This is a genomic window from Bradyrhizobium sp. USDA 376 (genome assembly GCF_054063675.1).
This window is the reverse complement of sequence record NZ_JBSSGN010000001.1, coordinates 1,630,496-1,688,166: the sequence shown is the minus strand read 5'-3', so window position 1 is coordinate 1,688,166 and position 57,671 is coordinate 1,630,496. Positions and strand designations below refer to the sequence as shown.

General features: G+C 61.7%; 47 protein-coding genes and 1 tRNA gene (2 of these 48 running past the window's edge). 22 read left to right on the top strand and 26 right to left on the bottom strand.

The window, feature by feature from the left end:
- A protein-coding gene (gltB, locus tag ACVJ19_RS07810) for a glutamate synthase large subunit (RefSeq protein ID WP_453949493.1) crosses the window boundary here: on the bottom strand, window positions 1–4,641 show its 5' portion. The gene continues 93 nt to the left of window position 1, outside the view; only the first 4,641 of its 4,734 coding nucleotides appear in the window; its start codon is at window positions 4,639–4,641; its stop codon lies off the left edge, out of view.
- A 315-nt stretch (window positions 4,642–4,956) separates the two neighbouring features.
- Window positions 4,957–5,133 carry a hypothetical protein gene (locus ACVJ19_RS07805; protein WP_456739367.1) on the bottom strand — a complete coding sequence of 59 codons (177 nt, stop codon included), beginning with the start codon at window positions 5,131–5,133 and terminating at the stop codon, window positions 4,957–4,959.
- Between ACVJ19_RS07805 and ACVJ19_RS07800 the strand changes: the two genes are divergently transcribed.
- Complete coding sequence (locus tag ACVJ19_RS07800) at window positions 5,132–5,938, top strand: hypothetical protein (protein ID WP_453949494.1); 807 nt, start codon at window positions 5,132–5,134, stop codon at window positions 5,936–5,938. The two genes, ACVJ19_RS07805 and ACVJ19_RS07800, sit on opposite strands and share 2 nt — an antisense overlap.
- A 238-nt stretch (window positions 5,939–6,176) precedes the next feature.
- Here the strand turns inward: ACVJ19_RS07800 and ACVJ19_RS07795 are convergent, their stop codons facing one another.
- Window positions 6,177–6,947 (bottom strand): alpha/beta fold hydrolase, encoded by a 771-nt coding sequence (locus tag ACVJ19_RS07795; RefSeq protein WP_453955127.1) that lies wholly within the window; start codon window positions 6,945–6,947, stop codon window positions 6,177–6,179.
- A 333-nt stretch (window positions 6,948–7,280) separates the two neighbouring features.
- On the bottom strand, window positions 7,281–7,745 hold the full coding sequence (locus ACVJ19_RS07790; RefSeq protein WP_453949495.1) for an Hsp20 family protein: 465 nt from the start codon (window positions 7,743–7,745) through the stop codon (window positions 7,281–7,283).
- Between the two features lie 218 nt (window positions 7,746–7,963).
- On the opposite strand from ACVJ19_RS07790, the gene ACVJ19_RS07785 reads away from it, so the two are divergent.
- Window positions 7,964–8,911 carry an alpha/beta hydrolase gene (locus tag ACVJ19_RS07785; protein ID WP_453949496.1) on the top strand — a complete coding sequence of 316 codons (948 nt, stop codon included), beginning with the start codon at window positions 7,964–7,966 and terminating at the stop codon, window positions 8,909–8,911.
- Window positions 8,912–8,989: 78 nt separating this feature from the next.
- On the opposite strand, the gene ACVJ19_RS07780 is transcribed toward ACVJ19_RS07785, so the two are convergent.
- Both ACVJ19_RS07780 and ACVJ19_RS07775 read right to left on the bottom strand, forming a co-directional pair.
- Window positions 8,990–11,797, bottom strand: a complete 2,808-nt coding sequence (locus tag ACVJ19_RS07780) for a di-heme-cytochrome C peroxidase (protein WP_453949497.1) — start codon at window positions 11,795–11,797, stop codon at window positions 8,990–8,992.
- A gap of 179 nt (window positions 11,798–11,976) precedes the next feature.
- Complete coding sequence (locus ACVJ19_RS07775) at window positions 11,977–13,773, bottom strand: adenylate/guanylate cyclase domain-containing protein (RefSeq protein WP_453949498.1); 1,797 nt, start codon at window positions 13,771–13,773, stop codon at window positions 11,977–11,979.
- A gap of 227 nt (window positions 13,774–14,000) precedes the next feature.
- Between ACVJ19_RS07775 and ACVJ19_RS07770 the strand changes: the two genes are divergently transcribed.
- Entirely contained in the window at window positions 14,001–14,633 is a 633-nt protein-coding gene (locus ACVJ19_RS07770; RefSeq protein ID WP_453949500.1) for a LysE family translocator, read from the top strand.
- A 374-nt stretch (window positions 14,634–15,007) separates the two neighbouring features.
- Window positions 15,008–16,258: an IS110 family RNA-guided transposase gene (locus tag ACVJ19_RS07765; RefSeq protein WP_453948482.1), complete on the top strand. Its 1,251-nt coding sequence runs from the start codon at window positions 15,008–15,010 to the stop codon at window positions 16,256–16,258.
- A gap of 194 nt (window positions 16,259–16,452) precedes the next feature.
- Here the strand turns inward: ACVJ19_RS07765 and ACVJ19_RS07760 are convergent, their stop codons facing one another.
- The gene (locus ACVJ19_RS07760; protein WP_453949501.1) at window positions 16,453–17,208 is read right to left on the bottom strand and encodes a sulfite exporter TauE/SafE family protein; all 756 of its coding nucleotides are present in this window, start codon (window positions 17,206–17,208) and stop codon (window positions 16,453–16,455) included.
- Window positions 17,209–17,299: 91 nt separating this feature from the next.
- Between ACVJ19_RS07760 and ACVJ19_RS07755 the strand changes: the two genes are divergently transcribed.
- Window positions 17,300–18,190 carry a LysR substrate-binding domain-containing protein gene (locus tag ACVJ19_RS07755; RefSeq protein WP_453949502.1) on the top strand — a complete coding sequence of 297 codons (891 nt, stop codon included), beginning with the start codon at window positions 17,300–17,302 and terminating at the stop codon, window positions 18,188–18,190.
- Between the two features lie 162 nt (window positions 18,191–18,352).
- Here ACVJ19_RS07755 and ACVJ19_RS07750 read toward each other — a convergent pair whose 3' ends face one another.
- The 3 genes from ACVJ19_RS07750 to ACVJ19_RS07740 all read right to left on the bottom strand — a co-directional run bounded on the left by ACVJ19_RS07750 (window position 18,353) and on the right by ACVJ19_RS07740 (window position 21,542).
- Window positions 18,353–19,318 carry a Bug family tripartite tricarboxylate transporter substrate binding protein gene (locus ACVJ19_RS07750; protein ID WP_453949503.1) on the bottom strand — a complete coding sequence of 322 codons (966 nt, stop codon included), beginning with the start codon at window positions 19,316–19,318 and terminating at the stop codon, window positions 18,353–18,355.
- Window positions 19,319–19,340: 22 nt separating this feature from the next.
- On the bottom strand, window positions 19,341–20,123 hold the full coding sequence (hisN, locus tag ACVJ19_RS07745; protein ID WP_212342058.1) for a histidinol-phosphatase: 783 nt from the start codon (window positions 20,121–20,123) through the stop codon (window positions 19,341–19,343).
- Between the two features lie 528 nt (window positions 20,124–20,651).
- Window positions 20,652–21,542, bottom strand: coding sequence for an N-formylglutamate amidohydrolase (locus ACVJ19_RS07740; RefSeq protein ID WP_453949504.1), 891 nt, complete (start codon window positions 21,540–21,542; stop codon window positions 20,652–20,654).
- 352 nt (window positions 21,543–21,894) lie between these two features.
- Between ACVJ19_RS07740 and cpdR the strand changes: the two genes are divergently transcribed.
- Window positions 21,895–22,254, top strand: coding sequence for a cell cycle two-component system response regulator CpdR (gene cpdR / locus ACVJ19_RS07735; protein WP_007597092.1), 360 nt, complete (start codon window positions 21,895–21,897; stop codon window positions 22,252–22,254).
- Between the two features lie 72 nt (window positions 22,255–22,326).
- Window positions 22,327–22,401: transfer RNA gene (locus ACVJ19_RS07730), tRNA-Val, on the top strand.
- Between the two features lie 116 nt (window positions 22,402–22,517).
- Here ACVJ19_RS07730 and ACVJ19_RS07725 read toward each other — a convergent pair.
- Genes ACVJ19_RS07725 through ACVJ19_RS07715 form a run of 3 tightly spaced genes read right to left on the bottom strand, consistent with a single transcriptional unit; the run spans window position 22,518 to window position 25,299 of the window.
- On the bottom strand, window positions 22,518–23,423 hold the full coding sequence (locus ACVJ19_RS07725; RefSeq protein WP_453949505.1) for an SMP-30/gluconolactonase/LRE family protein: 906 nt from the start codon (window positions 23,421–23,423) through the stop codon (window positions 22,518–22,520).
- Window positions 23,420–24,592 carry a M24 family metallopeptidase gene (locus tag ACVJ19_RS07720; RefSeq protein ID WP_453949506.1) on the bottom strand — a complete coding sequence of 391 codons (1,173 nt, stop codon included), beginning with the start codon at window positions 24,590–24,592 and terminating at the stop codon, window positions 23,420–23,422. The genes ACVJ19_RS07725 and ACVJ19_RS07720 overlap by 4 nt, the downstream gene beginning before the upstream one ends.
- A 47-nt stretch (window positions 24,593–24,639) precedes the next feature.
- Window positions 24,640–25,299 (bottom strand): GntR family transcriptional regulator, encoded by a 660-nt coding sequence (locus ACVJ19_RS07715; RefSeq protein ID WP_453949507.1) that lies wholly within the window; start codon window positions 25,297–25,299, stop codon window positions 24,640–24,642.
- A 229-nt stretch (window positions 25,300–25,528) separates the two neighbouring features.
- Between ACVJ19_RS07715 and ACVJ19_RS07710 the strand changes: the two genes are divergently transcribed.
- From ACVJ19_RS07710 to ACVJ19_RS07680, 7 genes are all read left to right on the top strand, one after another.
- Window positions 25,529–26,548, top strand: coding sequence for a TRAP transporter substrate-binding protein (locus tag ACVJ19_RS07710; protein ID WP_453949508.1), 1,020 nt, complete (start codon window positions 25,529–25,531; stop codon window positions 26,546–26,548).
- A gap of 69 nt (window positions 26,549–26,617) precedes the next feature.
- Entirely contained in the window at window positions 26,618–27,127 is a 510-nt protein-coding gene (locus ACVJ19_RS07705) for a TRAP transporter small permease (RefSeq protein ID WP_453949509.1), read from the top strand.
- 55 nt (window positions 27,128–27,182) lie between these two features.
- A complete protein-coding gene (locus tag ACVJ19_RS07700; protein WP_453949510.1) occupies window positions 27,183–28,463 on the top strand; it encodes a TRAP transporter large permease in 1,281 nt (426 codons plus the stop codon).
- 30 nt (window positions 28,464–28,493) lie between these two features.
- A complete protein-coding gene (gene aroQ / locus ACVJ19_RS07695; RefSeq protein ID WP_453949511.1) occupies window positions 28,494–28,988 on the top strand; it encodes a type II 3-dehydroquinate dehydratase in 495 nt (164 codons plus the stop codon).
- Window positions 28,989–28,998: 10 nt separating this feature from the next.
- Window positions 28,999–29,655 (top strand): hypothetical protein, encoded by a 657-nt coding sequence (locus tag ACVJ19_RS07690; RefSeq protein WP_453949512.1) that lies wholly within the window; start codon window positions 28,999–29,001, stop codon window positions 29,653–29,655.
- Entirely contained in the window at window positions 29,655–29,801 is a 147-nt protein-coding gene (locus ACVJ19_RS07685; protein WP_453949513.1) for a hypothetical protein, read from the top strand. The genes ACVJ19_RS07690 and ACVJ19_RS07685 overlap by 1 nt, the downstream gene beginning before the upstream one ends.
- Before the next feature lie 164 nt (window positions 29,802–29,965).
- The gene (locus ACVJ19_RS07680) at window positions 29,966–30,412 is read left to right on the top strand and encodes a cupin domain-containing protein (RefSeq protein ID WP_453949514.1); all 447 of its coding nucleotides are present in this window, start codon (window positions 29,966–29,968) and stop codon (window positions 30,410–30,412) included.
- 38 nt (window positions 30,413–30,450) lie between these two features.
- On the opposite strand, the gene ACVJ19_RS07675 is transcribed toward ACVJ19_RS07680, so the two are convergent.
- The 13 genes from ACVJ19_RS07675 to ACVJ19_RS07615 all read right to left on the bottom strand — a co-directional run bounded on the left by ACVJ19_RS07675 (window position 30,451) and on the right by ACVJ19_RS07615 (window position 50,415).
- Complete coding sequence (locus ACVJ19_RS07675) at window positions 30,451–30,678, bottom strand: hypothetical protein (RefSeq protein WP_453949515.1); 228 nt, start codon at window positions 30,676–30,678, stop codon at window positions 30,451–30,453.
- A 103-nt stretch (window positions 30,679–30,781) separates the two neighbouring features.
- Window positions 30,782–31,375, bottom strand: coding sequence for a DsrE family protein (locus ACVJ19_RS07670; protein ID WP_453949516.1), 594 nt, complete (start codon window positions 31,373–31,375; stop codon window positions 30,782–30,784).
- Between the two features lie 37 nt (window positions 31,376–31,412).
- Entirely contained in the window at window positions 31,413–32,033 is a 621-nt protein-coding gene (locus ACVJ19_RS07665; RefSeq protein WP_453949517.1) for a hypothetical protein, read from the bottom strand.
- Entirely contained in the window at window positions 32,030–33,073 is a 1,044-nt protein-coding gene (locus ACVJ19_RS07660) for a TAXI family TRAP transporter solute-binding subunit (RefSeq protein ID WP_453949518.1), read from the bottom strand. Before ACVJ19_RS07660 ends, ACVJ19_RS07665 begins: the two co-directional genes overlap by 4 nt.
- A 40-nt stretch (window positions 33,074–33,113) precedes the next feature.
- Window positions 33,114–35,417, bottom strand: a complete 2,304-nt coding sequence (locus tag ACVJ19_RS07655; RefSeq protein WP_453949519.1) for a hypothetical protein — start codon at window positions 35,415–35,417, stop codon at window positions 33,114–33,116.
- Between the two features lie 884 nt (window positions 35,418–36,301).
- Window positions 36,302–37,432 carry a UDP-glucose 4-epimerase GalE gene (galE, locus tag ACVJ19_RS07650; RefSeq protein ID WP_453955128.1) on the bottom strand — a complete coding sequence of 377 codons (1,131 nt, stop codon included), beginning with the start codon at window positions 37,430–37,432 and terminating at the stop codon, window positions 36,302–36,304.
- 268 nt (window positions 37,433–37,700) lie between these two features.
- Complete coding sequence (locus ACVJ19_RS07645; RefSeq protein ID WP_453949520.1) at window positions 37,701–39,083, bottom strand: polysaccharide biosynthesis/export family protein; 1,383 nt, start codon at window positions 39,081–39,083, stop codon at window positions 37,701–37,703.
- A 551-nt stretch (window positions 39,084–39,634) separates the two neighbouring features.
- Entirely contained in the window at window positions 39,635–41,485 is a 1,851-nt protein-coding gene (asnB, locus tag ACVJ19_RS07640; RefSeq protein WP_453949521.1) for an asparagine synthase (glutamine-hydrolyzing), read from the bottom strand.
- A 123-nt stretch (window positions 41,486–41,608) separates the two neighbouring features.
- The gene (locus ACVJ19_RS07635) at window positions 41,609–43,711 is read right to left on the bottom strand and encodes a hypothetical protein (RefSeq protein ID WP_456739366.1); all 2,103 of its coding nucleotides are present in this window, start codon (window positions 43,709–43,711) and stop codon (window positions 41,609–41,611) included.
- A 76-nt stretch (window positions 43,712–43,787) separates the two neighbouring features.
- Window positions 43,788–45,326, bottom strand: a complete 1,539-nt coding sequence (locus ACVJ19_RS07630) for a lipopolysaccharide biosynthesis protein (RefSeq protein WP_453949523.1) — start codon at window positions 45,324–45,326, stop codon at window positions 43,788–43,790.
- Between the two features lie 76 nt (window positions 45,327–45,402).
- Complete coding sequence (locus tag ACVJ19_RS07625) at window positions 45,403–46,554, bottom strand: glycosyltransferase family 4 protein (protein ID WP_453949524.1); 1,152 nt, start codon at window positions 46,552–46,554, stop codon at window positions 45,403–45,405.
- A complete protein-coding gene (locus ACVJ19_RS07620; RefSeq protein WP_453949525.1) occupies window positions 46,551–47,987 on the bottom strand; it encodes an O-antigen ligase family protein in 1,437 nt (478 codons plus the stop codon). Before ACVJ19_RS07620 ends, ACVJ19_RS07625 begins: the two co-directional genes overlap by 4 nt.
- A gap of 670 nt (window positions 47,988–48,657) precedes the next feature.
- Window positions 48,658–50,415 (bottom strand): hypothetical protein, encoded by a 1,758-nt coding sequence (locus ACVJ19_RS07615; RefSeq protein ID WP_453949526.1) that lies wholly within the window; start codon window positions 50,413–50,415, stop codon window positions 48,658–48,660.
- A gap of 433 nt (window positions 50,416–50,848) precedes the next feature.
- Between ACVJ19_RS07615 and ACVJ19_RS07610 the strand changes: the two genes are divergently transcribed.
- From ACVJ19_RS07610 to asnB (ACVJ19_RS07575), 8 genes are all read left to right on the top strand, one after another.
- On the top strand, window positions 50,849–51,970 hold the full coding sequence (locus ACVJ19_RS07610) for a Gfo/Idh/MocA family protein (RefSeq protein WP_453949527.1): 1,122 nt from the start codon (window positions 50,849–50,851) through the stop codon (window positions 51,968–51,970).
- Window positions 51,957–52,616 (top strand): sugar transferase, encoded by a 660-nt coding sequence (locus tag ACVJ19_RS07605; RefSeq protein ID WP_453949528.1) that lies wholly within the window; start codon window positions 51,957–51,959, stop codon window positions 52,614–52,616. Before ACVJ19_RS07610 ends, ACVJ19_RS07605 begins: the two co-directional genes overlap by 14 nt.
- Window positions 52,606–53,841, top strand: coding sequence for a DegT/DnrJ/EryC1/StrS family aminotransferase (locus tag ACVJ19_RS07600; RefSeq protein ID WP_453949529.1), 1,236 nt, complete (start codon window positions 52,606–52,608; stop codon window positions 53,839–53,841). The genes ACVJ19_RS07605 and ACVJ19_RS07600 overlap by 11 nt, the downstream gene beginning before the upstream one ends.
- On the top strand, window positions 53,838–53,987 hold the full coding sequence (locus ACVJ19_RS07595; protein ID WP_453949530.1) for a hypothetical protein: 150 nt from the start codon (window positions 53,838–53,840) through the stop codon (window positions 53,985–53,987). Before ACVJ19_RS07600 ends, ACVJ19_RS07595 begins: the two co-directional genes overlap by 4 nt.
- 137 nt (window positions 53,988–54,124) lie before the next feature.
- On the top strand, window positions 54,125–55,267 hold the full coding sequence (locus ACVJ19_RS07590) for a glycosyltransferase (RefSeq protein ID WP_453949531.1): 1,143 nt from the start codon (window positions 54,125–54,127) through the stop codon (window positions 55,265–55,267).
- A 145-nt stretch (window positions 55,268–55,412) separates the two neighbouring features.
- The gene (locus tag ACVJ19_RS07585) at window positions 55,413–56,417 is read left to right on the top strand and encodes a glycosyltransferase (RefSeq protein WP_453949532.1); all 1,005 of its coding nucleotides are present in this window, start codon (window positions 55,413–55,415) and stop codon (window positions 56,415–56,417) included.
- Window positions 56,414–56,632, top strand: a complete 219-nt coding sequence (locus ACVJ19_RS07580) for a hypothetical protein (protein WP_453949534.1) — start codon at window positions 56,414–56,416, stop codon at window positions 56,630–56,632. Before ACVJ19_RS07585 ends, ACVJ19_RS07580 begins: the two co-directional genes overlap by 4 nt.
- A 186-nt stretch (window positions 56,633–56,818) precedes the next feature.
- Window positions 56,819–57,671: the 5' portion of an asparagine synthase (glutamine-hydrolyzing) gene (gene asnB, locus ACVJ19_RS07575; protein ID WP_453949535.1), read on the top strand. Its footprint extends 1,055 nt past the window's final position; the window shows 853 of its 1,908 coding nt (coding positions 1–853); the start codon lies at window positions 56,819–56,821; the stop codon falls past the right edge of the window.

Below are 57,671 nucleotides of genomic sequence, written 5' to 3'. Positions count from 1 at the left end.
TTTGGGCAGCCAATCCTTCCAGTTGGCAAGGATCTCGGTGGCGCGCTTGGAGCCGGTCGCCTTGGCGTGGCGCGTGATCAGGACGTGCAGCCGCTCGACGTCGGAGGCGAGCAGGTTCTTGAACACGTCGACCCGGCCGTGCGCCTCGAGGTCACCGGCGTGGTTATAGGTGCCGGCGTTGATCAGCTCTTCCGACAAGACCGGCTCGAGCTCGACCATGCTGAGATTGCACAGCTTGTCGAAGCCGCCGGTCTCATCGAGCACATAGGCGATGCCGCCGGACATGCCGGCCGCGAAGTTGCGCCCGGTCTTGCCGAGCACGACCACGATGCCGCCGGTCATGTATTCGCAGCAATGATCGCCGGCGCCTTCGACGACCGCGACCGCGCCGGAGTTACGCACGGCGAAACGCTCGCCGGCGACGCCGTGGAAGTAGCACTCGCCCTGGATCGCGCCGTACATCACGGTGTTGCCGACGATGATGCTCTCTTCCGGCACGATGCCGCTGTTGGCAGGCGGCTTGACGATGATCTTGCCGCCCGAGAGGCCCTTGCCGACATAGTCGTTGGCTTCACCTTCGAGCTCGAAGGTGACGCCATTGGCAAGCCACGCGCCGAAGGCCTGGCCGGCAGTGCCCTTGAGGCTGACGTGGATGGTGTCCTGCGGCAGGCCGGCATGGCCGTAGATCTTGGCGACCGCGCCCGACAGCATCGCACCGGCGGAGCGGTTGGTGCTGTTGATCGTGGCCTCGATCTTCACCGGCGCGCCGCGGTCGAGCGCAGGCGTTGCCTTCTCGATCAGAGTGCGGTCGAGCACCGCCTCCAGATGATGGTTCTGGCGCTCGGAGTGATAGATCTTCTGGCCCTTCTCTTCCTTCTGCTTGACGAACAGCTTCGAGAAGTCGAGGCCCTTGGCCTTCCAGTGCGCAACCAGCCTGGTCTGGTCGAGCAGCTGCACCTGGCCGACCATCTCGTTGAAGGTGCGGAAGCCGAGCGAAGCCATGATCTCGCGGACTTCCTCGGCGACGAAGAAGAAGTAGTTGATGACGTGCTCGGGCTGGCCGGTGAAGCGCTTGCGCAGGACGGGGTCCTGGGTGGCGACGCCGACCGGGCAGGTGTTGAGATGGCACTTGCGCATCATGATGCAGCCGGCCGCGATCAGCGGCGCGGTGGCGAAGCCGAACTCGTCGGCGCCGAGCAGCGCGCCGATCACGACGTCACGGCCGGTGCGGAAGCCGCCGTCGACCTGGACCACGATGCGGCTGCGCAGCCGCTCGCGCACCAGCGTCTGGTGGGTTTCGGCGAGGCCGATTTCCCAGGGGCTGCCGGCGTGCTTGATCGAGGTCAGCGGCGAAGCGCCGGTGCCGCCCTCGAAGCCCGCGATGGTGACGTGGTCGGCGCGCGCCTTGGCGACGCCCGCCGCGACCGTGCCGACGCCGATCTCGGAGACGAGCTTGACCGAGACGTCGCCCGTCGGGTTGACGTTCTTGAGGTCGTAGATGAGCTGCGCCAGATCCTCGATCGAGTAGATGTCGTGGTGCGGCGGCGGCGAGATCAGGCCGACGCCCGGCGTCGAGTGCCGGACCTTGGCGATGGTGGCGTCGACCTTGTGGCCGGGCAGCTGGCCGCCTTCGCCGGGCTTGGCGCCCTGCGCCATCTTGATCTGCATCATGTCGGAGTTGACGAGATACTCCGTGGTGACGCCGAAGCGGCCCGAGGCGACCTGCTTGATCGCCGAACGCATGGAATCGCCGTTCGGCATCGGCTTGAAGCGGTCGGCTTCCTCGCCGCCTTCGCCGGTGTTCGACTTGCCGCCGATCCGGTTCATGGCGATCGCCAGCGTGGTGTGCGCCTCGCGCGAGATCGAGCCGAAGCTCATCGCACCCGTGGCGAAACGCTTGACGATGTCCTTGGCCGGCTCGACCTGGTCGAGCGGGATCGGCTTGCGCTTCTCTTCCTCGGCGTTCTTGATCCGGAACAGGCCGCGCAGCGTCAAGAGACGCTCCGACTGCTCGTTGAGGATCTTGGCGAAGGCGCGGTAGCGCTCCTGCGAATTGCCGCGCGCGGCGTGCTGCAGCAGCGACACCGACTCGGCGGTCCAGGCATGGTCCTCGCCGCGGCTGCGATAGGCATATTCGCCGCCGACGTCGAGCGCGCCCTTGTAGACCAGCGCCTCGCCGAACGCGTCGGCATGGCGGCGCACGGCTTCTTCCGCGATCTCGGCGAGACCGACACCCTCGACGCGCGTGTGCGTGCCGGCGAAGAACTTCGACACGAAGTCCGCCTTGAGGCCGACCGCGTCAAAGATCTGCGCGCCGCAATAGGACTGGTAGGTCGAGATGCCCATCTTGGACATCACCTTGAGCAGGCCCTTGCCGATCGACTTGATGTAGCGCTTGACGATCTCGTAGTCGTCGAGCGAGCCGGGCAGGCGGTCCTTCATCGCGATGATGGTCTCGAACGCGAGGTAAGGATTGATCGCTTCGGCGCCGTAGCCGGCAAGGCAGGCGAAGTGATGCACTTCGCGCGGCTCGCCGGATTCGACGACGAGACCGACCGAGGTGCGCAGTCCGACGCGGATCAGATGATGATGCACGGCGGCGCAGGCGAGCAGTGCCGGGATCGGCACGCGGTCGGTGCCGACCATGCGGTCGGACAGGATGATGATGTTGACGCCCTCGCGCACCGCGCTTTCCGCACGCGCGCAGAGCTCGTCGAGCACCTGGTCCATGCCGGCCGCGCCGAGACCGGCGTGGAAGGTGGTGTCCAGCGTCCGCGACTTGAAGTGCGACTCGGCCACATCAGAGATCGAGCGGATCTTTTCCAGATCCGCGTCGGTCAGGATCGGCTGGCGCACTTCGAGGCGCTTGGTCGTGGCCAGGCCCTGCAGGTCGAACAGGTTCGGCCGCGGTCCGATGATGGAGACGAGGCTCATCACCAGCTCCTCGCGGATCGGGTCGATCGGCGGGTTGGTGACCTGCGCGAAGTTCTGCTTGAAGTAGGTGAACAGCGGCTTGGCCTTGTCCGACAGCGCCGAGATCGGCGTGTCGTTGCCCATCGAGCCCGCGGCTTCCTCGCCGGTGGCCGCCATCGGCGTCATCAGGATGGTGATGTCTTCCTGGCTGTAGCCGAACGCCTGCTGGCGATCGAGCAGCGACAGGTTCGAGCGCACGCCGGTGGTCGGCACCTTCGGCAGCTCTTCCAGCACGATCTGGGTCCGCTCCAGCCACTCTTTGTAGGGATGGCTCTTGGCGAGCTCGGCCTTGATCTCGTCGTCGGGGATCAGGCGGCCCTGCTCGAGGTCGACCAGCAGCATCTTGCCGGGCTGCAGGCGCCACTTGGTGATGATCTGGTCCTCGGGGATCGTCAGCACGCCCATCTCGGACGCCATGACGATGCGGTCGTCCTTGGTCACGAGATAGCGCGCCGGTCGCAGGCCGTTGCGGTCGAGCGTGGCGCCGATCTGGCGGCCGTCGGTGAAGGCGATCGCGGCGGGGCCGTCCCACGGCTCCATCAGCGCGGCATGATATTCGTAGAAGGCGCGGCGCTTCTCATCCATCAAGGGATTGCCGGCCCACGCCTCCGGAATCATCATCATGACGGCGTGCGGCAGCGAGTAGCCGCCCTGCACCAGGAATTCGAGCGCGTTGTCGAAGCAGGCGGTGTCCGACTGGCCTTCATAGGAGATCGGCCAGAGCCGGTTGATGTCCTTGCCGTAGAGCTCGGAGCTCACCGAGGCCTGGCGCGCCGCCATCCAGTTGACGTTGCCGCGCAGCGTGTTGATCTCGCCGTTATGCGCGATCATGCGATAGGGATGCGCCAGCGACCACGCCGGGAAGGTGTTGGTCGAGAAGCGCTGGTGGACCAGCGCGAGCGCGCTCTCGAAATCCTTCTCGTGCAGGTCGGGATAGTACTTGCCGAGCTGGTCGGCGAGGAACATGCCCTTGTAGATCACGGTGCGGCAGGACATCGAGCACGGGTAATAGCCGGCGAGGCCGCGGTCGCGCCGCTGGTAGATCGCCTGCGAGATCGACTTGCGCAGGATGTAGAGCCGGCGCTCGAACTCGTCCTCGGTCTTGGCGACGCCGTTGCGGCCGATGAACACCTGCATGCAGGCGGGCTCGGTCGGCTTCACGGTGACGCCGAGCGAAGAATTGTCGGTCGGGACGTCGCGCCAGCCGAGCAGGGTCAGGCCCTCCTCCTTGATCTGGTCGCCGATGATGCTCTTGATGACGTTGCGCCAGGCGGTGTCGCGCGGCATGAACAGCGCGCCGATGGCATATTCGCCCGGCGCCGGCAGCGTGAAGCCGATCTCCCCGGCCTTGCGGCTGAAGAAGGCGTGCGGGATCTGCACCAGGATGCCGGCGCCGTCACCGGCGCGCGGGTCGGCGCCGACAGCGCCGCGATGCTCGAGGTTGCAGAGGATGCTGAGCGCGTCCGCGACGATCTCGCGCGACTTCTTGCCCTTGATGTTGGCGATGAAGCCGACGCCGCAAGAGTCCTTCTCAAGGCTCGGATCGTACAGGCCTTCGGCTTTGGGCCGCGAATTGTGCTCCTGAATCGGGTCGGTCGTTTTCGAGGCGACCGTCGCCGACAGCTCTTCTGCCACGATGTTTGCGCGCTCGAATTGCGACCCGTTCATTGTTCCAATCCTCTCCATGCGGCAAGCTGTCTCACCGCCATCTTCGGCGCACCTTGGGCGTTCCGCGGCACCCGCCTCTGGGTCACCGCTCGTCCGCTGCGAGCCGCATTTTCTTAAATTCAGGCTAGGCGTTCTTCGTCCCCGAGAACGGCTTTGCCTGTTGCCTTCTTGGTGCTCGAAAGCACCGACTTTCGTTGCAATCCCTATGCCGGAACCGCAAGCAAAATTGAGACAGCTTTCCTGTCCTAACCATCACCTTGCCAAATTTTTGTCTAGCACACAAGCGCGCGGAAGTCCCGATTCCCGATATGTCAATCAATCGCTTTCCGAAAGTTGCGCGGCCCCGGTTTTGAAGCAAACGCGCCCTGATCCGGCCCTGTAGACGCCGAAATCACAAATGAAGCTTCGGATCGGCCCTTCGGAAGGCGCGCCACGCCGCGAGAAGCGAAAGAGCGCGCTCCATTCGGGGTCTGACAGGAGCGTCTCGACCATGAAGTTTTTCACAGGATGTGTGGCCGCCGCCGCGCTGGCGCTGGCCGCAAGCACGGCTCAAGCGCAAGTTCCCGCGAACGGTATTACGGGAGGGGCGATGATCGCGGTGTCGGATTTCGACGGGCCCTATGGGCCGCCGGAAGCCGCGCCGCCCCCGCCGCCGCGCTATGGCTACGGATATGGCTATGAGGAGCGTGGCCTTGCGCCGGCACTGCTGCCGTCGACGGAGGTGTACGCAGTGTTGCGCGAAAATGGATTCTCGCCGCTCGGCATCCCGCGGCTGCGCGGCAGCGTCTACACTATTGCGGTAATCGACCGCCGCGGCGACGACGGTCGGCTGGTGATCGACGCCCGCGACGGCCGGATCATCCGCTTCATGCCGGCGGCCGATGCCTACGGCATGGCGCCGCCCTATGAGGAGCGTGCGGTGGCGCCCTACGGCCCGCAGAGCGCGCTGCCGCCGCCGACCATGATCCGCAGCGGCCCGCCGCGCCCGCCGGCCTCGATCCCGCACGTCGCCAAGCGCACCGTGCCGCTGCCCAAGGCGGCTCCGCAGCGCGGTGAGACGCCGGTCGCGGCCGTGAAGCCGGTCGAGCCTCCGGCGCAGCAGGCCCAGGCGCCGCAGGCACAGGCAGCGGCGCAGGCTCAGCCCGCCCAGGCGCAACCTGCCCAGCAGACCGCGGCCGTGCAGGCAAAGCCCGCCGAGGCCGCGCCGCAACCCACCGCGCCAACCGTCGGCGAGGCCAAGCCTGCTCCGACGATCCAGCCGACGCAGGAGATGCCGGCCGCGCAGGGGCTGGATTAGGCGCGCTCGTAATCGGCTCGTTGTGTGCGGCGAGCCGCGCCATACTCACGGTGTCGTCCTGGCGAAAGCCAGGACCCATACCGCGAGGTCTATCGAGTGGGTGAGGTGCGAGTACCGGACGACGAGTCTTCGCCAAACCAACATCTGGGGTAATGGGTCCTGGCTTTCGCCAGGACGACATTGGAGCAAAACAAAAGGCGCCTGAGCACTCAGGCGCCTTTTGCATTAAGGGATCACCTCAGCTCCGCGGATACCCTGCGGCGTCCAGGATCAAATTCGCGACCTCCTTCGGATGCGACACCAGCGAGAGGTGGCCGGCATCGAGCTCGACTGTGGTGGCGTTCATGCGCTTGGCGAGGAAGCGTTCGAGATCGGGGTTGATGGTGTAGTCGTTCTTCGACACCGCGTACCAGCTCGGCTTGCTATGCCACGCCGCTTCCGTGGTACGGCCGGCGAAGATCGAGGCTGCCGTCGGCCATTGCACGGCATAGAGCTCCCTGGCCTGCTCCGGCTTCACGCCATTGGCGAAATATTTCAGGAAGGACTCTTCCGACAGCTTGGTGTAGCCGTCGCGCTCGACGATGCCGGCGCGCACGGGGCCGGTCGGAAACTGTTTTGACAGCGCAATGAAATCCTCGTTCGCGTCGGGCGCGCGTGCGGCGACATAGACGAGGCCGGTGACCTTCGGGTCGGTGCCGACCTGGCTGATCACGGTGCCGCCCCAGGAATGCGCGACCAGCACGGTCGGTCCGTCCTGCTCGGCCAGCGCGCGCTTGGTCGCCTCGACGGAGTCGGCAAGCGACGACAGCGGATTCTGCACGGCGGTGACGTGCAGGCCTGCCGCCTGAAGGATCGGGATTACCTCCGACCAGCTCGAGCCGTCAGCCCAGGCGCCGTGCACCAGCACGACGTTCTTCGCCTTCACGGTCTGCGGGGTCTGCGCGTGAGCGAGGCTGAGAGGGGCCGCCAGCAGGCTCGCGGCGACGAAAAGGCTGCGCCAGAAAGTCATCATCGTTCTCCGTGTTCTTGGGTTCGATGCCCAAAGGACGGAGTGTGTGGCCGTGGCGTTACGGTCCTCACCAGTCTGTGATGCGATGGAGCGGGGCAATGTTTTGGAAGAAGGCCAATCAGCAATCGGTGTCGTCCTGGCGAAGGCCAGGACCCATACCGCGAGGTCCGTCGATGACGCGCGGTAGGCGTACCGGACAACGAGTCTTCGCCAAACAGCTCCCTGGGGTAATGGGTCCTGGCCTTCGCCAGGACGACGCCGGGGAGGGAGTTGGGCAAAACAAAAACGCCCCGGGGCACCGGGGCGTTCTCGCAACCTGGAGTCGTGTGCTGCTTAGGCGGCTTGCGCCGAGTTCTCGATCACCTGCGCCTTCGGAGCGCTGGTGTTGATCGCGATCTGGCGCGGCTTCTTGGCTTCGGGAATCTCGCGAACGAGGTCGACGTGAAGCAGGCCGTTCTCGAGCGAGGCGTCCTTCACCTGCACGAAATCGGCAAGCTGGAAGGCGCGCTCGAAGGCACGCGCGGCGATGCCGCGATAGAGCACTTCGGATTTCGAGTTCTCGTTGGCGACCTTCTCGCCCTTGATCGTCAGCGTGTTTTCCTTCGCGACGATGGAGAGCTCGTCCTTGGCGAAGCCCGAGACCGCGACGGTGATGCGGTAGGCGTTCTCGCCGGTGCGCTCGATGTTGTAGGGGGGATAGCCGGGGCTGCCGTCAGAGCCGGCCTGGTCGAGCAGGTTGAACAGACGGTCGAAGCCGACGGTAGAACGATAGAAGGGGGTGAGGTCGTAGGTACGCATGGTCAAGTCCTCCATTGAGCGACTGTTGGGTAACCCGCCCGCCAATCGGGCCGGGCTTTAGTCTGTGTGCAGCCTGATGTTCCGGGTCCGAAACACTGGTAGCGGCCTGCACGAAAATGATATGGGTGGGGTGAGACGGCGTTCAAGAGGGCGGCAACAGCGCCTTTTCGGCGCTCCCGCCCCTTGATTTGCAGCACTTCGCGCCCAGTCCCCCAACCATGACGCTGCTCTCGATCCCGTCCAATCCCGTTCCCGAAAACGTCGTCAGCGGCACCATCAAGACCTCCGATGGCGCCGAGCTTCGCTTCGCGCGCTGGGCGCCGCCGGCGGGCCGCAAGGGCACGGTCTGCGTCTTCACCGGGCGCAGCGAGCAGATCGAGAAGTATTTCGAGACCGTGCGCGACCTGCGCGACCGCGGCTTTGCCGTGGCGATGATCGACTGGCGCGGGCAGGGCCATTCCTCGCGGCGGCTGCGCGATCCGCGCAAGGGCTATGTGCGCGACTTCTCCGATTTCGAGATCGACGTCGAGACCTTCGTGCAGCAGGTGGTGCTGCCGGATTGCCCGCCGCCCTTCTTCGCGCTCGCCCACTCCATGGGCGGCACCGTGTTGCTGCGCGTGGCGCATGCGGGCAAGCGCTGGTTCGACCGCATGGTGCTGTCGGCGCCGATGATCGACCTGCCCGGCCGCACCACCGCGTTTCCGGCGCGGGCGCTGCTGAAGACGATGCGCCTGATGGGGATGGGCGGCCGCTATGTCCCCGGTGGCAGCGATCGCATCACCGGGCTCGACCCCTTCATCAACAATCCCCTGACCAGCGATCCCGTGCGCTATGCGCGCAACGCCGCGATCCTGGAGGAGGATTCGACGCTCGGGCTGGCGTCGCCGACGGTCGCGTGGGCGGACACCGCCTTCCGCGCGATGCACACGTTCAAGGGCATGAACTACCCCTCCGAGATCCGCCAGCCGATCCTGATGCTGGCGGCCTCCAACGACAGCGTGGTCTCGACCGCGGCGATCGAGGAGTTCGCCTACCACTTGCGCGCCGGCTCGCATCTCGTGATCGCCGGGGCCAAGCACGAGATCCTCCAGGAGCAGGACCGCTACCGCTCCCAGTTCTGGGCCGCCTTCGACGCCTTCGTGCCGGGTACGCCGCTGTTCAAGTGAGAGACGGTCTGCTCCCTCGCCCCGCTCTTGTCCGCCGAAGCTTCAGCGAAGGCGGATGCGGGGAGAGGTGAAGGTCATTCACAGCGTCTTCAGATACTCGATCAGGTCGTAGCGCTCTTGCTCCCTGAGCACGCGGCCGATGGTGCCGTCCTTGCCGGGGCCTGGCGTGCCATCGAACGAGTGGCCGGCATTGCTGTTGCCGTACATGTCGGTGCCGTCAGACGCGCGCGTCGAGAAGCGCGACTGCCCGGTCTTGCAGCTCTCGCCGTCGGCGACCGCGAAGCCGACCTGCTTCGGATCGTAGTCGCGGCCACCACCCATACAGAACGATTTCGGGCGCTCGGCCGCGGGACTCAGCATCCAGTAGAGCGAGGGGACCGATCCGTTGTGCAGGTAAGGTGCCGTGGCCCAGACGCCGTTGAGCGGGCGCGCGCGATACCAGGGCCCCGGCTCCTTCTTGTCGGGCGGCTGCGGACCGGGATTCGGGCAGTTCTTGCGCTTGCCCCACCAGGCTTGCTGAACCTTCGGGTCGATCTTGGCATCGTCCATCGCCTTGCGGGCGACGATGTCGACAAGCACCATCAGGCCGAGCGAGTAGGGCATGTCGGTCGAAGAAATATCCGGCAGATTGCAGTTCCACCAGGCATTGAGATTCTGCGTGGGATCGAGCTTGAGAAAGCCCGGCACCTGAACCGTCCGCGTCGCCAGCACATTTGCCTGAGCGGGGTCGGTCCCCATGCCCTTGGCGCTTTTCTGGACCTCGTTCAGGAATTTGTCGTCGCCAATGGTTTCCCACCGTGACGAGGACCAGATGCTCTGCTGCGGAAATTCGGTGTCGAATACGGGATCGTTGACCGGACCGAGATGGCATTCGGTGCAGATCTCCGCATAGAGCTTGCGGCCGCGTTTGACGCGGTCGCCATCGATCTTCCACGCATCATCACCGAAGATGTCCGACGGCCATTTCGGCGATACCAGTCCGGAGAGCTGCTTTTTCGGATAGGGCGCCTGCCCCTTCAGCAGATCCTCGATCCAGTTCAGGTTCTTGATGTCCATCGACGAGCGGAACAGCGTGTCCTTGGGTGTATTGTCGGACAGGTTGAGCAGCGCGGTCACGCCCAGCGCCTCGCCGGCGTTGCGGATCAGCGGTTGCTCGATGGACGCGTCATATTGCGCGTATTTGAGCCATGGCACGGTCCAGATCGGCGGGAAGCTGACCGGCGCGTCCTTGGCATGCAGATTCTTCTCGAAGCCGCTGAGGCCACTGAGCGCCATGTCCTGGGAGAAGACCTGGTTGCCGATGCGGTTGAGCGCGTCGAGGCGGCCATAACCTTCCTCGGTGTCCTGCTGCGGCTCGTCCCGCTTGGTCTTCTCGTTGAACCGCGTCTTGCCCTCGATGGTCTTAGCGTAGGTCTTCTCCCAGTCGACCAGGAACGTGCCGATCGCACTCAGCTTCTGCTTCAGCGCATCGCGGTCCGCATCGCTGGCGGAGGGGCCGAGCACGCGATCGGCGAAGCGCGTGAAGCGGCCCGGGACGTAGAGCGTGTAGGCGATCGACAGGCCGGTCGTGACCTCGAGCTTCCTGAGGTCGGTCATCGCCGGGCCGCCGTCGAAGCGAATGTCGATGCCCTTGTAGTGGATCTGGCCAGTGTGGCAGGCAGCGCAGGTCAGGCCGATCCGGTCCTCGCCGATCTGGCCGGTCGCAGGATCGGGTACGCCGGTCATGCGTGCGAAGCCGACGGGCAGGCCGCCGATGTTTTCGGCCTGGGGACCCCAGTTCACCGGCGGATCCCAGAGCCGCGCCGGCACCGGCTTCGTCTTGTCGTAGACGTTGGCATAGCCGAACCGGCGCAGCGTGGTGTCGTCGGTGTTGATCGTCTGCGGGCTCGGGATGAAGCCGAAGCGCTGCAGATGGTCGCTGTCATGCAGCATCCCGGGCTTTGCGAAGAAATGAAGCCGCGGCTGCTCGAGCGCCATGAACCAGCGATAGGGCACCGGGAAGGTCGCGGTGCCCTGGCTGGTGTGATGAAACCAGTGCCGGTCCTCCAGCGCCCAATTCTGCTCGAGCCAGTACGCGGCCCGGGGTTCGACAAGCTTCGGCAACGGCGGCGCCACGAGGTCCCCGAGAATGCCGGGCAGCATCGGCTGGAATTGATCCGGAAAGCGCAGCGCCACGACGCCAAAGACGAGAAGCGCGGCGACGAGCCCGCCGGCAGCGCGCAAGATCAGCGAGGGCGGGGTGACCGGCTGGCTGACGACTCGCTGGGTGATCCTTTCAGGGAATTTGCGCTCGTTGAACAATGTCCTCACCTCGGCCACGCTGAGATAGCGGTCGTCACCCTGACCCTTGCCCATGATCTTGAGCAGGATCGGCCATTCGAACTTCATCAGGATCGGGTAGTACCAGCGCGCTTGCTTGCCGGCGCGCTTGAGGTTGTCCTTCATGAAGGTCTGGATTTGCGAGGCGCTGAGCCCGGTCTCGGTGCCGCCATCGGGATCGGTATAGGTGCCGCCGAAACTGGCAAGCCGGGCGATCTCGTCCTCGTTGACGTGCCCGTCGACGCTGAGGATGCGCGAGCCGGCACCGAGCTTGTCGAGCGGTCCGCCGCGCAACGTGTTGAGCTGCGCGCCCCAGAAGATGCTTTGCAGGATGTGACAGGCGCCGTTGGCGATCAGCGCGACGCCGCGGACCTGGATGCGGGCCGAGGTCTTCTTCAGCCCGGTCTCGCCGCTTGCATTTGCGATGGTCTGCGACAGCGTTCGGAGCGGGACGGTGCCGCCATCGACAAAACCTTCGCCGACGAGGCCGCGCAGGAAGGGGCAGGGATTGTTCGGCGAGACCTGGATCGAGGGGTCGAGGGGCGGCTTCGAAGCGGGGTCATGCATGGCCCAAATCCTGAAAACGGCGAATCGCAAAAAAGGACGCGCCGATCAAGCGCGGAAAGTCCTAACAAACCGACAGCAGACTATACTACTTCAGCGTGTGATGAAGTGTGGCTGATTTCACTGTCCTGTCAACAACAGTGGGCGTGTCGCTTGCGAAGGGCGGGACCGCGGCCGGCCCGTCAGGACTCGGCGGCGCGTTTGAGGTCGCTCTGGACCAGGGTCAGCTTGCCGAGCGGCACACCCGCCTTCAGCAGACCCTCGCGATAATGGGCGAGGTCTTCGGGCCGCTTCCAGTGGAAATTGCGCAGGTGACGATCGACGTTCAGGGTCGGGTAATTGCCCATGAGCACATGGGTCGCCTCGCTTGCCTCATCGTCCCGTCCCAACTGCGCCAGCGCCGCGGCGCGGATTGCCAGCGCCTGCATGTGGTTCGGGTTGATGTAGAGCTGCTCGCGGGCCCAGGACAGGGTCGCGTCATACTGCCTCAGGAGATAATGGCTGAAGGCGTTCAGCGCCGCCCATTGATAGCGCGGGTCGCTGTTGTCGCGCTGCGAGGCCATCGAGAACAGCTCGATCGCCTCGCGATGCTCGCCGATGATGAAATGGCAGATGCCGAGTACCCCGCGCGCGCCGTTGTCATAGGGGTTGAGGGCGACCGCACGTTTGGCGGCGTCCATCGCGGCCTCGTAATGGCCTTCCATGCCGTGAGCCCAGGACAGGATCGAGAACGCGAAGGAGGAGCGCGTGTCGAGCCGGACGCTGGTCTCGGCGAGATGCATCGCCTCGGCCCACATCTCCCGCGTGCCCTTGACCCAGCCGAACTGGATGCTCTGGATCTGGATCGTGGCGAGATAGGCATGCGCGATCGACAGCTTGGGATCGAGCCCGATGGCCTCCCGGAACAGGTCGACGGCGGTGGCCAGATCTTCCTTGGTCTGCCGGTAGTAATGCGACAGTCCCTTGAGGAAGCGATCCCAGGCGGTGACGTCGGTCGAGAGCCGCGCCGGCGCCGAGGCTTCCGCCCGGACGATCTCGGTGGCGATGGCGGCGGACAGATTGGTGGTGATCTCGTCCTGCATCGCGAACAGGTCGCCGATGTCGCGGTCGTAACGCCCGGTCCAGAGCTGCTCGCCGGTCTCCGGCGCGATCAGCTCGGCGGTGACGCGGATCTTGGCGCCGGCGCGCCGCACCGAGCCCTGGATCAGATAGGTGGCGTCGATCTCGCGCGCGATCAGGCGCGTGCTCAAATTCTTGCCCTTGAAGGCGAAGGTCGAGTTGCGGCTCAGCACACGATAGAAGGATTGCAGCGCCAGCGCGTGGATCAGATCCTCGGTGAGGCCGTCGGAGAAATATTCGTCCTGGGCGTCGCTGAGATTGGCGAAGGGCAGCACGCCGACGATCGCCGTGCGGTACTGCTGCGAGAGGGCGGATGCTTCCCGGAACTCGGGCGCGAGCGCGGGCGCGCCCTCGGGCGTCCAGGTAAAGACCCCGACCGCATCCTTGATGTTCTTGAAGCGATGGTTGCCGGCATCGGTCAGCGGCACGGTGAGATGCTTGCTCGCCTCCCGGTAGGCCTTGGCCGAGATGGCGAAGCCGCCGGGGCTCGCCACGGATTCGAGGCGGACAGCGATGTTGACATCGTCACCGAAGACTTCGTCCTCGTCGGCGATGACGTCGCCCATGTGGATGCCGAGCCGGAACTGCATGGCGCGATCGGCCGGCAGATGGTGGTTGCGCTCGGCCATCAACGTCTGCATCGCGATCGCCGCCTCGGTGGCGCCGACGATGGAGGCGAACTCCAGCAGGAAGCCGTCGCCGGTGTTCTTCACGACGCGGCCGCCGTGATTGAGGATGATGGGGTGAATCGCGGCGCGATGGGCCTTGAAGGCGGCATGGGTGCCGGCTTCGTCGCTGCCCATCATGCGCGAATAGCCGGCGACATCGGCGCAGACAATGGCGGCCAGACGTCTTTCCATATCCTCGGAGCTCCAAGGGAGAGGGGACCGGCCACGGCGTGGCAGTCGCCTCGAATCCCGCATTTCAAGAACCCTGCCTTTATAAAGCAGTTGAGGCCGAGTGAAAGTATCAACCGCATTGCAAATTCGAAGTAAATCCTACGCAATCCCGGCGGTGGACGGGGCGGAGCGAACCGATTAAGCCCGGCTTTCAGGGCCGCAAGGCGGGCCGGGCGGGGGCATTTCACATGCTGGGCATTCACGAAATCTGGCTCTTCATCCTGTCGGGCATACTGCTCAACATCACGCCCGGGCCTGATAGCGTCTATGTGATCGGCCGCAGCATGCAGATGGGTTGGCGGGGCGGCGCGGCCGCCGCATTTGGCATCAGTTGCGGCTGCTTTTTCCATGTCGCGGGCGCGGCGATCGGCCTTTCGGCCCTGCTGATGGCCTCCTCGACGGCTTTCTCGATCCTCAAGCTGGTCGGCGCGGCCTATCTGGTCGTCACCGGCCTCCAGATGGTGTGGTCGCGGCCGGCGCTGGCGTCGGCCATCGACGAGCCGGAGCGGAGCTCGCTGCAGCGAGTGTTCCTGCAGGGCGTCTTCACCAACGCGCTCAATCCCAAGGTCGCGCTGTTCTTCCTGGCGTTCCTGCCGCAATTCGTCGCAGCCGATGCGCCTCACAAGCCGCTCGCCTTCCTGACGCTCGGGCTGATCTTCATCTTCACGGGAACGCTGTGGTGCCTGGTGCTGGCGGCATTTGCGGCCAGGGCCGCCCACCGCCTGCGGAGCTCGGAGGGCGCGATCGCCTGGGTCAATCGCGCTCTCGGCGGCCTCTTCGTCTATCTCGGCATCCGCGTCGCCATGCTGGAGAGCCGGTGAGGTGAGAGCTTCGTAGGGTGGGTTAGCCTCGCGGCTGCGCGAAGCGCAGTCGCAAGGCGTAACCCACCATGCTTCCGCGATCGCTGAGCGACGTGGTGGGTTACGCCCAGCGGTTTGCGCTTCGCGCAATCCGCGAGGCTAACCCACCCTGTACCCTTTTGGGGTTCGCATCCAGTCGAAGGTGTAGACTGGAACACGGGCCGATCCGCCGGGAGCAGCCTTGCCCACCTGTGTCTTGAACACCGACGTAGGAGCCGCGCCCCGGCAGAGCGGCCGCGGTCGAGATCCAGTAGGAGGTTCGCGCCGAGAGCGCCAGTACAGGGATCGATCAGGATCGCGGTGGCCCGCTTTTTGAGAGCAAGGAGGTCCCAACAATGCTCGAAGATGTACGCTGGTTCGTCGGGATCGATTGGGCAACGCAGAGCCATAGCGTTTGCCTGCTGGATACCGAAGGAAGACAGGTTGCTCACTGCGAGTTCGCCCATGAGGGTGCGGGCCTGACGGAGTTGCGCGACTGGCTGCTGCAGAAGACCAACGCCGCACCGGGGCAGATCGCCGTGGCGATCGAGATGCCGCACGGCCCGGTGGTGGAGGTGTTGCTCGAACACGGGTTTGCGGTGTTCGCGATCAATCCCAAGCAGCTTGACCGCTTCCGTGATCGCTTCACGGTGGCTGGTGCCAAGGATGACCGCCGCGATGCCCATGTGCTCGGAGCTTCGCTCCGCACGGATCGCGCGGCGTTCCGTCGGCTTGTGGTCGACGATCCCACGATGATCGAGCTGCGCGAGTGGTCGCGCTTGGCCGACGAACTGCAGCAGGAGCGCACACGTCTTGCCAACCGGCTGCGCAAGCAGTTGTGGCGATATTATCCGCAGGCCACCAAGCTGACCGACGATGTCGCTGACGAATGGTTCCTGGCGCTTTGGCAGATGGTGCCGACGCCGGCCCGTGCGGCCAAGGCCAGCGAGAAGGCAATTGCACGCGTTCTGAAAGCCCATCGCATCCGCCGCCTTGATGCGGCGGGGGTGCTTGAAACTTTACGCGAGGCCCCGCTGTTCGTGGCACCCGGCACCACCGAGGCCGCCTGCGCACACATCCGCAGCTTGGCGGCACGACTGCACCTGGTCAATCAGCAGATCAAGGAGGCGCATCAGAACCTGGACCGTCTGTGCGTCGCAATCGAAGGCGAGGAGAAGGCCTCGGGGCAGAGCTCGGAGCAGTGCGACGTGACGATCCTTCGCTCCTGGCCAGGAATCGGCAGGATCCATCTCGCCACACTGCTCGCCGAGGCCGCAGAGCCTCTGCGCAGGCGAGATTATCATGCTCTGCGCGCCTTGGCAGGGGCCGCGCCGGTGACGCGGCAAAGCGGCAAGCAACGCTTCGTGATCCGTCGCCTCGCCTGCAACAGGCGGCTACAGAGCGCCGTCCATCACTGGTCGCGGGTCGCCATCCAACACGATGAGGCCAGCAGGCGACGCTATGATGCCTTGCGACAGCGAGGACATGGCCACGCGCGTGCTCTGCGCACTGTAGGGGATCGCTTGCTCTTTGCCTTGTGCACGACGCTCAAGCGACACACCCCATACGAGGCGGACTATAGCGCAAGGACCTCCACTAAAGCCTGAGCCTCATTCCTTTGTTCGGCCGGTGTGACCATTCCTTCGTCCCGACCTGCCGATCGCCACAGCGCCGCGCGCAGACGCTGTCCAGGAGGCCGTCGGCACCGGCAACGCCGGCGCGAAGCGTCCTGGACGGCGGCGAGCACGGCGCTATGCTCGCCCATCAAGGACGTCTACCTCTTGACCACGGGTAGGAGGTCCTACGAAGCGAATTCCTTCATCATTGCGCTGCCGGCGAGATAAAGGCCGAGCAAAATCATCGCGATCAGGAACCAGCGGCGGAAGGCTTCCGCCGGCATCCGCGCGCGCACGGACTGGCCGATGAACATGCCGGCGAAGGCCATGGCAAGGCCCACACCGCCCGGCACGGCATTGGCCGGCGTCAGCAATCCGCCGGCGGTGAGGTTGAAGGCGAGCGCCAGCGTCGCTGTCGTGAAGAACACGCCGAGTGCCTGCACCAGCTCATCCTTCTCCATGCCGATCGCCTGCATGAACGGCATCGACGGGATCACCTGCACGCCTGTCGAGGCCGAGATCACGCCGGTGATAACACCGATCACGCCGCCGACCCATTTCTCGTTCTGCGGCGCGACGCGGAACTGGAATTTGTTCAGGCCGATCGCCGCGTAGATCACCAAGAGGAGGCCGAGCACCACGGTGCCGTAGCGCGCATGCGGGCCGGTCAGCGCGCCGGCATTGAGCCAGCAGCCGATCACGGTGCCGATCATCAGCGGCCACAGCCGCCGCAGGATGTCGCGCAAATGCGGGCCGACGAAGGTCTGCCAGATGTTGGTGACGATGGCGGGCACGATCACGATGGCGATGGCGCGGCTCGGCGCCATGCTCACCGCGAGCAGGCCCATGGACACGGTCGGCAGCCCGAGCCCGACCACGCCCTTGACGAATCCTGCGACCAGGAACACGGCGGCGATGATGATGAGAAGCGGGTCGATCATGTCAGCACATTGACCGATGCCGCGATCAGGCACAATCTGGAGGTTACGGAGACAGCCTTCGTATAGAGCGAAGGCTGTGGAGACATTTGCCATGCGCTTCGATCTCGTCGATCTCCAGCTGTTCATCGCAGTCGCTGACCAGCGCAGCATCACTCGCGGCGCGGAGCGGTCGCATCTGGCGCTGGCCTCGGCCAGCGCGCGTATCAAGGGTCTGGAGGATGCGCTCGGCGTCGCGCTGCTCAAGCGCGGGCGCCGCGGCGTGGAGCTGACCGCGGCCGGCGAGAGCCTGCTCGATCATGCGCGGCTCGTGATTCACCAGATCGACGCCATGCGCGGCGATCTCGCCGGCTTTGCCAGCGGCGTGCGCGCCAGCGTGCATTTCCTCGTCAACACCTCTGGCCTGTCGGAGCACCTGCCCAAGGCGCTCGCCGGCTTCCTGCGCGAGCATCGCGACGTCGCCATCGACATCGAGGAGCGCGAGAGCACCGACATCGCGGCCGCGATCACCGCGGGGGCCGCCGATCTCGGTTTCGCCGCCGAGCACGCGCTGCCCGACCATATCGAGCGCTTCGTGTTCAGCGAGGATCACCTGACATTGGTGACATCGCGCCGCGGCCCGTTCGCCGGCCGCCGCCAGATCGATTTTCAGGAGACGGGCGCTTGCGACTTCGTCGGTCTCACCAGCGCCACCGCGCTCCAGATGCACATTTCGAAGCACGCCGCCCGGCTCGGCATGCGCCCGCATTACCGCGCGCGCCTGCGCGACTTCGACGCGATCTGCCAGATGGTCGCCGCCGACGTCGGCATCGCGCTGGTGCCGATATCCGCCGCCCGCCGCTGCGCCAGGCTGATGCCGCTCGCTATGGTCCGTCTGCGCGATGCCTGGGCCAACCGCAAGCTCGTGATCTGCGCGCGAAGCTTCAAGACCCTGCCAAGGCCGGCGAAGATGCTGGTGGAGCATCTAAGGGCAGAGGCGGTGTGAGGAGCTCTTGATGCACCCCGCATCGGCGGTGCGCTCCCTCTCCCGCTTGCGGGAGAGGGTTGGGGAGAGGGTGTCTCCACAGTATGACTCCCCCAGAGGAGAGAGCCCTTACCCGGCGCTTCGCGCCGACCTCTCCCGCTTGCGGGAGAGGTGTAGAGCCACCTACCTCGCCGTTTCGACGCCGGCGTCCTTGATCACCTTCGCCCACTTCCTGGTCTCGTCCGTGATGAATGAGCGAAAGTGGTCCGGCTCGTCGCCGACCAGCGTCGCGCCTTGCGCAGCGAGCTTTTCCTTCACCGCCGGATCCGCCATCGCCTTGGTGGTGAGGCCATGCAGCGCGGTGACGATCTCCTTCGGCGTGCCTTTTGGGGCGACCATGCCGTACCAGTTCTCGACGCGCAGATCGGGAAAACCCGCTTCCGAAAGGGTCGGCACATCGGACGCCGTTGGTGCACGTTCGGCGGAGCCGACCGCGATCGGCCTCAAGGCGCCCGCCTTGACCTGCGGCAACAGCACCGGAAGATCGAGGAACGTCATCTGCACCTGCTGGCCCAGGAGATCGTTCACGGCAGGAGCTGCGCCGCGATAGGGCACGTGCACGATGTCGATCTTCGCCGTCAGCTTGAACAATTCGCCGGCGAGGTGCGGCAGGCTGCCGGGGCCGGAGGAGGCGAAGTTGAGCTTTCCCGGCTGCGCTTTGGCGAGCGCGATCAGCTCGCCGATATCCTTGGCGGGCACATTGGTGGCGACCACGAGCATTTCCGGCACGGTCGCAACCAGCGTCACCGGCGTGAGGTCGGTTTGGGTGTCGTAGGCGACCCGCTCCATGCTCGGGCTGATCGCGAGCGCGCCGGCCGAGGAGATCGCGATGGTGTAGCCGTCAGGCGGGGCCTTGGAGACGGCGTCGGTGCCGAGCACGCCCCCCTGGCCGCCGCGATTGTCGATCAGCACCGGCTGCCCTGACAGCTCCGACATACGCTGGCCGATCACCCGGGCGATGATGTCGTTGGGTCCGCCGGCCGGGAACGGCACGATCAGCTTGATCGGTTTTGCGGGAAAATTCTGCGCCGCCACGGCTGACGGCAGCAGCAGGAATAAACCAAGGAGCAGCCTGCGTGAGATGGTCATGCAAGCCTCCCGCTCGCGTTTGTTATTGGTTGAGCAGCTTCAGCGCTTCTTCGTGAACTCTTGCGTCGCCGGCGGCGACGATGCGGCCGCCGCCCTGGGCCGGCTTGCCTTCCCAGGTGGTGACGACGCCGCCGGCGCCGGTCACGATCGGGATCAGCGCCGCGATGTCGTAAGGCTTCAGCTCGGTCTCGACCACGAGGTCGACATGGCCGGCCGCCAGCATGCAATAGGAGTAGCAGTCGCCGCCATAGCGCGACAGCCGCGCGCCCTGCTCGATGCGGCCGAAGATGGCGCGGTCGCGCTCGTTCATCAGCAGCGGGCTCGTGGTGTAGGTCGTCGCCTCCGAGAGCGAGGCGCAGCGGCGGACCTGGAGCCGGCGCTCGCCGGAGGGGCCCTTGTAATTGGCCGAGCCGTTGTCGCCGGAGAATCGCTCGCCGATGAAGGGCTGGTGCATCATGCCGTACACTGGCGTGCCCTTGTGCAGCAGCGCGATCAGCGTGCCCCAGATCGGGAAGCCGCCGATGAAGGATTTGGTGCCGTCGATGGGGTCGAGCACCCAGACATAGTCGGCGTCCTCGCGCTCATTGCCGAATTCCTCGCCGACGATGCCGTGCTGGGGGAAGCTGGCCTTGATCAGCCGCCGCATCACCGCCTCGGCGGCGCGGTCGGCCTCCGTCACGGGGTCGAAATCCTTGGTCTTGCTCTTGTCGTCGATCGACAGCGAGGTGCGGAAGAACGGCAGAATGGTTTCGCCGGAGGCGGTGGCGAGCCGTCCGATGAAGGCGGAGAAGTCGATCACCGTCACGGTGAGGTCCTCAAAACGAAAGTCAGTGTGAAGCTCGCTCCTGCCTAGCTCAATTCGCCTCTCGCGTGCAGCGCTGTCTTCATTTGCACCCTGGTATTTTGAATGCAGAGAGCCGCTGCCTCATTCGAGTCATCTGCTGGCCAAATATCGATCACAGAGTTGAAAACTTAGTTCCGAGTATGCCTTGTTCGTATGCAAATGACTATCAACCCATTGAAATTCCTTATCAAAGAAACTGAATCCAGGTTTCTCTTAAAGCAATTGAGCCATGTGCGTATTGCATGGGAAACCGCTCAAAAGCCCTTGCACTTTGTGCGGCGCGGCCGCATATTGTTGCGGTGCGGTAGCGCTCTGCGTTACCGCTGCCCTCCTTGGGCGTTTCCTCCCTAGACTTGGGCCGCTTCTTCATTAGAAGCGGCCCTTTTTTCTTTGGGGCACTGTTTTCATTTCAAGGCGCGCAGCGATACGAAGCGCAAATGCGTTCGCGCTCGATACGCGCGCCGAGCGCGTGCGAAGAAAAGCTGTCGTCTATTCCGCCGCGGCCTGGAACGGGCCGAGATCTCCGAACGGGATCGTGGTGGCCAGCACGTCGGCGAGCACCGCGAAGTCGGAGGCGACTTGCGCAAAGCGCGGGCTGCGCTCGCGCCGTCGCTCGTCCATGTAGATCGCGCGGTTGAGCTCGAGCTGCACCGCGTGCAGGCCACTTGCGGGGTTGCCGTAATGCTCGGTGATGAAGCCGCCGGCATAGGGCTTGTTGCGGCCGATCGAATAGCCGAGCCCGCCCATGGTCTCCTCGACCCTGTCGGGCAGAAGCGGCGTGCAACTGGTGCCGTAGCGGTCGCCGATCACGACGTCGGGCCGCCGCGGCTCGTCCCTGCTGACGCCGACCGACGGCATCGAATGGCAGTCGACCAGCACCACGGTGCCGAACATCTGGTGCACCTTGTTGATCAGCCGGCGCAGCGCACGATGGTAGGGCTTGTAGAGCGTCTCGATCCGCCCCAGCGCATCGTCGACCAGGATGCGGTCGCGATAGATCTCCTGGCCGTCGCCGACAACGCGCGGAACGGTGCCGAGGCCGCCCGCGACCCGCATCGAGCGGGTATTGGCAAAGCTCGGCAGGCGGCCGGTGAACATGCGGGGATCGAGCTCATAGGGCTCGCGATTGACGTCGACATAGGAGCGCGGAAAGTTGACCCGCACGGTCGGAAAGCCACGATCGCTCAAATGGCCGATCAGCTCGTCCATGAACGAATCTTCCGAGCGCCGCAGCGTCGGCAGGTCGATGCGCGACGCCGCGAGGAATTCGTCCGGATAGGTCGAGCCGGAATGGGGCGAGTTGAAGATGACAGGCGCGCGCCATTCGGCGGGCTCGAAGATCTCGAACGCTGGCGACATCTCGCCGTCAAACCGGGTCATCTTCTCAGGCTTCGTCCCTTACTCAGGCTTCGCCCCCTTTGGCGCCGCACGATCCGGCATGGCCCCGGATCGAATGATTCGGCCGGTCGAGCGGCTCTTATGTGTCGTCATTGTCCGGAATCGCAACCATTCTGCCAAGCGAAAAGATGTGATGGACGATGGAACATGTCTTAACCGTGCGGGCATCGGGGTGGGGACCGGCTGGACCGGCGCGATTGATTCGGAGCCCATTCGGGTCCACAACGCGTCGGCAGCGCAGCCGGCCCATGGTAAAGATTTTCACCCCAAATTTACCCTCTGTCGGGCTAACTGACCTCTGCTGATATCCTCTGGGGATTCGACGTTTCCTGCCATGCCAAAGATCCTGCTCGCCGAAGACGACAACGACATGCGCCGTTTCCTGGTCAAGGCGCTGGAAAACGCCGGTTTTCAGGTCTCGTCCCATGACAACGGCATGGCCGCCTATCAGCGGCTGCGGGAAGAGCCGTTCGAGATGCTGCTGACCGACATCGTGATGCCGGAGATGGACGGCATCGAGCTCGCCCGCCGGGCCTCGGAACTCGACCCCGACATCAAGATCATGTTCATCACCGGCTTTGCCGCGGTGGCCCTGAACTCGGATTCGGACGCCCCCAAGAACGCCAAGGTGCTGTCCAAGCCCGTGCATCTGCGCGAATTGGTCAGCGAAGTGAACAAGATGCTGGCGGCCTAAATCGGCCCCGTTCCGTCCTTGCGCCGGGTCCCCTGAGCCGTTATAGGGACCCCACCGATGAAATGACCTCTAGGGCACGTAGCTCAGCGGGAGAGCACTACCTTGACATGGTAGGGGTCACAGGTTCGATCCCTGTCGTGCCCACCATCTTCTTCAATGAATAGGCGCCGCGCGCCTGAGGCCTGAAGGGGTGGTTTCAACGAGATTTCCACGAAGGCCCATTCGGCGCGGGCTGTCCCGTCCAGAAAGAGCGCCGAAACAGCCTAGACGAACGAACTCGCTCCGAACCGGTGCTCGGGCAGACCCTGTGCGATGCCGTGAATCGCGAAGAGATGGCCGGCCCGGGGCTCGGCACTCAGTTGGCCGGCATCGAGAAATTTCCGTGCACTCGTGACGAACATGGTCTTCAGGTCGCTCCCGCCGAAGCAAACGCATGTCGGGTTCGTCACCGGCATGGGAATGACGGTGTCGATCCGGCCGTCGGGTCGATAGCGCACCACCCGGCGGCTCGCGAAGAATGCCGTCCAAAGCCCGCCCTGAACATCGACGCATGCGCCGTCAGGCCGCTCGCCGGACGCGGTATAGTCAGCGAAAAGCTTCTGGTTGCTGATGGCTCCATCATCGAGATCGAAGTCGAAACACCAGGTGCAATGGCGCCGGGTGTCCGTGAAATACAGGGTGCGATTGTCCGGCGAAAACGCGATTCCGTTTGTCACGATGACGTCTCCGAACATGCGCCTCACCGTGCCGTCGCCATCGACCCGATACAGCGAGCCGTTGGGGCGGTGCAGCTCGTTGTCCATGGTGCCGATCCAGAAGCGACCCCGTGCATCGACGCGGCCGTCATTCAATCGGTTAACCAGGCCGTGCTCCACCACGAACACCTGATCCGGAGAATCCCCGTCGATTGAACGTCGGTGGAGCGACAGATCTTGCGCGAGCAGATGCGAGCCGTCCGCCGTCAAGGCCTGGCTGCCGAGGAATTGGCAATCGTGGGAGGAGGCGTGGTGGACGCCTGTCGCCGGATCGAAGGATTGATGAAGCCTGCCATCGATGTCGATCCACCACAGCTTGCGGGACCGGTCGCACCACAATGGGGTTTCGCCGAGGATATCCGTGCTGGCGACCGCGGTCTCGACCCTGTCCGGGGAAATCGAATTCGCGGTCATGACGCAATCCGGTTCCAGCCACGCGCGCCGTCGCCAAAGGCCTGATATCCGTCCGGGGTGACGGCAATCGTATCCTCGAGCTTGATGAAGCCTCGTCGTGGATGCGGCAACGTGGTTTCGACCGAGATGACCATGCCGGCCTCGAGTGGCGCGGCGGCATCGTCGGCGGGATAGGGAATTGGACCGCTCGCGGTCAGGCGCGGCGCTTCGTGGCTGACGATGCCCATGCCGTGGGCGACGAAATGCATCTGCTTGCCATGGAGAGACCGCACGAGCGCTTCGTTCGCTGCGGCGTAGATTTCGCTGCCGATCAGACCCGCCCGTATCGGAGCGCGGGCCGCCTGCTGAATCTGCTCGATCTCCCCAAGCAGATCGACGAGCTCATCGTCGGGGACCCCGTTCACCGCCATCCGGCAGAGGTCGCCGATATACCCCCTGAAATTGCCGCCCGAATCCAGCGACACGACGTCCCCCGGTTCGAGCTTCTGCTCGGAGGGAGCCCGGTTGAGACTGGTCCCCATCGTCACCAGCGCATATTCGAAGATCATGTCGCGCGACAGCTCGGCCTGCCGCAGATGGGCAATGATCTCCCGCTTGGTCTGTCCGGTGCGGGTGCGGTTGACCGCCTCCATCATGGAAGCGACCACACGCTCTGACGCCTCGCGGAGGATCTCCAGCTCGGCCGCGGTCTTGACCGAGCGCAGCTTCTCGAGCGGGCGCATCGCCTCGACAAGCTGGCAACCCGGAAGCTCCCTGCGCAGCGCGTCCGCAGCATCGGCCGGCAGGAACGACAACTCGGCCCCGACACGGAGCGCAGACGCCGCAACGGCCTTGATATGCTTGAGCGCGAGCGTCATCGCCTCGACAGAGGTCGACGATCCGAACTCGACGTGCGGCATCCAATATCCGGCGCTGATTCTGTTCTGGACGCTGTCCCGCTCGTTCCGGTTGGCAATATAGGCCGACTTGTCCAGGTCGCCCTTCACGTAGACGAAGACCGGTAGATAGCGGCTGACGCCGATGGCTTCCATGTAGTCGAACTGGAAGTGATAATACCCGCCGAGCAGATACTGGATGTTGTGCTTCGAGGTGACGATCAGGACGTCGATGCCGAAATCGTCGAGCAAGCCGTCGAGCCTTGCCGTCGAGAATGGAATCCTGGACTGCATCTATCGTTCTTCTTCGACGACTTGATCTCTTTGGTGGGATAGGGCGGTCAGCTGTCCTTCCAGGAGGACAAAGCGTGCGCCACGCAGCCATTGATGTGGTCGCTGAGAACGGTCCGGGCGCGCTTGATGTCCCGCTTCAGCGCGCATTCCAGCAGGGCCTTGTGCTGGTTGATCGTCTCCGCGCCCCGATAGCGCAGCGCATAGCGGAAGTATTTGTCGAACACGATCGAGTGGGTGTGCATCAGCTCGCGCGAGCCACAGCTCGAGATCAGAGCCTGGTGGAATTCACCGTCGTAGCGCTTGCGCAGCTCGGGATCGTCACCCTCGGCGAGGAGGGTGCGCTCGGTGGCCGCCAGCTTGTGATGCGCTGACACCACGCGGCCCTCCCACTCGACGTCGCCGGCCCGGAACGACTCGGCCATCGCATGATGCTCCAGCAGGATGCGCAGATCGGCGAGCTCACGCAGGTTCTGGATCGAGACGGGTGCCACCTCGAATCCACGCTGGCCTTCGGCAACCACGAAACCTTCGGATGTCAGGCGATTGAGAATCTCACGCAGCGTCGAGATGCTGACGCCGTAATCCTCTTTCATCGCGTCGAGCTTCAGCCGTCCGGATGGCGTGAGCACGCCGAAAATGATGTCGGACCGAATGCGCTGATAGCCGCTGTCGCCTGCCGACAGGGGCCGTTCCTCAATTGATGTCATGCCTTCCGAGCCCGCTCTCTGGATTGTCGGACCGCCTCCGAGGCGGCCGAACCATCAATGTTGCCAGCACTATAGCAAATTTCCAACGTCTGACGTATGCAAAAATATCATATGAAATTGAAATTGTATTTTGACTCTGAAATATATGTATGATGTATAAATAATCTGAGGGTGCGAAAAATGATGGCTTAAGCCGCCGCTCGTCCCTCGTCGAACAGGGAGGAGCACGATGAGCTTGTTGATACGGGCGCTGTTTGCGACGGCGATCGGTGTGGCGCTGACGGGCGGCGCGTCCGCTGCCGACGACATCCAGGAGCGGACGATCAGGTGGGGCCACCTGAACAACACCGATCACCCCGTCAGCATGGGCGTGCAGAAGTTCGCCGAGATTCTGCTGGCGAAGAGCGGGGGCAAGATGAAGGTCCGCGAGTTTGCGGCCTCACAGCTCGGCAACGAGTTGCAGCAGCAATCCGCGCTCCGCGGCGGCACGCAGGAAATGCTGTCGGCCTCGACGACATCGCTCGCGACCGTCGTTCCGGAGTTCGGCCTCATCGATTTCCCGTTCCTCTTCAACACCACCGAACAGGCCGACGCCCTGGCGACCGGCAAATTCGGCCAGGCGATGCTCGAAACCTTGCCGTCGAAGAATCTGATGGGTTTGGGATATTGGGGCCTGGGCTTCCGCAACGTCAACAACAGCACCCGCCCCATCACCAAGCTCGAGGACTTCAGCGGTCTCAAGCTTCGCGTGATACCGAACCCGGTCTATCTCGAAAGCTTCAGTGCCTTTAAGGCCAATCCGGTCCCGATGGCCTTCGGTGAGCTCTATTCTGCCCTGGAGACCCGCACCGTCGATGGCCAGGAGAACCCCTACACGGTCATTCTCTCCAACAAATTCTACGAAGTGCAGAAATACGTTTCCGCCACGAACCACACCTTCACCCTGAATATCATCCTGGTGAGCAAGACCTTCTGGGACAAGCTGTCGCCGACCGAGCAGCGCCTGATGCGCGAGGCCTACGAAGAAAGCCGCGGCTATCAGAAGGAGCAGACGCGCCTGCAGACGGAGAAGGCGCTGGCGGAATTGCAGGCCAAGGGCATGCAATACAATGCGATCGCTCCTGATGAGACCGAGCGCATGCGCAAGACGGTGCAACCGGTCGTGGACAAGATCTCGGCCAATCTTCGTTCCGAAACGGTGAAGCTCTTCAGCAACGAAGTCGAGCGCATCCGCAAGGACGTGAAGTAGTCAACGTCTTCATCACGCGGTCGGGGTCGGCCCTTGGCCGGCTCGGCCTCATTTGCCCGGACGTCACGCATGGCGCGAGCTCTCGATCTCTATTGCGCGTTCCTGAAGGCCGTCATTGCCGCGTGTCTCGCGGTCATGGTGGTCCTGGTCTTCGGCAACGTCGTGCTGCGTTACGGCTTCAACTCCGGCATCACGATTTCCGAGGAGCTGTCGCGCTGGCTTCTGGTCTGGCTGACCTTCCTCGGTGCCATCGTCGCGTTGCGCGAGCACGCCCATCTCGGCGTCGACACGCTGGTCCGGATCCTGCCGGCTTCCGGCAAGCGCATCTGCTTCGTGATCAACTATGGCCTGATGCTGTTTGCCGACTGGCTGCTGCTCTCCGGCAGCTGGCGCCAGACCCTCATCAACATCGACGACCGCGCGCCGGCTACCGGCCTGTCGATGGCCATCTTCCACGCCGTCGGCGTGATCTTCGGCGTCTCGGCCGCAATCATCCTTCTCTACGACCTGTACCGGGTGATCAGCGGGCAGGCGAGCGAGGAGGACATGGTGGCCGTCAGGGAGTCGGAGGAGCAGTGATGTCCTCCATCGCCCTTCCGCCCGCTCATTCCCTTCGCGCCACCTGGATCATGCCATGACGATCGCCGTCTTCACCTTCTCGCTGCTCGGCGCCATGGCGCTGGGCATGCCGATCGCCTTTGCACTTCTCATCTGCGGCGTCGCCCTGATGAGCACGATCGACATGTTCGACTCGCAAATCGTGGCGCAGAACGTCATCAACGGCGCGGACAGCTTTCCGCTGATGGCCATTCCCTTCTTCATGCTCGCCGGCGAGATCATGAACAAGGGCGGGCTGGCCAAGCGCATCGTCAATGTCGCCCTCGTTGCGGTCGGGCATTTCCGCGGCGGTCTGGGTTACGTCACGATCATGGCGGCTTGTATCCTGTCGTCGCTGTCGGGGTCAGCAGCAGCGGATGCTGCCGCGCTCGCGGCGCTGCTGGTGCCGATGATGGTGGCGGCGGGACACAAGAAGACCTACGCAGCGGGCCTCGTAGCCGCCGGCGGCGTCATTGGCCCCGTCATTCCGCCCAGCATCGGCTTCGTGATCTTCGGTGTCGCCGCCAACGTATCGATCTCCAAGCTGTTCCTGGCGGGCATCGTTCCCGGCCTCCTGCTTGGATTGGGGCTCTGCGTCGCCTGGTACTGGGTCGTGCGCAAGGAGAGCCTTTCGCCACCGCCGCGGGCCTCACTGCGCGAGATCCTCCATGCCATCATCGACGGCTTTTGGGCCCTCATGCTGCCCGGGATCATCATCGTGGGCCTGCGCTTCGGCATCTTCACACCGACCGAGGCCGGCGTGGTCGTCGCCGTCTATTCGCTGTTCGTCGCGACCTGCATCTATCGCGAGCTGACATGGTCGGAGATTTACCCGGTACTGGTGTCGTCAGCGGTGACGACGAGCGTCGTCATGTTCCTCGTGGCTGCGGCGCTGGTCTCGTCCTGGCTCATCACGGTGTCCGAAATCTCCGCTCAGGTCGTCGATCTTCTGAAGCCGTTCATGGGGAACAACACCATCCTGATGCTCGCCATCATGGTGGTCGTGGTGATCGTCGGCACGGCGCTCGACATGACGCCGACCATCCTGATCCTGACGCCGATCCTGATGCCGATCATCAAGGCGGCGCACATCGATCCCGTCTATTTCGGCGTCCTCTTCATCATCAACAATTCGATCGGTCTCATCACACCGCCGGTCGGTATCGTGCTCAACGTCGTCTGCGGCGTCTCCAGGATCAGCATGGAGGACATCATCAAGGGCGTCTGGCCCTTCATGATCGCGCAGCTGATCGTCCTGTTCGCGATGGTGTTGTTCCCGGGACTGGTGACGGTCCCGGCCAAGTGGTTTGGCGGCTAGTCGCGCAGTGCTGGCAAAGGAGGGACAAAAATGGCCGCACGGATCATGATCCTCAATGGACCCAACCTGAATTTCCTCGGCATCAGGGAGCCACACATCTATGGTTCGACGACGCTGAAGCAGATCGAGGACAGCTGTCAGGCCTTGGCCGATCAACTTGGAGTGTCGATCTCATTCCACCAGTCCAACATGGAAGGCGAGCTCGTCAGTCTGATCCAGTCCGCCCATGGCGAGGCGGATGCGATCATCATGAACCCGGCCGCTTATTCCTTCACGTCGATCGCGCTGATCGATGCGCTCAAGATTTTCGAGGGCCCGAAGATCGAGGTGCACATCTCGAATATCCACGCGCGGGACGAGCTTCATCGTCACTCGATCACGTCGAGTGCCTCCACGGCGGTCATTTGCGGTCTCGGTCCGTACGGCTATCTTGCCGCGATCCTGGCCGTCGTTCAGCGGCTCGGACAATTGCCTGGAACGATCCCGCCGGCCCTGCACGGGCTTGCGGCCGCCGGCAAGTCGTAAGGAGGGCGGTATGCGCGGAGCCGGTTTCCTGGCCATCTGGAGCGACGTCGAGGCCCACGATCTGACCGACTACCGCCACTGGCTGACACGCGAGCATACCACCGAGCGCGTGACGACCAGGGGTTTTCTGGCATCGCGTGTATTCCGCGCCGCGAGGGACGATATCAACCGCTTCTTCATCCTGTACGAGCTCGAGGCGCCCGAGGTCCTCGATGGCGACGCCTATCTGGCGCGACTCAACGCGCCGACACCGTGGTCGCAACGCATCATGCCGAAGCTCGGCAATTTCATCCGTGGCGGGGGCATCATGGTCGCGCGGGCAGGGCGGGGCGAGGGAGCCACGATTATGGCGCTGCGCATCGAGGCATTGCCCGAAGATCCCGCGACATTGGCTCGGGCGCTCGTTGCATGCGACGGCGTCGCCGCCGTGCAGATCGGGGCGACCGACGAAGCGCGGACCTCGGTGCCCACGACGGAAAAAGGCATGCGGAGGAACGAAGGCTTCTTCGCGGGGCTTCTGTTGATCGAGGGGCTCGACGTGGCCTCGCTGCGGGGAGCCCTGCAGCGGGCGCGCGCCATCGCGCCTGACGTCATGGACCATGCGAGCGAGCCGGAGGTCTATCACGGCATGTTTGCGCTGGACGCGCGCATCGTGGATTTCGGCTGATGGCAAATTTTTCGCTTGCCGCGCTGACGGCGCTCGAGCTGACGCCCCCGCAGTCGATCGAGGTTGCGGCGCGGTGCGGATACGATCATGTGGGGCTGCGGCTGCTGCCCGCGACGCCCGGCGGCGTTGCCTATCCTCTAGCGTAGTCGCGGAGCCGTCGATCGCTAAACGGCAGCGCAAAACACCATCCGCGAACTGCCGGGCCGAGGTACCTCGTAAGGATAGTGCGACAAGGCGGCATCTTCACGGGCTTCGAATGAGGCCGGAATATGTTGAGGCATTGTTTGATGGATATTTGGGAGTGATGCAGATGCGCGACCTTGTTGAAGCGGCATATTGCGAGACGCTTGAACTCAAGCCGTCACCAATCGAGCCGTCGTGGATCATCGAAGGTCGCCCGGAAGCTCGTTCGCACCTTCTGTCGAAGAGCGCGTTCAAGACCTGGTGGACGATGATTTGGTCCTGCACCGAAGGCAAGTTCAACTGGCATTACGATTTCGACGAGACCGTCGTGATCCTCGAAGGATCAATCCTGCTCGAGGTCGATGGTGCAGCGCCGACGCGTTATGGTGCCGGCGACGTGATCTTGTTCCGCACCGGTTCGCATGCCAAGTGGCACGTCGAGGATCGTGTGAAGAAGGTCGCCTTTTGCCGGCGGCCTCCGCTGGGCTTCGCCATCCGTGCTGCCAGGATGCTCAAGTCAATGATGCCCGGCCAACCTGCGGCGTCGCGACTTACTACATTGGAACGACCTTAGAGCAGGCCTGCGTTTCTGGCCCGACGTCAGCCCATCCATCAATCCGATTTCATCGGATCGACGTCATCGTCAATCGCCGCCACGTAGTTCACGTGCAGAGTGATTGGAACTTTCGATCCGTCCAGGACCAGACGGAGGCTTGTCGGATAAAATCCGCCGCCAATGACGCGTCCGGTCTTTCCAGCCAGGCGAGCGCCGGCTTCGGGCTTAACCTGAACGCGTGAGCCCGGGGGAAACCCGAGATTGGTGGAGGCTGATTCCGGCATGGCTTTCTCAGTAGCGAATGAGACAGTGCTCGACGCCGCGAATTTCAAATGAAATGCTCTTGGACGCGGCAATGGCGGCCGACGTCATTGCCGCTACGTCCAGTCATGGCTTGACGTAGGCCCAGCCCAGTTCTTGCAGTTCCATCACGCGCACGACGCCCGATTTCACGATCTCCGCCTGACGAACAATCGGTATGTCCTTGTTCTCGGCCTTCTTCATTTTCTCCTGGGTGTTGCCGCAGGCCTTGAACGAAACCTCAGGCGTGCTCAGAGCCATTTCCTCGATGCGCGCTTTTACCGGCGATGTGTCTTCACGCAGCATGTGGAGTCCGGGCCCAAACGTGACGACCTCGATCTTCACCTTTTCGCCGGCGTCCTTGTAGTATTGCGCCACGTTGGTCGCGTTGTTGAGCGCGAGATTCATCGCCGGGGCGTCATTGCTATTTACCTGCAGGATCAAGTGATGCTCCCTTTGCTTCGGTGCGGCCGAATGCTGCGTATGGGCAGGCGCGGCCTGCTTCCGCTTCGCCGGCTTCGCGACGTGTTGTCTCGCGTGCACCGCCTTATGCTGGACGGATTGCCCGTCTGCCGGCGTCCAGTATCTTCCGCCCTGTTCTGCGACCGCAAACGATGCAGAAGCCAGAACAGCAATCGCTGCCATCGCGAACACTTTGGCAATATGTTGGAACGTCATCATTATCCGCCTCCGTCGAAGAAAACAGGTTTGCATCTCGTCAATGACCCGGTGTCGCGATCGCGCGCGGCCATTTGCACGCCGCTGCTATCTTCGCGCGCGCCTCGTCCAACCCAGCGAGGGAGAAGGTGCCGTCATGGGCGGCACCCCCCCGTTTTGAGACCAGGACAATGAGGTCCCCGCTGTCTGGAAGTGACTGCAGCAGGCGAACAACGTCCCCGGTAAAGGCGACGCCGGGCCCGAACGTCGGGGTGGCTGCCGCGACTTGCACCGCCGGGTTATCATTGATGCGATAGAAAATTGCATCGTCACCGACTCCGCGGGAGATGCCAGGTCCCGTCAGCGCCAATTCGGTCCGGCCGCTGCGGCAGCGAATCGATAATTGCATCGCGGACTCGCCGACCCCGCCGCGTGACGATGTCGTGGCAGTCGCGATCGGAGAGTAGTCTATCGGCGAGGTCGTCTGGCTGACGACCCAGCCCTCGTCGGCGGATGGACGATGCTGAGGCGCCACGGTGCGAGTCAATTTGTCCAGGCACTCGAGACGCTCCGTGTGCTGCCTCTGAAGGCAGGAGCGCAGCTGTGTCATCGAATCCTGGGCCGGCGCTATGCCGCCTGCAGCCCCGAGCACTATGGGAAGCAGGATCGCGGCGCGGTTCATTGCGATGCTTGTGTTGAGCGGTGCTGACGATCCAGCCACGCTTGCGCCGCAGGGACGCGCACGAGACCTGGAACTGTCGCGGCAAGGTTGATGGATTTCCACTTCGGGTCGAAACCGGGGGCCTGCAGCCTGTCGATCCGGGAGAACAGGTGGTCGATGAAACGTGAGACGCGCTCGGAGCGGTTTGACTTGATCGGCCAATTGAAGGCGACCAGTGCGGTCGGCACGGCGATCGTCGAAATCCGTTCGCCCGGCTTGATCAGATTGGGATAGTCGGCTTCACCGAGGGAGGCGGGGAGGTAGTAATCCTCGAACCTGCCGTCATAGGGGAGGGACAGGAACTTGAAACCCGGCTCCCAGCGGCCTCGCACGAAGGCGTCCACTGGCTTCGATGTAATGAAGACAACCGCTGCAATCTCGCCCTTGCGCATCTGCTCGAGCGCGACCTGATGCGGAATGAACGTCTTTTCCACATCGAGGTTGAGGCGGCTGAAGATCAGCGGACCCGAATAGGCCGCAGCGGTGCCCTGTGTATTGAAGTTGACCTTCTTGCCGGAAAGATCGCTCAGGCTCTGGATCTCCGGTCGAACGAAGATATGCAGCTCGGACGGGAACAGATTTAGGACATACGCAATTCGTCGCTGGATGTCCGGCACCTGGCTCTTGTATTCCTCGAGCGCGTCGGAATTGATGATTGCGGCATCGATGCCGCGTAGATAGAGCAGGGAATTCACGTTTTCAGTGGCTCCGCGAGTGACGACCGGCAGAACGTGTAGGTTATCCCCGTCGTCGACCACACGCGCGATCTCCGCCGCCAGCCGTATCGGTGCGCCCTCGAGCAGGCCTCCGGCCAGGCCAACAGTCCAGGCATTCATGGAGAGCACCTCAGGTCTGGGCTGCGAAGGCGCGGGGCGAACCGGCCGAGCATTGTGGGACTGCGAATTCAACGGCCGCGCATCCGCCCAGGGCTGAACGGCCATGAGCGATGATGCGAACGCCGCAAGCAAGGCCAACCGGCGGAATCCTATGAACCCTTTCATCGACGAACTCCTTTACGCACGCTGCATCCGCTTGGGCTTTCTACCGGCGCAACGCTTCGTATCGCGCTTTTGCTTCCTTGATTCCCCCGGCTTCGGCTCGCGCATAAAGATCTCGCGCCTTAGTGGAATCCCCTTGCGTTCCGTACGTTCCGAAATTCGGCAGGATCAGCGGATCGTAGGTTTCCGCGAGCGCGAAGCTTGCTTTCGCGCTCCCCATCTCAGCGGCGCGCTCCAGTACGATCCGCGCCGAGCCGATGTCTCCCTGTTCAAGTAGTGCGCTGGCGCGCGCGATCAATTTGTCCGCCTGCGCGCTGTTGTTAGACTGGACCTCAGCATCGCCCTGGCTGCGCGCCGGTATGGCCTTGTCTTGGACTGGTCTGTCTCCGACCGATTTCTGTTGGATGGGCTTGTCGTAGACGAGTCCATTTTGCGTAGGCCGGTTTTGGATTGGCCGGGCCGGTGCCGACGGCGGCTCCTCGCGCGCGGCCTTGCCGGTGGTAGCCGGCGGAGGCGCAGCGGAGAGAGTTTTCGCCGCAAGCGCGCTGTTATCCCGACGCGCCAATGTCAGATCCCTTTCCAACCCCTCGGCGCGCTCGCGCGCACGCTGCAACAGGCTCCGCAGCTCGGCCGATTCGCGCTCTCCGGCCTGCTTGATCCGTGCCACGTCCTCGCTCGCCTTGGACGCCCGTTCGGTCTGCGCGTCGAGCTCGCGGCTTGCTTTCGCCAAGTCCCGGGCCAGCTGTTCAGCCCGCTCGCGCTCCCGCCGCTGCGACTGCTCCAGCGAGGCCGTATTGCTCGCCGCCGTCTGGCTGAGCTGTGCCGCTTCCTCGCTGGCTTTGGCCGCTTGAGCTTCGTATGCGTAGACCTTGCTGCGAGCGATCGAGAGATCCTGCGCCAGCGCATCGGCTCTCTCTTGCTCCTTCTGCATCGACCGTCTCTGCTCCGCGGCGCCAGCCTTGGCTGCTTGCGTCAGCTTGGCGACTTCGTCGCTGGCATTTGCCGCCAGCGCCGTCTGCGCATCAATGTCTCGTCGCGCAGCCGCAAGCGCCTGCTCGAGCTGGCCGATCCGATCCCGCTCCTGTTTCAGGGAGTTTTGCAACTCTGCTGCGCTGCTTTCTCCTGCCACTTTCGGTAGGGAGGCGTTCTCGTCGGCTTTCGCCACCGGTGCCGTTTGTATCTGGTATGCATAAATAGCGGTTCTTGTCAGGGAGAGATCCTGCTCAAGCGTGTCGGCCCCGGGGCGCTCTTTCTGCATCGATTGCCTCAAGGCACTGGACTCCGCCGCCCGACTTCGCTGCGAAAGTTCCTCGTTTGCCCTTGCCGCCAGCGCAGACTGGGTTTCGGCATCGTGCCGCGCGGCTGCCAGATCCTGCTTCAGCCGCGCCGACCGCTCGTGCTCCTCCTGGAGCGATGTCTGCAGCTCAGCCGCGCTCCTTTCGCCCGCCTGTTTCAGCCGGGACGTTTCCTCACCTGCCTTCGTCGCCAGAGCAGTTTGGGTTTCGAGATCGCGCCGCGCGGCTGCGAGATCCTGCTCCAGCCGCGCCGACCGCTCGCGCTCCTCCTGGAGCGATGTCTGCAGCTCCGCGGCGCCGCTTTCGCCCGCCTGTTTCAGCCGGGACGTTTCCTCGCCTGCTTTCGCCGCCAGCGCAGTCTGGGTTTCGACATCGCGCCGCGCGGCTGCGAGATCCTGCTCCAGCCGCGCCGACCGCTCGCGCTCCTCCTGGAGCGATGTCTGCAGCTCCGCGGCGCTGCTTTCTCCTGCCTGCTTCAGCCGGGACGCTTCCTCACCAGCCTTCGTCGCCAGCGCGGTTTGGGTTTCGACATCGTGCCGCGCGGCTGCGAAATCCTGCTCCAGCCGCGCCGACCGCTCGCGCTCGTGCTGCAGCGATGTTTGCAGCTCAGCCGCGCCACTCTCGCCCGCTTGATTCAGTCGGGAAGCTTCCTTCAGTCGGGAAGCGTCCTCGATGGCCTTCGCCGCTAACGCCTTTTGGGTTTCGATCTCGCGCCGCGCAGCGTCAAGCCCGTGCGCCAGCCACTCGGCCCGATCGTGCTCCTGCTCCAGACGTTGCAGCAACGCGATGTCGCGCCTTGCAAGGGCAAGTTCGCAGGTCAGTGACTCTGACCAGTCGCGTTGCTGTTTTGGAGGCTGCCGCAGGGCCCCTGTGTCGCTAGTTGGTGCTTGTGCAACCTGTATCGATTTGTCGCCGCCACCCGGGCTCGGCAGCAACTTCTTGAACTCGTCAGAATCCAGATTGTGGGCAGTCGTTGCCAGTTGCGCGTCTGAGAGGTGTCGTGCCTGATCCTGGGAAGCCTCCGTTTCCGACGCCCATGTCATAGCGAGCATGACCGCTGCCATCCACCGGGGGGCGCATCTACCCCGCGCGAGGGAGTTCTTCACTTCGCCGCTGAGCATGACCGTGCGAGCCATCTGCAAGTACCTGTCGCCTGGCGATCTGATATCCTTCAGATGCTTTCAGATGGCTCATTATGCGCTCCATCTTTATGCGAATCATATAGCTCGCATGGAGGACCCTCTCTCACCACTTTTGGGTTAGGGTACGGATTGTGCTCGAGCCGTGAACAATGAGATGGCCACAGCGGGCTGGATCCTAGGGCCGTCCAGCCCCGCGCCTGCGAGTAGCGCCTTCTATCCGCAGCGGCGTTGGACTGCTTCAGCGCTCGCCGTTGCCCTGATCGGCCTGCTTGAGATCATACAACTATGGGTACCGGGACGGCACGCGAGGTTTGAGGATTTTATGGTCGATGCGCTTTCGACCTGCGCCGGCTTCGCGCTTTCCGCAGCGGCCAGCTGGATGATGGCGCAATTGGTCCACGATCCCGACGCGGTGACACGTCAGCGTCCTTAGTGAGCACACTGATCTGGCTTGCAGCGGAAGATGCGCGAGTTGACCACTAGACGGAGCGCACCATCAATCGAGCTCAGTGCATTGGTGCACGGGCAGCCCGCCGCCGCTTGTATCGTTGCCGCGGATCGTCAAACTTGAGCTCGGCGACCAGTCGCCAAAGCTGAACCTCGTGACCATCCGCCAACCGCCCGGCCCGCTCGGTTGCGGACGCGTCGTCCGGGCAGTGAAGGTTGACCACGCTCCCCAATTGGCCGTGTTCGTCCAAAACAAATGCACGATAGTGTGGCATCGCAAATCCCCACGCGACCGCATCTTACCTGCCGCCTCGCTCTCCGGTTTGGAGATTATGGAGCATTACGAGCTACCTCTGATGGGCGGTGTGCTCGCCCCGAACCCGCTCGGCGTCGCCCGTTCGAATAGCTGAGGCGCACGCACTCATCCGTGACGGTGGAAATGCCTGGACAGCTCCGGTCTTTGAAAGTGCGCTACCATGGTAACCGTCGGGGTTCTGCAATTGCCAACGCCAATGGTCCGCACACATTTGCTCCAACGATCGGGTCGACTTCCAGCCCAAAGCCTCCATCGCAAAGGTCGGGTCGGCATAGCAGGCGGCGACATCGCCAGCCCGACGCTCCTTGATTTCATAGGGAACCGGACGCCCGCTCGCTGCTTCAAATGTACGAACGATGTCCAGAACGCTGCTGCCGTTCCCCGTGCCAAGATTGACCGTGAGCACACCAGGCTGTCTCAGGTTGCGCAAGGCGCTCAAATGCCCGGATGCGAGATCGACCACATGAATGAAGTCGCGGACTCCGGTGCCATCAGGCGTGTCATAGTCGTTTCCCCAAATCTGCAGCTTCTCCCTCCGTCCAATCGCCACCTGCGCCACAAACGGGAGCAGGTTGTTGGGAAGGCCCAGCGGGTCTTCTCCGACCAGCCCGCTTTCGTGTGCTCCAACCGGATTGAAGTAGCGCAGATTGGCGATCCGCCAATCGTCGTCGGACCTGCAGAGATCCTTCAGCATCTCTTCGATAACGAGCTTTGTGCGGCCATACGGATTGGTCGGACAGAGGGGATGCTTCTCGTCGAGCGGCAAGTATTTAGGTATTCCGTAAACGGTCGCGGACGAGCTGAATACAAGTGTCTTTACATTCGCCCTCTTCATTGCTGATACCAGCCGCATCGTTCCCAGAACGTTGTTCTCGTAATAGTTCAGGGGGCGTACGTTGGAATCGCCCACGGCCTTCAGCCCTGCAAGGTGAATGACCGCGGTCACTCCGCAGGAACGAAGTATGGCGTGAATCGCCTCTTCATGGCGGATATCTGCGTGCCGAAAGACGAGCGAACGCCCACAAATGGACTGCACCCGCTCGAGCGAAGTCTGGTTGCTGTTGGAGAGATTGTCGAGCACGACGACGTCGAACCCGGCGTCCAGCAATGCGATACAGACGTGGGACCCGATGTAGCCGGTACCTCCAGTCACCAAGATCATCTCGGACAGCTTCCGCATTCGCTCAACTGGCCTCCGTGCATGCGACACCACATTAATCGGAAGTCTCGTCCACGGGGCGTGGAGATTCTGGGCCTTATGAGCTACCCCTAATGGACTGCATCCGGGCGGTGCAGCCGGGGACGGACCATCGAGCGCTCATGACCGTTGCATCATCCATTTCCAGGCGTCGCGGATGAGGTTTGGATCCGCCAACGTAGGATAGCGTCGCAAAATGCGATCTCCCGCTACGGAATTGCGACGGCTGTTGTTACCTCTGCCCGATGCGTACCGAATCGCCAGAGCTCTCATCGGTCCGGCTTGTCCCTGATGGAATGTCTGAACTGCCTATCCTTCGGGGAGGGACGGCAGGACCATCCTGGTATCGGAGAGTGACCTCGACGGCGTCACCCGGCTGCAGCTCGGTATCCTCGCTTGCGATGATCCGTTCCTGTCCCTTATCGCCCTTCCTGATGATGGCGATCTCCGCGTGGTTGCCGGTTCCTCGCACGAGTTGTGATCGAACCATCGCAGTGTACTGAAGTTTCTCGCCGACGCTCTGCAGCTTTTCGCGGATTTGATTGAGCTTTACACTGGTATCTTGCAGCTCACGGAGCAGGTCGAGCCTCCGCTGGTCGTCTAGCTTTGCCAGCTTCCTGACGAATTCGTCCTGCTGCTTCTTGACTTGCAGCAGTTGCGCAGAGGTTTGCAGCTTCCGGGTCGATGACAGCAGCACGGCGCGACGCGCATCCGTAACGCGAGGGCTGATCAAGGAACCCTTGCCGAAGAGCTCGGTCGTTTTCTGCAGGTCGTCGAGATCTGCGTGAAGTCCTTCTTCATCCTTCTTCTGCTGCTCTGACAGCACGCGGACCTCGTCGTCTCCCTGTCTAATGCCGCGCTGAAGGTACGTCTTTTCCTGCTGATAATCACTCTGCTTGGTCTTCAGATATTCCGTTTCTGCGTTGACGATGTCCGAAATCGCCGATCGAGCTAAGGGCGCGTCCATGAGGGCGCCTGGAGTGATCTGGGCTGCCTCTCCAAGTTCGGTCTTGATGCGCCACATACGCGCTTGTTCTTTGGCCAGCTCTGTCCAAAGCGAACCATACTCGCCTCTCAGGTCTGCTGCCTCGAGATACGGGTTGCTCATTTTGACGCGCATGATGTCGTAGCCGCCTGCCACGGCGACGAGCTGGCGTGCGGTGATAGACGGACGATAAGGGTACTCACCCGGCTTCGATACATCCCCATTTACGTATATGGGCTTGTATTCCACGATGATCGTCGTGACCTCGCCTGCGTCGATCACGACGACCGTCTCACGGCCATCGGACGTCCGCTGTCGAAATACCTTGCGCGCAAGTGCAGCCCCGATTTTGGCTCGGATCTGTGGTAAGGGCAGGCCGGCCACTGGAAGCGTTCCAACCAGAGGCAACGAAATATTCCCGTCCATTTGAACGGGAGCACGATGCCGCAGCTCCGGCACGCCCGCCACCGCAACCTCCAGCACATCTCCGATGCTTACCAGATATTCCGCCTTCGCTTGAGTGACGGAAATTGTCAGGCCAACAGCCACCAAGGCCCATTTGATGCAACGACCGAGGTCGCTGCCATCGACGTCGACATGGAAGCTATTGCGCAGTCTGGAGTTCGGCATAGCGTCATTCCCTGTACGAACGTGGTCACCGAAGTGAAAGTCTTAATTTGTTCGCGGACAACCGTCCGAGTAGCCTCCCGACAGGCGATCCGCAAAATTACGTTCCGTTCTCTCATTGACGCCGAACCACTCGGTGCCTTCTTCCGCTCAGTTCGATTGATCGGTTCTCGATCATACTCATCGAACCCATTGGGACGGGCGCTTCCATTGCTGCCCGAATCTAATCCCGCGCGGTCGCGGCTCAATCGACCATCGTAGTTACCCACTTATTGCCCGTTTTGCCGGCCTCCGCCAAACTTCCGGCACATCCGGTCGATGGCGGCACGGCGATCGCAGGCCGTTGGAAGGGGCAGATTGGCCGCTCTATTAATGTTGGCGGCAGGTGCCGAGTTCCTACTCGTAGCCGGTGCGGACTATGGGCGCGCAGATGACGATCGTTGAAGAACAGTACGGCCATCGCGGACGAACGCTTCACCGCCGATGATCACGCCGGCGCCAGGATCGACCGAGCGCAGGCACCGCTGGTGAACACGCTCGAACCGAGCTGCAAGCTATTCTGGTACGGAAGCACGATACTCACGGCGCCACATCTCGACCATCATGAGCTGAAATAAGCGGCGACTTCCGCGCTCTGTCGACCGAAGTCTTGACAGGAGGCGCGCCAAAAATCGTTTTTCAAAAAGTGGCGAACCGGTCGCGATGAGATCGTCCACGAGCGGCCTCCAAGGCCCCTGGAACCATTCATGCAGAGGGATCGAGAAACCCTGCTTTCGGTGACTATCAAAGTCGGGAGGTAGCCAACGCTGTGCAAGAGCACGCAAAATGATCTTTCTTCGAGCATCCTGGACTTTGAATCTTCCGGGCAATCGCCCAAAAGCAAACTCGACGATTCGATGATCCAGGAGCGGCGCGCGCACCTCCAGGGATGTGAGCATGCTGGCCCGATCGACTTTGACGAGAATGTCATCCGGTAAGTAGCTGCGAAACTCGGCGGCACAAATCGCATCTATGCCACCGCAGACTGTTTCCAATCCAGCGCGGCGAAGTTCCGGGGTAGCCGACATCGGCCGGCCGGTCAGTCGCGATCTCGTAATCGGATCAAGTAGTCGCGTCAGCGCTGTTTGTGGCTCATTGCAGCTGAGTAGCCCCATGATCGCGTTGCGTCCTTCGATTCCCAACGGTATCGATTTTGCGGCGAGTGCCTCCAATCCGAGCCGATGCAGACCAAACTTCCGTAGTTGCGCGATCTTCAGAAGCCAAGGATGATGAATGTAGCCACCGAAGAGTTCATCGCCGCCATCGCCTCCTAGGGCGACAGCGCATTCCCTTCGAATTGCGCGACTCACCAGATAGGTGGGAAGCATCGAGTTGTCAGCGATAGGCTCGTCATATTGACGGATGAGTGAAGGCAGGAACTCGCCCGAGCCCGGCTCAGCGACGAGTTCAGTATGGTTTGAACCGAGATAATCAGCGACCCGACGCGCGTGGCGCGACTCGTCGAAGCTCGGATAGCCTGGAAAGGCGACGTTGAAAGTGCGAACAGCCCGCCCCGAACTCCTGACGGCCGCGGCAGCCACGAGGCTCGAATCAAGACCACCGCTCAGCATGATGCCAATCGGCACATCAGCGATGAGCTGGCAGCGCACGCTCTGCGTCAGCAGGACTTCGAGATCGCTCGTGAGCTCTTGCAAATCGCTCTGCGCGGTGTTGGTGGCACGTATCGGTAGGTCCCAATATCTGCTGATCTGCAGTCGATCCAGATCGGGTTCGTAAGTCAGCCAATGCCCCGGCGGTAGTTTTGCGAATCCGTCGAAGATGCAAAGTGACCCGGAAACGTAACCATACGCCAAGTAATCGTCGAGCGCCTCGCGATTGATGCTCCGTGGGATGTTCGGATCAACGAGAATAGCTTTCAGTTCGGACGCGAAAGCGAACCGGCCATTCTTGTGCAAATAGAATAAAGGCTTTTCGCCGGCCCGATCGCGAGTAACGAACAGGCGTCGTTTGGCGCCGTCCCAGATCGCGAGCGCGAACATTCCGACCAAACGATCGAGGCACGCGGGGCCCCACGTTCGATACGCGGCGATCACGACCTCGGTATCGCTTGTGCTGCGAAAACTATTGCCGCGCGCCTGAAGTTCGGCTCGAACTTCCTGAAAATTGTAAATCTCACCATTAAAGACAATTGTTATCTGGCCATCGTCCGAGCTCATTGGCTGATGACCGAGAGGGCTGAGATCGATTATGGCTAAGCGCCGATGACCTAAGCCCACCCGCCGATCAGGACTGAGCCAGGTACCAGCGTCGTCTGGGCCGCGGTGTGCGATTGCATCGCACATGCTTTGCAGCAATTGAAAGCTAACCGGCTTCTTGGCCTCGATTATTCCGGCAATTCCGCACATGCTTGCCCGATCATTTTTCTATGCGAAAAGAATGATACTCGAAAAATCGCAAGTTACAGAGCAGTTACAAAGGAGGGGCGCTTTTCGTCAAATCTCCGGGGGTTAACGAGCGGACAAAATCAATCACTGCATCCGCGCGCTTGGGACTGCATCAGACGGTACACCGTAGAAGACGCCCCGTCCGTCGGTCCCGATGTACACGCGGCCCCAGACCTGCCGGTCGCCCGCCATGGCCCCGGCTCCGTTTACGAGATCGCTCATTTGGTACTGGGTGTCGTTGATGAGAATCCAGCTGGTGCCCATGTCGTCGGACCTAAAGACCCCCTTCGTGTTTTCCACTGTGCCGTAGAGAAAGACCGTCGGGACTTTCGACCCGTTCGGGGGCGCTCCGAAACTGAACATGAAGGCGTACTGGACGTTGGCGACCTTGGCGAAGGTCTCACCTGCGTTCGACGAACGATAAAGGCCCGAGGCACCGTTGCTCATCCAAACCTCCCCGCTCATTCCCGGGGCGGCCTCCACGACCTGCTGTCGCCAGCCCAACGACGGAATAGTTGAGATGCTCTCGAATGTCGCCGCTCCATCGGTCGAGCGGTAGAAATGTTCGCTGTTGTAGTCGTACAGGTAGAACTTGCTTCCATCGGTGCGGTCCGCGGCCAGCGGTTTGTTCTTGCTCCAGTAGTTCTTGCCTTCGACGGCGGCCGATGGCGCTCCAACCGACTGCGTCCACGAGGCGCCCAGGTCGGTCGAGTAGTAGGGAACGCTTCCTTTCGGCAGCCATACGATCCGCCGTGACGTGGCCGAAACCGCCACTCGGCCGTCTAAGTTTCCGTTTGGGTTGGATGGAAAAGCCGTGAAGGTCTTCGCATTGTCGATGGAATAGCCACCGGCCGGCGAGGTGTCTCCGGGATGTCCCACCCGCACGACGAAGTTTGGATCCGCCTCCTCGAAATCGATTCCTGTGGAGTTGCCGAAGGGGGTATATCCGAACTCGTTGGGCGGTGGCGTGGTGAGAGAGGCATTTCTGAACCCGATATGGTCAGCCACAGCCGAGAGCAGGGGAGCGCCCCGGGGCGGGGACTTGACGTCGAAGACGACCATCTCTTCCAGCCCATTTACGTAGCTCTGCCAAATTTGGCGCTTGGCGGTAATGTCGTCGGTGCGCCACACCCCACCGGTGTCCGTGAACCAGACCCGCTTCGGATCGGCAGGATCAATTACCATCGCCGACGGCCCATCGGCGAACTCGCTGTTGGGCAGCCACGGAACCGAAGAAGTGGCGCTCACGTTCCAAAAGGTCCAACTGGCGCCGCCGTTCGTGGAGCGGTACCAGCCGTAGTGGCTCTCCATCGTCACCACGACCTTTGGATTGGTCGGGTCAACGCTGATGGCTGAAAAGTTGCGCCTCTGCTGAGGCGGCGAGATATTGGTCCAGGCCCCTCCGGAAAATTTCGCGACGCCGTCGTCGTGGGTCACGTAGAGGGTTCCATCAGATGCGATGGCTTCGCGGTGAGGTGCAACCGGGCTGCCGGCCATGACGGCCCACGATAGCCCTGCGTCCATGCTGCGATAGACTCCGTGGCCACGTACAGCGGCATAGACTGTTGAAGAAGGCGACCCCGCCCTGCCTGTCGTGCGATCGATGGTCACGAAGGTGATCCCGACTCCCGCCGTGCCTTTGGGAAAACTCTCGACCCGCTGCCAACTTGCTGCAGCGTTGGTGCTCTTCCACAAACCGTCGTTGCGCGAACCAAAGTAAAGGACGTTGCCGTCGTTCGGATCTACAATCAGCCGCTCCCCGTTGAGCGCGCCGCGACCATCGTTGCCGTGCATTACGACGTTCAGATTAGTGCGTTCCCATGTCTTGCCTTGATCCGTGGACTTAAGCACATCCCACGGTCCGCCGCGCCACCAGTTGAACATCCCGGCAGCGAAGTAGACGTTATTCGGGTTCGATGGATCGATAGCAATGCTCTCTCCGCCGAATAGATTCTGGTGCGAGAGCGGGAGCCAGTCGAGCAACGGAATCCACCGCTGGTTGGCAGCATCCCACCGGTAACATCCGCCGACATCGGTGCGGATGTAGAGCAAGTTGGGGGCCGATGGATGTGCGACGATTCCGGTGACGTACCCACCGCCGCCCCACTTCACGTTTGTCCAGACGTATGGCTCGCTCTTGACAACGCCTGCATGCCCGGCGGCGAAGCTCAAAGCGGCCAACAGCATTCCCAGACACGCTCGACGAATGAACCATGCGCTCCAGGCACTCTTTGCCAGGGGGACGTGTCTTGAATGTCGGCGCTCAGCTGGTTCGGCCATCGGGCGTTACTTCCGCTGTTTCACGAAGGAGAGACAACAGCGACCGATGCATGTTCGTGAGCACAAATCCGAGCAGCATGGTCATCACAAAGACCGAGGACTTCACGACGAGGCGGAGAAAGACGGATGTGTCCAGCCCGGAGCAGAGGACGTGGACGACGAGCACACCGACTGCGACCACAACGATGACTTTACAAGTCTGATCGAGCCGTATCATTTGAGCGATGCTGGTTCCCAGTGCTTTGGAAACCATGTTCAAGGCCCAGCACTCCCAAAGAACAAGGCTTGTGACGCTTCCGGCTACCACGCCGGCAAGTCCGAAAAACTGGAGACCAAGAATGCTCAAAGCAATCGATAGCAGAAGAGATATTGCGCCGATTTTTGCGGCCCGCCGGCCGAATCCAAATACCTGAAGGAGATGGCCCGCCGCGAAGACGGTAGCCATCTGTCCCAGGAGATAGATGCGCATGAGCGGCACCGCCCCCAGATACTCGCGCGTATATATGAGTTCGACGAGCTCATTTGCGGTCGAGATCAGCAACCCGAGAACTGGGGGCAGCATCATTCCCAGTACGAGGTATCCCTTCTGTATCAGGGCGAGGGCGTCATCGAGTTTGCCTGCGCCAACCAAGGAACTGATCTTGGGTAGAAGAGCATCATTGAGAGGCTGGCGGGTCAACGTTCCGACCAACAGAACCGTCGACGCAATCGAGATAAGTGCAAAGGCCGTGTTCGAGAAGTTCGTCGCCACGACCCATTGGTCCGCCTGCACGCGCAAAAGGAAAAACCCCTGGGCGACAGCAAAGGGCAACGAATAATTCAATTGCGAGCGTGCGAGCTGCCTGTCGAATGCGAGTCCCGTTTCCTGCGCGGCAAACAGAGCATAGGCGAGTGCTATCCCGACCTTCGCCATGGCCGCGCCGCACATGGCAACCAGAACCCAGGTCACGTCGCCCGACGCGACTGCCGCACCTGCCAATGCCGCCGCCCTGAGTGCCGCAAAGCCGACCGTTGCGCAGGCCTGCCACTCCGATTTTCCATCCGCGTTCGGCAATACGTCGAGAATCGATGCCAATATCCAGGTGCCGACGAAAATCTGCACGAGCGGCGAGTAGCGCTGCAAGCCGGCGATCGAACCAGGCAAGACGGGCATCAGCACCAAAAGCAAGAGAACCGAAAGACCGCCGAGTGCGAACAGGCTCAGGAGCGTATTCCCCACCAGCTTCGGCCGAGTCCCGGGGGCAGCGCGCGGCAGGAAATAAACCAGGGACTGCGGCAGGAAAAGGGGGAACAGGATCAATCCTGTCGAGGCAACCAACCACATCAGGCGGTAGTCCCCAAACTCCTGCTGGGTCAGGTGGCGGACCAGGATGACCGGCAGCGCCATTTGCATGGCATACTCGAATAGCCCTGCGGTAGCCAGAAAACCGGCCTTGCGGCGAATCCCTGACGTCATGCCGTGCGCGCCCCCCTCCGTGCGGCCTCGTCCAGCAGGCTGTCGTGTTTCCAGCGCATCGGTCATAAGGAAATGAGGCCATGCACGCGCTGACGCGCATGCATGGCATCCCTCCTGTGTCCATCGCCGCCGATCAGGAGCCTCATCGCCACACCGGTTTGCTCGACGCGTGTCGTTCCTTCCTTCGAATCGCTTCCTCGATTGCTGCGACATAGGGCTTCAGCACCACGTGATCGCCATGCATCCGGTCCATGTAGCTTCTGCATCGCTCGGACGCCTTTCGCCATTCTGTTTCATCGGCAATCAAGTGGTCGGCGACGTAAGCCATCTCATCGATGGACTGGGGCGAGGCACCCAGACCTTCGCGCTTGATGAGACCATCGGGATCGAAAAATGATACTACCGGAACGCCGCGACGCCAGGACTGAAGAAAGGAATTGGGAAAACCCTCGGTGTGCGAGGTATTGACGAAAATCTTGGCGCGGTCATAGAGGTCACCGACGTCGTGATAAGGGACACGACCGCGAAACGTCAGGTTCGGCAGTTGTTTCGCGGCAGACTCGATCTTGCTGTACAGTTCGGAATAACCCGGTTGTGGACCGCCAACCATGTGAATATGCCGGGAAGACATGCGGCGCGCCAACTCGATGGCGAGCTCGGGGCGCTTGAAGTCGCGCAGGTTGCTGACCCAAAGAATTTCCACGTCGCGCTGATCACGATCCAGCTGCCGATCCGGGGGATCCACCAGCATGTCAGCGACCACGCTCGTCAATCCATAATTTTCCAAGAGCGCGCGTTGCTGGCCGGCGTGCTGGCAAAGGACACTATCAGCCCTCCTCAATCCGTATTCGTAAAGCTTTTTGTCTCGTGTGTAGCGTATCAGCAACTTCTCCGGATCGGCATCCGTGTCATGTGCCAATCGGTGGACGAGGCCACGTCCATGCCGGCGGCAGAACATCGCGACCAAGCCGACGCGCGTGCCGGCACTGCTCGTGTAGTAGACGTCGGCATCGGCCCGCATCAACGCCGCCCACGTTGCGGTCCAACGGGGATAAACAAAACGAAGAACCGGAAGGCCCGCATCCGCACGATACGTTTTGTAGGTTGTGATTCCGTGCCAGGCTGCTGCGTCGGACTGACCGTAATCGCCGACGAGCATGGAAACCTGGTATCCACGAGCAACGAGTGCTTTCGCGAGCAGCGTCTGTTGGACCTCCTCCCCGCCAATACCATGGTGATTGTATTCGGGGGCAAGGACCGGGAGGTTTTCAAGACCGACGAAACACACCTTCATGGCTGCGTTCTTTTGGTCGAACAGGTTGATTGGGCCTGGCCGAGTGCGAGCCCATAACACAGCCAAAGGGCCACCTGCGGGTAGGTCGGTACAAATCGGTCATCCGTCAATCCCTGGACGGCGAGGCATATCAGGCAAACAACGCCCCCTTCGAAAACCCCGCGCCATAGGGGATCACCATGGTTCTTCGCGAGGCGTCTGAACATGGCCCAAGCCGACCAGAAGAAGGCTGCGACGACTGCGACACCCACCATCCCCATATCAAGAAGAACGCCGAGATAGGCATTATGGGGGTGTCCGACCGGAAGCATTTCTCCGTGGAGATTGGGAGTGGCCCACATGGTCGAACCGAGGCCATGCCCGAGGATGGGCGCTTCCCAGAACGTTGGCAATAGTGGGCGCCAGATCATGTCGGGGCGACCGGCCGTGATTGCATGAGTATCCTCTGTGGCGAAACCTGTCGTCGCTCGTTCGACGAATGCGCCGGGCAATAACAAGGTGACACCGACGATGATCGACAGCGCAAGAACGATCTGGCCTGTTCGGCGCCGGGTGATCAGATAATGTCCAACGATGATGGCAAGGCCGATAAAGGCGCCTCGAGAAAAGGTCAGCGTCGCCATCGCGGCGGCGACGATGGCGCATGCAAAAAGCGTCAGGCGCGGAATCGGTCGGGCGGTGGCCGCCGCCGTGTAGAGCAGGATCGCAAACCCCAAATTCGCCATGAGGCCGATCTCATTGGCGTGCATTCCGGTCCAACTGAGAAAACCGCGCTCTCCTGCGGACGCGAGACTTTCAAGGCTGATGCCGTTGCCAACGAGGTCGGCCACGACGAGCATGAAGAAGGTAACAAGGGCCCCTGCGAGCGCCCAGATCAGAGATTGCCCACCTCCATTTCGCGAGACCACAGCCGCCATCCAAGCCACGACAAGGATAATCATCGGCTTAGCGAAATTGTCGAGGATGTATGTCTTCACGGTTAAAGGCTCCTCGCCTGGAATCGTGATCGCTTGCTCTGCCGATGCGGAGCCGCTGTAGGCGGCGAGTGCAATCAGTGCGACATAAACCAGTAGTGCCGGCGGCAGGTGGGGGAATCGAACGGCCTCTCGGAGCGAAGCCAAGCACAACGACGAGAACGTGAGCACGAGCAGGCAATTTTCCGAATTGAATCCGGTGACCTCGAATACCTGACGCGGAACCATTTGGGTTGACGCGAAGGGCAACAGTAACACCAACAGCCAGACTCCATTCCGGTAGTCGGCGAGAACCACCGCCGCGGCAATCGGCAACGAATAAAGAAAAAAGGGAATCGTTCCCCCGACCATTGCCGTCAATCCGCCGCCGATCGCGGCAAATATCCCGATGAGAATCAAGAATAAAGTGTCGGCTCGCAACGGCGAGACGGAGCTGGAATTCGAGAAGGAGCCGTTCATCTATCGATGGCCATGTTGTCGAATGACGTTTGCGTGGCGTCATCGTCCGCGACATCACGGATGATGCCGCGAGGAGATCGTGATCGCAGCTGATGTCATTCGTGACCAGATCGAGATAGTGCGCGAGATTCGCCGTCTCATGCTTCATATGCAAGCGTCTGATGCTGCGTGAACTCTGCGAATTGGGGGTAATCCTTTCGACTGCTCCGACACGTGCTCCTGGCGGCGGGCAAGACCGCCGCCTGCGTGCGCGCGGACCAGCGCGCCAGCAATGCCCTTTCGAGACCAGGGCAGCGCCCAGTCTTCAATTTCGGGCCACAGGCGCTTGCTGGCTTCGCGGCCCCCCTCCAGCGCGTCGCACATCTTGGGCCTCGATCGCCGTTCGACCTTTTCCGCAACACAATGCCTGATCCGCGGTGCCGCCATGCAGGAGACGATATCATTCCACTGCGCAACACCAATTTGCCGTCCCAATGTTAGATTCGACGGGGCGCGCGGGAGGCCAAGTGACGACCGCTTGAACGCGACCTATCGGGTCAGGCGTCGGAGTCCGCCGGAGCAGGAAGCGACCTGCCAGGAGCATCGTGCTAGGAGCATCGTGCTTGGAGCATCATGCATTGTACCTGGGCCGAAACAGCATGATCACGCTCAATTGCGGCGCGCCTCCCGGCTACAGGCGAAAACGAAACAGGTCGCTGGACCCGTAATTGTCCCGAAGTTCGGATAGATATCGCCGAGCCGCCACTCCAAGTCGGTATGAGACCGATTCTGAATCTGGGAAAGCATCCGGCTGTTCGTGATAAACACAGCGTATATCCGCCGTTCTGCCGGGCGGGATATCGACGATCAGTCCAAGACATCCGTCCATGTATTCGTGCGCGACGATCTCCTGGTTGACTGTAACATTTTTCAAGGAGGCGAGCTGTGGTTCTTCCTTCATAACTCGGATCCGTCGCGTCATCGCCTCCTTGTTTTCGATGCGGAGTTGTTCAGCAAACATCCTTATTTTGCTCGTTCCGCCGCCGGCTTTAATGCTGTAGCTGCGGCAAACGGCGTCCCCGAGAGTCCGCCAACAGAGTTTCCACCGCAAGGATGCAAGCTGTCGGAGGAACTCCGCCAGTTCGCTGCCATGGCCCCGGAAAATGTCGTGATGCCCGGCGATGAAGCACGGCTTGCCCAGGATTCCGTCAAATGCGAAGTTTTCAATGCCGTGGTGAATGTACCGCCGGGTAAAAATCGAGAATCCCCCATACCGGACGATGGCGACACTCCACAGGTCGGCAAGTGTCGTTTCGTTCGACGCGTCATCGGCTGGTGCGACTTCCGTGTTCACTGCCGCGACGAAACCGTTTCGTTTAAGAGCCGACGCTGCCTCCGGCGAGAATGCCCCTTGCGGGAAAACCATCACGTTTTCATGATCAAGCGCGGTCTTGTTGAGAAGGGACTGCATCCGACACTTGGCGGTCTTCAGTTTTCTGTCGAGGAGTTCGGCTGAACGGGCTGCAAATTCACCACGGGTGTGATCGCAGCCGTGCACACAGACGGATAGTTTTCCGCTATTTTTCCGAAAGGCGGCAACGGTGTCGCGATTTGTTCGTTGCCAGTTCCATGGAATGAAGGCGATGGTCGTCGCGAACGTTTGCTTGTTGGCCAAGTGCAGTAGCTCCCCAAATTCGAGAAAGCCGTACCGTGGCCTCAGAGGTGGATCGTCGATGATCAGGCACGCGTTTGTTTCGGAGGCGGTCCAGCAGATGTCGCGGAACGACCACTTCAGATACATCACGACTGGCACCGCACCGGCGAAACGCTTCTTCACGTCAAAATAAGTCGCAGCCCGTTCGCGAATGTCCACCATCGTCAGTGACGCGTCGGCAAAAAAGCGCACGCCGGAATGAGCAAATCCGGCGAACAGATGTCCCTCTGGCGTCGCGGCGATGCTCTGCAATCCGCCACCATCCCGGATGACAAGCGCCGCATCCGCGGCGCCGGGCTGCAGTTGGATCTGCAGGGCCGACATAGGGCCGCACATGTCTGGAAAAGCATCAGTGACGGACACGGTTATCGGCCACGCGTCGATGCCGCGGATATCCGCCTCCGGGTCTCCCGTGATCTGGCGCAGCAGAGCCCTGCAGGGATCCCCAGGTTGAAATCCATAGACGAACACGGAAGCGGCTGCCGCCAACCAGGCCGGAAACGTTCCGGCCTTGCAGCGCTGCAAGGTTTCGGCGAGCCAGCGCGCGGAAGTCAGGATGGAGAACTGCGGATGACTTGCCGTCAGCGAGGCTACCTTGTCCCCGTTCGCTTCGCTGACTGTCAGCGCCGTCCATGGAATTCCGAAAAAATCGAGGATTTCCGCTAGATTGCAATCCTCGGGCGATGGGGTGTCGTCGCTGCGGAGCAGGAGCGCGATCGAAGAACCCGTGTCCATGACGTGGGCGCTCCTTGCTGGTTGTCGCATCATCCCTCGGCAAGGCCAGCGGACATCCTGGATCGTCCGCGACCTCGAGACTGTGCTCCTCTTTGGGGAGTCCTATACCAAAGATCGCCAGGTTTCCACTGAAGGACGCCGGCGCAATGGTTCTGTCGGCCAACATATCTGCGATGGCCGATGCGGGCGCTCTTTGTCGCAATCGGCGCGGACTCTGCGCTGAAAACTGATGAAGTGATAAGGCGTTAGATGGTTGACCAGCCAATCAATCACTTTGGCTATGACCAACGCTACGAGAGCAGGGGGCGGGGGGAGAGTCCAACCTGTGTACCCCCAAAGAGCGTAGATCATAATCCCTGTTCTACCGCGGCGCGCGCGCCCAATCGGTTATCTTGAATGGATGCACGCTGAGCGCCTTCAAACAGGGGCCAACATGGCGAATATGGCGAATAACGACGCGGAAATTCGGACCAGGAACGGCGGCCCCTCGCTAGCGGTCATCGGTTGCGGCTACTGGGGTTCGAAACACATCCGCGTCAGCTGCGATATACGCGATGCAAGGTTGTCGATGGCCGTTGATCCGCGTCCTGATAGATTGGAATATATCCGTTCACAATATCCTTCTGTCGCTGTTTCGCGTGATATCGGCGCGGTACTGAATAACCCTTCTATAGACGGTGTCATTGTCGCCACCCCTGTAGAGACGCACTTTGAATTGGCGCGAGCGGTGCTCCAGGCCGGAAAGCACGCGCTCGTCGAGAAGCCGCTCGCCATGACGAGCGCGCAATGCCGCGAGTTGAATGCGATCGCCGAAAAGCGCAAGCGCGTGCTGATGGTCGGGCACACGTTCGAGTATCACCCGGCGGTCGGTGTCATGCGCCAGATGATCAAGAGCGGCTCTCTCGGCGAGCTTTACTACATAGATTCGCGGCGTCTTAATCTCGGTCTCTACCGGCAGGACGCCAATGTCCTTTGGGACTTGGCGCCGCACGACCTCTCGATCATCTTCTGCTTGCTGGAGGAGGTGCCGCAAACCATCGGCGCCTGGGGTTGCGCGCACGTTCTACCCAACGTCGAGGATGTTGTTTACGCCAAGATGGGCTTCAAGAGCGGCCCGACCGCCCATGTGCATGTTTCCTGGTTGGACCCGGTCAAGGTGCGTCAGATCACGATCGTCGGAAGCGATGCGATGCTGGTGTTCGACGACGTGCAGCCGTCCGAAAAAGTGCGCGTTTACCAGAAGCGATTCAGGCCGCGGATCGACGGCGACTCCTATGCCGATTTCCAGTCGGCCTATCATCATGGCGACGTGCATATCCCCGCGATTTCCAGCAGTGAACCGCTGAAGCTCGAGATACTCGACTTCGTCAATGCGATCGTGACCGGGGAACGGCCGTGCGCGGACGGAATGCACGGGCTGCGCGTTGTCGAAGCGCTCGAGGCGGCGTCGGCGTGTCTACGGCCCAAGCACAAGCACCGTAGCAATGGCAAGGATCAACGGATATTTCGGCGGCGGAACATGCCGGCGGGAGGTCCCGAAATTGCCGTCGCATGACGCCACGCGACGGAAGGCGACCCCGCGGGAATTCGGCAAGCGGGCGCTCGACGTCGCGATCAGCGTTATCGCGATCGTGCCGCTGGCCCTCGTCTTCATCGTGGTGTGGATAGCAATCCATCTCGACAGTCCCGGGCCAGCGGTCTTTCGCCAACGTCGCATCGGGCGAGACGAGAAGCCGTTCGACTGCTTCAAATTCCGGACACTCCACCACAACGCCGACGAAAACGTCCATCGCGAGGCGATCCGGAGGGCTTGGGCAAAGGAACTCCTCTCGAACGACCCCGCCGCCCCATACAAGCTGACGGACGATCCTCGCGTGACGCGCGTGGGACGGTGGCTGCGGAGAACCAGCCTCGACGAACTGCCTCAATTCCTCAACGTATTGCGGGGCGAAATGAGCATCGTCGGTCCGCGGCCAGCGATTCCCTATGAACTCGAATACTTCCGGGACTGGCACCATAAGCGTCACATTGTGAAGCCCGGGATAACCGGAATTTGCCAGGTGCGCGGTCGGGGTCGTGTCAGCCCCGAGGTGATGCTCGAGATGGACGTCGAATATGCAATGAACTGGACGCTATTGACCGACCTGAAGTTGATTGCCCTGACGTTTCCCGCGGTTCTGCGGGGGCACGGTGCTCGATGACGTTCTCTGGAAACAAAGACGGATTCTCGTGAGGTTGGAAAAAATGCACATTCCGTTTGTCGATCTCAAAGCGCAATATGAGACGCTAAAAGACGACGTGGCCGCAGCAATTCTAGGCGTTCTCGACTCCGCGCAGTTCGTAGGTGGCGAGGTGCTTGCCTCGTTCGAAAGAGATTTCGCCGCGTATTGCCAGGTGCGCTACGCGCGCGGTGTGGCGAACGGCACGGACGGGCTTCATCTGGCGCTGCGGGCCTTGGGTATTGGTCATGGCGACGAGGTGATCACAACCGCCCATACCTTCATCGCCACCGCGGCCGCCATCGTGGCGACGGGAGCGCGGCCTGTGTTCGTCGATATCGATCCGGACACTTACACGATCGATCCCGAGATGATCGAGCGCGCCGTAACGGATCGTACAAGAGCAATCATCGCAGTCCACATCTTCGGGCAGCCGGCTGACATGGGTCCAATCAAGGACATCGCACGGCGGCGCGGCCTCTATGTACTGGAAGACGCAGCCCAGGCGCACGGGGCGGAATATCAGGGGGTCCGAACGGGGGCGCTCGGCGATGTCGCATGTTTCTCGTTTTATCCAGCGAAGAATCTCGGCGCCTATGGCGACGGCGGAGCGGTCACCACCAACAATGCCGCGATCGCCCAGCGGATCGAACGACTGCGTGACCACGGTCGAACCACTCACTACAGCCACGCCGAGATCGGGTTCAACAGCCGGCTCGACGCGCTCCAGGCGGCAGTCCTGCAGGTCAAGCTCCGGCGTCTGGATGAATGGAACACCAATCGGCGGCGCGCTGCGGAGTGGTACGCCACTGAATTGGCGCAGTCGGGGATCGAGACGCCGTTCGTTCGAAAGGGGTCGACGCACGTCTACCATTTGTATGTAATCACCACGAACGATCGTGACGCAATGCGAACCAAGTTAGACGAAGCCGGCGTGGCGACCGGGATCCACTATCCGTTGCCGCTCCACCTACAGCCTGCTTTCGAGCATCTCGGCTACAGGCAGGGCGACTTGCCGTGCTGCGAAGCGATGGCCGCTCGATCATTGTCCCTGCCCATGTTTCCCGAGCTCACACGCGACCAGGTGCGCCGTGTCGCCGCGATTGCGCGCGCTGCGGCCGAGCGGGACGGTCACAAGAACTTGCAGCGGAAGTCGACGTATTCGTCCGCTGCGCTGCAGGCCGATGGCGGGAAGGAGTTGCGATGAATCAAATCAGTGCATGGGCGGTGGTCGAGACCGAGGCGATCGGTGCGGACGTGACGATCGCCGAGTTCGCTGTGGTGCGGCCTGGTGTTACGATTGGCAACCGGGTGGTCATTCATCCGCATGTCGTGATTGAGAGCGGCGTATGATCCGGTGGCAGTTCGTGCCAAGCGTCGAGGCAACACTAATCGTGAGAATCCTCTGCGTCGCCAACGTACATCAACCTATATCAAAGTCCTAATTTTGGTTGAGCGCTGGGACTGCGGTCATAAGGTCGGGTGAAGGAATGCTGAATTCGTCAAGGCCCGCGATCAGGGTGCTGCATATAACCGACACGTTGGCCTCCGGGGGGAAGGAGCGGCAACTGGTTGAATTGCTGCGTGGGTTCAGCAAGCTAGATGGGTTCATTAACGAACTCGTCGTTCTTTCAGATACCATCCACTATGATGAGGTTAGGTCACTGGGAATAAAAATACACATCTTCAAACGAACCCGACAATGGGACTTCAGTATTCTCGAAAAGCTATATGGCCTGGCGAGACGATACCGACCGAATATAATATATTCGTGGGAGTCGATGTGTTCGGTGTATGCGTCACCAATTGCGTTGATATCTCGATCGGCTCTGATCAATGCAATGATACAAAACGCACCGCCCCATCTGAATTTGAAAGATTATACGTACCGACGTTTACGTCTGACAGCTCCATTTTCAACTGTAATATTGGCAAATTCATTAGCGGGACTTAGAGCTTTTCGAGTTGATGGCAAAAAAGCTCTTTGTATACGAAACGGTTTTGATTTTGATCGAATAAACAATCTTCCGGACGTCAACGACGTCAAGCGTTCGATGGATATAAGAACCAAACACGTAGTCGGTATGGTTGGAAGATTTCATCGAGAGAGAGACTATAGTACGTTCTTCAAGGCGGCAAAATTGGTGTGCAGCGAGCGGAAGGACATTACATTCGTCGCTGTGGGCGAAGGACCAGATCTTGAAAGCTTCATGGAGCGTGTGAAGCGCGACGGTCTTTCGAATGTGCGCATTCTGGGAGTCAGAAAACGGGTCGAAGAAGTCATAAGAACCTTTTCCGTCGGAGTATTGGTCTCAACAAGCGGAGAGGGAATCTCTAATGTGATTCTAGAGTACATGGCGCTGGAAAAGCCGGTCATAGCCACAGACGTGGCGGGCAATCGCGAAATCGTCAAGGACGGAGAGAATGGATTCCTAATTCCATTCGGAGACGAAAATGCACTGGCGTCGCGGATAAGGGAAATTGTCGACTGTCCTGACATTGGAAGCGCGTTCGGTCGTGCAGGACGGGTGCTCGTCGAGGAGAAGTTCGGGATTGAGCAAATGGTGCAGAAGCACGTTGAGCTGTTTCGGCAATTGGCAAGCGGGAATAGGGTGCCTTCTGTTGGGATTTGATTGCGAGCTGGAGCCTCAGATTGATCGAACGACCATATTTGGAGACTGCTGAGAGGCATTGGTCGCTATGTGCGCGATAGTCGAGCTGGATCTGATTCCCTGTTTGGCCATCAAGCGGGGTTTTTGACGTGCGTCGGGTGAACGAATGGCCATTCCCGGAGGCCACAAGGAGCAAGCTGCGTTGATTGTTCTGCATGTTACGGGCGCGTACCCTACTGCACAGAATCCGTCTGCGGGCGTTTTCATCCGCACTCAAGTGGAGTCGCTGGCGAAGCTTGGGATTGATGTTGATGTTTGCCTGCTGAAGAGCACAGGCATTGGCAAATATATCAAGGGTATTGCTGAAGTACGGAGGGCTGTACGTTCGAGGCAGTACGATATCGTTCATGCGCACTATATGTACTCAGGCTGGACAGCCAGATTCGCTACTACCCTGCCGCTCGTTGTGTCTTTTATGGGCAACGACGTATATGGAGATTGCAACGAGCGGGGAGAATATCGATTCTCGAATCGAGTGTTGCACGGACTATTCTCCCGTTTATTGTCGTGCGCGACGGCTCACAATATTGCGAAGAGTGCCGGCCTTGCAAAATATCTTCGCGCCAAAACAACGTCCATCATTTCCAATGGGGTAGATCTTGATGTCTTCTATCCCAGAACGGTCGCTAAGCGCGAAGTGGGTCTAAAGGAAGACGAGCAGCACGTCCTGTTTGCAGGCAGGCCCTCGGCAGGGGGTTATAAGAGATATCCGCTCGCCGAAGCCGCTTTTGAGTTGGTTCGAAAATCCAATCCATCTGCCCAATTGGTCACACTTGATAAGAGGCCTCAGGAAGAAGTAGCGCGCTTCCTGAACGCCGTCGATTGTTTGCTGCTTACGTCCGCTCATGAGGGTTCTCCGAACATTGTAAAGGAGGCTCTTGCCTGCAATCTACCAATTGTTTCCGTCGATGTTGGCGACGTGGCCGAACGAATTAAAGAGTTCGAAGGATGTTACATCGTGTCTGACGAACCAGCCTCTATCGCGGAAGCTGCAGAGAAGGTACTGGTCCGTGGAAAGCGTCTTTCCGGCGGTTATGCCGCGGTCCATGAACTTTCGCTTGCAACGGTCGCAAGGCGGATACAATCTTTGTACGAACACGTTCTTTCGTGAAGCTGCAGGAGCGGAAGGCTGGCGCGGGCGCGCCGATGGCGATCGTCGATGAGCAGCACACCGTCGCCGACGAACGCTTCGCCGCCGATAGTCACGCTGGCGCTGGGACTGAAGAGACAATTTGGGAAACCCGCCATATGAAAGGTATTGGCGAAGATCTTTCGCGTATCCATCCGGTGAAGCTTTCAACTACCTACAAGTGTTTCCTCCGATGATGGTGCCCAGCGCAATGTCGATAGGCGTAACGGCCCGCGCTACACGACGGTGTTGCCAGGCGGCGGATCGCAGGCGCGGGCGAGATGTCGCCGAACCGGGCAATCTCGACCAGACAATGCGAGAGTGTTTTCTGTCTTCCTGGTTTGTCGTTGACGAGGCGATCGAGCACGCCAAAGGATTCCACCATGTGCGGCATCTGCGGGCAGTTTAACTTCGGCAGCGGTGCGCCCGTCAGCGCTTCCACCATCGAAGCGATGATGGGCACGATCATCCACCGCGGCCCCGACGACGCCGGCCGGCATTTGGACCGGAATCTCGGCTTGGGTTTCCGCCGACTGGCGATCATCGATCTGTCACCCGCCGGACACCAGCCCATGTCTGACCAAGCCCAAACGGTGTGGGTGGTCTTCAACGGAGAGATATATAATTATCAGAAGCTCCGGCAGGAGTTGCAGGGGCACGGCCACGTGTTTCGTTCCAACTGCGACACCGAGGTGATCGTGCACGGCTACAAGCAGTGGGGTGACGCCGTGCTGAACCGCTTCAACGGTATGTTCGGCCTCGCTATCTGGGACGTGAAAAAGCGCCGGCTGCTGCTGGCGCGCGATCCGATGGGCATCAAGCCGGTCTACTACGCAATCCGCAACGGATCGCTCGCTTTTGGTTCGGAGATTCGGCCGGTCCGCGTTGCTCTAGGCGAGCCGCCGGGCGTTGATCCCGAAGCCGTCGCTCTTTTTCTGCGCTATCGCTACACGCCGGCCCCGCGCACGATGTTCAAGGGCATCCAGAAGCTCGCCACGGGTGAAAAACTCGTCGTCGAAAACGGCCAGGTGCACGTCTCGCGCTACTACCAGTTCGTCCCGGAGCCATTCGCCCCGCAGCCCCGCCCGGAGGAGGCGGCGGAAAAATTGATCGAGCTGTACAGGGCGGCCATGAAGCGGCATCTCATCAGCGACGTTCCGCTCGGACTGCTGCTCAGCGGCGGCCTGGATTCGGGCCTGCTGCTGGCGCTGATGAGCTCCTATGGCCGCGACTGGC

What these genes read in the sequence shown, in the direction of transcription:
- ACVJ19_RS07630 (WP_453949523.1), bottom strand. Translation starts at nt 45,326, where the DNA reads ATGACCGATGCGCTGGAAACACGACAGCCTGCTGGACGAGGCCGCACG.
- ACVJ19_RS07705 (WP_453949509.1), top strand. Translation starts at nt 26,618, where the DNA reads ATGGCGCGAGCTCTCGATCTCTATTGCGCGTTCCTGAAGGCCGTCATT.
- ACVJ19_RS07675 (WP_453949515.1), bottom strand. Translation starts at nt 30,678, where the DNA reads ATGCCGGAATCAGCCTCCACCAATCTCGGGTTTCCCCCGGGCTCACGC.
- ACVJ19_RS07625 (WP_453949524.1), bottom strand. Translation starts at nt 46,554, where the DNA reads ATGAAGGTGTGTTTCGTCGGTCTTGAAAACCTCCCGGTCCTTGCCCCC.
- ACVJ19_RS07790 (WP_453949495.1), bottom strand. Translation starts at nt 7,745, where the DNA reads ATGCGTACCTACGACCTCACCCCCTTCTATCGTTCTACCGTCGGCTTC.
- ACVJ19_RS07795 (WP_453955127.1), bottom strand. Translation starts at nt 6,947, where the DNA reads ATGACTTTCTGGCGCAGCCTTTTCGTCGCCGCGAGCCTGCTGGCGGCC.
- ACVJ19_RS07690 (WP_453949512.1), top strand. Translation starts at nt 28,999, where the DNA reads ATGCGCGGAGCCGGTTTCCTGGCCATCTGGAGCGACGTCGAGGCCCAC.
- ACVJ19_RS07725 (WP_453949505.1), bottom strand. Translation starts at nt 23,423, where the DNA reads ATGACCGCGAATTCGATTTCCCCGGACAGGGTCGAGACCGCGGTCGCC.
- ACVJ19_RS07710 (WP_453949508.1), top strand. Translation starts at nt 25,529, where the DNA reads ATGAGCTTGTTGATACGGGCGCTGTTTGCGACGGCGATCGGTGTGGCG.
- ACVJ19_RS07750 (WP_453949503.1), bottom strand. Translation starts at nt 19,318, where the DNA reads ATGACCATCTCACGCAGGCTGCTCCTTGGTTTATTCCTGCTGCTGCCG.
- ACVJ19_RS07670 (WP_453949516.1), bottom strand. Translation starts at nt 31,375, where the DNA reads ATGATGACGTTCCAACATATTGCCAAAGTGTTCGCGATGGCAGCGATT.
- ACVJ19_RS07685 (WP_453949513.1), top strand. Translation starts at nt 29,655, where the DNA reads ATGGCAAATTTTTCGCTTGCCGCGCTGACGGCGCTCGAGCTGACGCCC.
- galE (WP_453955128.1), bottom strand. Translation starts at nt 37,432, where the DNA reads ATGATCTTGGTGACTGGAGGTACCGGCTACATCGGGTCCCACGTCTGT.
- ACVJ19_RS07715 (WP_453949507.1), bottom strand. Translation starts at nt 25,299, where the DNA reads ATGACATCAATTGAGGAACGGCCCCTGTCGGCAGGCGACAGCGGCTAT.
- ACVJ19_RS07590 (WP_453949531.1), top strand. Translation starts at nt 54,125, where the DNA reads ATGCTGAATTCGTCAAGGCCCGCGATCAGGGTGCTGCATATAACCGAC.
- ACVJ19_RS07655 (WP_453949519.1), bottom strand. Translation starts at nt 35,417, where the DNA reads ATGCTCGCTATGACATGGGCGTCGGAAACGGAGGCTTCCCAGGATCAG.
- ACVJ19_RS07800 (WP_453949494.1), top strand. Translation starts at nt 5,132, where the DNA reads ATGAAGTTTTTCACAGGATGTGTGGCCGCCGCCGCGCTGGCGCTGGCC.
- ACVJ19_RS07775 (WP_453949498.1), bottom strand. Translation starts at nt 13,773, where the DNA reads ATGGAAAGACGTCTGGCCGCCATTGTCTGCGCCGATGTCGCCGGCTAT.
- aroQ (WP_453949511.1), top strand. Translation starts at nt 28,494, where the DNA reads ATGGCCGCACGGATCATGATCCTCAATGGACCCAACCTGAATTTCCTC.
- ACVJ19_RS07785 (WP_453949496.1), top strand. Translation starts at nt 7,964, where the DNA reads ATGACGCTGCTCTCGATCCCGTCCAATCCCGTTCCCGAAAACGTCGTC.
- ACVJ19_RS07620 (WP_453949525.1), bottom strand. Translation starts at nt 47,987, where the DNA reads ATGAACGGCTCCTTCTCGAATTCCAGCTCCGTCTCGCCGTTGCGAGCC.
- ACVJ19_RS07680 (WP_453949514.1), top strand. Translation starts at nt 29,966, where the DNA reads ATGCGCGACCTTGTTGAAGCGGCATATTGCGAGACGCTTGAACTCAAG.
- ACVJ19_RS07805 (WP_456739367.1), bottom strand. Translation starts at nt 5,133, where the DNA reads ATGGTCGAGACGCTCCTGTCAGACCCCGAATGGAGCGCGCTCTTTCGC.
- ACVJ19_RS07740 (WP_453949504.1), bottom strand. Translation starts at nt 21,542, where the DNA reads ATGACCCGGTTTGACGGCGAGATGTCGCCAGCGTTCGAGATCTTCGAG.
- ACVJ19_RS07770 (WP_453949500.1), top strand. Translation starts at nt 14,001, where the DNA reads ATGCTGGGCATTCACGAAATCTGGCTCTTCATCCTGTCGGGCATACTG.
- ACVJ19_RS07765 (WP_453948482.1), top strand. Translation starts at nt 15,008, where the DNA reads ATGCTCGAAGATGTACGCTGGTTCGTCGGGATCGATTGGGCAACGCAG.
- ACVJ19_RS07755 (WP_453949502.1), top strand. Translation starts at nt 17,300, where the DNA reads ATGCGCTTCGATCTCGTCGATCTCCAGCTGTTCATCGCAGTCGCTGAC.
- ACVJ19_RS07615 (WP_453949526.1), bottom strand. Translation starts at nt 50,415, where the DNA reads ATGGACACGGGTTCTTCGATCGCGCTCCTGCTCCGCAGCGACGACACC.
- ACVJ19_RS07645 (WP_453949520.1), bottom strand. Translation starts at nt 39,083, where the DNA reads ATGCCGAACTCCAGACTGCGCAATAGCTTCCATGTCGACGTCGATGGC.
- ACVJ19_RS07610 (WP_453949527.1), top strand. Translation starts at nt 50,849, where the DNA reads ATGGCGAATATGGCGAATAACGACGCGGAAATTCGGACCAGGAACGGC.
- ACVJ19_RS07635 (WP_456739366.1), bottom strand. Translation starts at nt 43,711, where the DNA reads ATGCTGTTGGCCGCTTTGAGCTTCGCCGCCGGGCATGCAGGCGTTGTC.
- ACVJ19_RS07700 (WP_453949510.1), top strand. Translation starts at nt 27,183, where the DNA reads ATGACGATCGCCGTCTTCACCTTCTCGCTGCTCGGCGCCATGGCGCTG.
- ACVJ19_RS07665 (WP_453949517.1), bottom strand. Translation starts at nt 32,033, where the DNA reads ATGAACCGCGCCGCGATCCTGCTTCCCATAGTGCTCGGGGCTGCAGGC.
- cpdR (WP_007597092.1), top strand. Translation starts at nt 21,895, where the DNA reads ATGCCAAAGATCCTGCTCGCCGAAGACGACAACGACATGCGCCGTTTC.
- asnB (WP_453949521.1), bottom strand. Translation starts at nt 41,485, where the DNA reads ATGTGCGGAATTGCCGGAATAATCGAGGCCAAGAAGCCGGTTAGCTTT.
- ACVJ19_RS07660 (WP_453949518.1), bottom strand. Translation starts at nt 33,073, where the DNA reads ATGAAAGGGTTCATAGGATTCCGCCGGTTGGCCTTGCTTGCGGCGTTC.
- ACVJ19_RS07720 (WP_453949506.1), bottom strand. Translation starts at nt 24,592, where the DNA reads ATGCAGTCCAGGATTCCATTCTCGACGGCAAGGCTCGACGGCTTGCTC.
- ACVJ19_RS07595 (WP_453949530.1), top strand. Translation starts at nt 53,838, where the DNA reads ATGAATCAAATCAGTGCATGGGCGGTGGTCGAGACCGAGGCGATCGGT.
- ACVJ19_RS07780 (WP_453949497.1), bottom strand. Translation starts at nt 11,797, where the DNA reads ATGCATGACCCCGCTTCGAAGCCGCCCCTCGACCCCTCGATCCAGGTC.
- ACVJ19_RS07760 (WP_453949501.1), bottom strand. Translation starts at nt 17,208, where the DNA reads ATGATCGACCCGCTTCTCATCATCATCGCCGCCGTGTTCCTGGTCGCA.
- ACVJ19_RS07585 (WP_453949532.1), top strand. Translation starts at nt 55,413, where the DNA reads ATGGCCATTCCCGGAGGCCACAAGGAGCAAGCTGCGTTGATTGTTCTG.